The following is a 57,671-nucleotide window of genomic DNA, read 5'->3' as shown; positions in this document are numbered from 1 at the left end:
TCCAAGTCCCAGGCCGGCACCGGCGGTTCGGTTGTCGTCAGTGGCAGTGGCTGGCGTGCGCACGCGCTGGTGATGCTGCTGATCTGCGGACAGGCCACGCCCTCGCGGGGCGTGATCGGCGGCACCAACTCCTGTGCCAACGGCGACGGTCGGGCCGTCACCACCGACGCCAAGGGCACCTTCAGCAAGAAGCTGCCGGTCTCCGAGCCGCCGGTGCCGTGTCCGTGCGTGGTGCACGTGGCGACGGTGGAGGGCGCGAAGGCGCAGGCGGACGCGGTGTTCCAGGTGGCCGGACACGCGGTGGAGCCGCTGCCCGCGGAGCCCACCGGCGGGCAGCTGTCCATGCTCACCGACACCCGGCTCTCCGGCTCCAGCGGCCTGCTCACCTGGTTCGGCGCCCCGCCGTCGCGCACCCTCGTCTTCACCGTCGGCAACGCCGGCACCTCCCCGATCAAGAACCCGGTCTTCCAGGTCGGCACCTCCCACGGCGTGTTCGCCCCGCAGTGGGAGGACCAGGAGTGGCGCGGCACGCTCGCCCCCGGCAGGAAGGCGCAGATCAAGCTGCCCATCGAGCTCGGCGCGGGCGCGCACGGCGACTACACCGTGTCGCTGAAGTACGGCGGGAAGGTGCTCGCCGAGCAGCCCTGGGGTGTGGGCCGGCCCTGGGGCGTGACCCTGTTCTGGATCCTGGTCTGTGTCGTCGTACCGGCCGCGGTGTTCCGTGCCGGAATGGCGATCGTGGACCGGATACGGCCCCGCAAGGCGGGCGGCCTGCGCCATCGCGGCCTGCGGCTGCCCGAACTCGCCCTGCGTCTGCCGAAGTTCGGCGACCGGAAACCGGGTGCCCATGCCGCACCCCCCTCCACCGCGACCCTGCCGTGGTTCACCCCGGACGCCGATCCGGGCACGGCCGGTCGGCTCTCCGCACCGCACGACGACAGCCCGACGAGTCCCACGACTCCCACCAGGAAGGGAATCACGTGAGAAAGCGAAGGAGAGTCACACCGGCCGGCAGCGGGAGGCTCGGCGCGGCGGGGGCCGCGCTGGTGCTCGGCGGTGCGGGGGCCCTGCTGGGGCTGACCGCGGGGACCGCACAGGCGGCGGAGGTGTCGTTCGCGACGCACTGTGTGCCGCCCGCGGGCATCACCCCCGTCGACGGCACCACGAAGGTCGAGATCACCGCGCCGGCCACGGCGAAGGTGGGCGACACGGTGGACGTCGTGTGGAAGTTCGTCCAGGCCGCCTCCAAGAACCCGGACATCATCGACCTGCCCGCCAACTCGGTCCAGCCGTCCGGGGTGTTGAAGGCGGCGGGCGCGCAGACCGCCGACATCGCGATGCAGGGCCCGCGGGAGAACCCGGCCATCCCCAAGGGCGGCGACATGGTGCTGTCCGACATGAAGGGCAGCCTGAAGCTGACGACGGTGGGCGAGGTGACCCTGACGCCGGATGCCTACACCGTCAACGCCATGTCGACGGACACCAAGTGCACGCCGACGGAGACGGTGCAGAAGGCGGCGACGATCGAGGTGGCGGCGGGAGACGGGACCTCGTCGCCGTCCACGACCCCCACGGACACGGCGACCCCGACCGATTCGGCCTCCGCGACGCCGACCGAGAGTGCCTCGGAGACCGCGAGCGCCAGTCCGTCGGCGACCGACTCCGGCCAGACCTCCTTCACCGGCAAGGAAGTCGAGATCCCCTACACCTGCCAGTCACCCATCGGCGAGAAGAAGGCGACCTCCCCGATCCAGATCAACGCCAAGAAGGACGGGGGCAGTTACGACCTCACCGTGCAGTTCAAGAAGTCGGTGATGGACAGCCCCGCCGACATTCCCAAGGACTCGGTGAAGCCCTCGATGGAGGTCGTCCTGGGCGGCGCCGACAAGGGCACGGTGCACGTCGAGGGCCCCACCAACTCCTCGGCGATCAAATCGGGCGACCCGATAGAGATCCCCGACCTCACCGGCACCTACAAGCCGGGCGCGGACGGCAGCTCGACCCTCTCCCCGGGCGTCCTCACCATCTCCGCCCTCGGCACGACGACCACCTGCAAGCCGGACAAGACGGCGGTCTCCCTGACCCTGGACACCACGGCCCAGGAGGGCGGCGCGAGCGGCGGTTCATCGACATCGGGCGGTACGTCCTCGTCGTCGAGCGGCGGCCTGGCGGCAACGGGTTCGGACGACCACGGCGCACTGAAGGCACTGGGCCTGGTGGCGGGCACGGCGGTGCTGCTGGGCGCGGCGGTCTTCACGTTCATGCCGGGACGTCGTACGAGGTAATGGTGAAGGGCCACCCCCTCTCTGAAGACGGGGTGGCCCTCCGTGGAGTTCGGGAGCGTCAGTGAACGTCTCCCATGAGCTCCTTCACCTTGTTCCGGTACATCCACACAGCCGCACCGGCGATCACCGCCAGCACCGCCTGCAGTGCCACGATCCCGGTCTTGTTCAGATCGACCCCGGCGATGGCCAGCAGCCCGGTCGTCGCGTCACCCGCGGTGACCGCGAGGAACCACACGCCCATCATCTGCGAGGCGTACTTGGCGGGCGCCATCTTCGTCGTGACCGACAGCCCCACCGGCGACAGCGTCAGCTCACCGACGGTCTGCACGAAGTAGATCCCGACCAGCCACATCGCGGCCGCCTTGTGACCGCCGTCGGCGATGCCCAGCGGCGCGAGGAAGAGGAAGAACGACGCGCCGATCATGACCAGGCCCATCGCGAACTTCACGGCCGTGCTCGGCTCCTTGCCCCGACGGGCCAGCGCCAGCCACGCCCAGGCGAAGAGCGGCGCGAACGCCATGATCATGACCGGGTTGACCGACTGGTACCAGGAGACCGGGAACTCCCAGCCGAGGATCGTGTTGTCCGCGGAGGAGTCGGCGAACAGCGAGACCGTGGAGCCGCCCTGGTCGTAGATCATCCAGAACACGGCCGCGGCCACGAAGAACCAGATGTACGCGGACATCTTCGACTGCTCGGCCCGGTTCAGTTCCTTGTCCCGCTTGATACGGGCGATGACCATCACCGGGATGACCAGACCGGCGATCGTGATCGGGACCAGCAGCCAGTTCAGGGTGTAGTGCCCAGAGAAGCCGACGACGGCGTAGAAGACGACGGCGACGGCGGCCCAGAAGGCCGACTTGCGCAGGGTCCTGGCCTTCTCCTCGGCGGACAGCGGGGTCGGGACGAGGTCCGACTTGCTGTCGAGGTGACGGCTGCCGAGCAGGAACTGGGCGAGCCCCAGCGCCATGCCGAGCGCGGCGAGCGCGAAGCCGAGGTGCCAGTTGACGTTCTCACCGATGGTGCCGATGACCAGGGGTGCGGCGAACGCGCCCAGGTTGATGCCGATGTAGAAGACCGTGAAGCCACCGTCGCGGCGCGGGTCGTCCGGGCCGTCGTAGAGGTGGCCGACCATCGTGGAGATGTTGGCCTTGAGCAGACCGGAGCCGATCGCGACGAGGCCGAGGCCCGCGTAGAAGGTGCCGGCGTTCGGCAGGGCCAGGGTGAGGTGGCCGAGCATGATGACCGCGCCGGCGACGGCGACGGTCTTGCGGGGGCCGAGGACCCGGTCCGCGAACCAGCCGCCCGGGAGGGCGAGCAGGTACACGAGCGACAGGTACACCGAGTAGATCGCGGTCGCGGTCGCCGCGCTCAGGTGCAGGCCGCCCGGGGCCACCAGGTACAGCGGGAGCAGGGCCTTCATGCCGTAGTAGGAGAAGCGCTCCCACATCTCGGTCATGAAGAGGGTGGCCAGTCCGCGAGGGTGGCCGAAGAAGGTCCTGTCGGAACCGGGGGTGCCCGGAGTCACCGAGTCCTTCGTCAGGCTGGACGCCATGGTCGATCCTTGCTGGTGGGGGTGTACCGCACACAAAAGAGACCTTCAGCGTCGATGTTCGCCAAAGGTCCCCGCAGTGCTACAGGCGTTGTTTTTTCACCATACGGCAGAGCAGTGCCGGAAAAGGAAGGACTTGAGACCTGAATCACAGGTGTCGAAGGAACCGTACACCCCCTTTCCAAGGTCTAAGCCAAGATCACACCGTAGATACACAGGTTCCTTTCCGCGCAGGCGAAGGTAAGAATCACTGGAGCCGATCACACCACAGCACGTGTCGGGAGCGGACTACCATCACCTCATGACCCGTGTACTGCTCGCCGAGGACGACGCGTCCATCTCGGAGCCGCTGGCCCGCGCTTTGCGCCGGGAAGGTTACGAGGTCGAGGTGCGCGAGGACGGCCCCACCGCACTCGACGCCGGAAACGCCGGCGGCATCGACCTGGTCGTGCTGGACCTCGGTCTGCCCGGTATGGACGGCCTCGAGGTCGCCCGCCGGCTGCGCGCCGAAGGCCACACCGTGCCGATCCTCATCCTGACCGCGCGCGCCGACGAGGTGGACACCGTCGTCGGTCTCGACGCGGGCGCCGACGACTACGTCACCAAGCCGTTCCGTCTCGCCGAACTGCTCGCCCGGGTGCGGGCGCTGCTGCGGCGCGGCGCCGCGGAGCCGGCCCAGCCGCCGGCCACGCACGGCGTGCGGATCGACGTGGAGTCGCACCGGGCGTGGATGGGCGAGGAGGAACTCCAGCTGACCGCCAAGGAGTTCGACCTGCTGCGGGTGCTGGTGCGGGACGCGGGGCGGGTGGTCACGCGGGACCAGCTCATGCGGGAGGTCTGGGACACGACGTGGTGGTCGTCGACCAAGACGCTCGACATGCATATCTCCTGGCTGCGGAAGAAGCTCGGTGACGATGCGGCGAATCCTCGGTACATCGCCACGGTGCGCGGTGTGGGTTTCCGGTTCGAGAAGAGTTAGTCGGCTACGCGCGTTGCGCCGTGGGGGCCGGGGTGAGTGCGCGGCTGCCGGTCGTCCTGGGCTGGTCGCGCCGTTCGCCGCGCCCCTTTGCGGCGTTGTAGGAACCGTTGCCCGGAGGGCCCCGTGCGTCGTCGTCTGATTCAGTCCACCCTTGCTGTCGTGCTGGTCGTGATCGCGGTCTTCGGCGTTTCACTTGTCATCGTCGAGACGCGGACCATCAGCGCCAGTGCCCAGGAGCGGGTGAGTTCCGAGGCGCAGCGGCTGGCGAGCATCGTGGACACTCGGCTCAGCGGGGCCGGGGCCGGGGCCGTCAGTGCGGGTGTGCTGAAGGGCCAGGTCACCGGCGAGAAGTACGCCGTGGTGCGGATTCCGGGACAGCCCGCCATCGAACTCGGCGCCAAGCCGGACGGCGAGGTCATCCGGGGGCATGCCGAGGGCGAGGAGGGCGAGTCGGTCGTCGTCGAGGAGCCCCGGTCGACCGTGAGCCGGGAGGTCGGGCGGACGCTGCTGGTCATCGGCCTCGTCGCGCTGCTCGCGGTCGTGGCCGCCGTACTCCTCGCGATCCGTCAGGCCAACCGGCTCGCCTCGCCGCTCACCGATCTGGCCGAGACGGCGGAACGGCTGGGGTCGGGCGACCCGCGGCCCCGCCACAAGCGGTACGGCGTCCCGGAGCTGGACCGGGTGGCCGACGTCCTGGACTCCTCGGCCGAGCGCATCGCCCGTATGCTCACCGCCGAGCGGCGGCTGGCCGCCGATGCCTCCCACCAGCTCCGTACGCCGCTCACGGCCCTCTCCATGCGGCTGGAGGAGATCACCCTCACCGACGATCCGGACACGGTGAAGGAGGAGGCCAACGTGGCGCTGACCCAGGTCGAGCGCCTCACGGACGTGGTGGAGCGGCTGCTGACCAACTCCCGCGACCCCCGGACCGGCAACGCCGTCTCCTTCGACCTCGACGAGGTCATCCAGCAGCAGCTGGCGGAGTGGCGGCCGGCGTACCGGGGCGTGGGGCGGGCGATCGTCAGCTCGGGCAAGCGCCATCTGCAGGCGGTCGGCACACCGGGCGCGGTGGCCCAGGTCCTGGCGGCCCTGATCGAGAACTCCCTCATGCACGGCGGCGGCACGGTGGCGCTCAGGACGCGGGTCACCGGTAACCAGGCGGTCGTCGAGGTGACGGACGAGGGGCCGGGCGTCCCGGCCGACCTGGGCGCGAGGATCTTCGAGCGTACGATCAGCGGCCGCAACTCGACGGGCATCGGCCTGGCGGTCGCCCGGGACCTGGCGGAGGCCGACGGCGGACGCCTGGAGATGCTCCAGACCCAGCCTCCGGTCTTCGGCCTGTTCCTCTCGCGCACACCCCCACTGAAGAGGCCCCAGCAGGAGGAGGAGCCGACGGTCCGGTGAGGGGCCGGGAGGTGGGCCTCAGCTCACTCCGCGTGCCTCAGCTGACCCGCTGCGTGGCCTTCGGCCGCTCCGGGTCGGCCTTCTCCAGGAAGGACTCGGCGCCGGCCACCGCCTCACGGGCGGGCAGGGTCTTGAAGACCCAGGTGCGGTAGGACCAGAACCGGAAGAGCGTGCCGAGTCCGATGCCGACGACCTTGAACACGTTCCGCTCGATCGAGCTGTCCCACCCGAAGCCGTAGATCGCGGCGTACAGAACGCCGTTCTCGATCACGAGCCCCACCGCGCTGAACGCCAGGAACAGCGTCAGCTCCTTGGTGCGGGCGCTCTTGTCGCGGTCGCGGTACGTGAAGTACCGGAAGCCCAGATAGTTGACGCCGATCGCCACGACCGTCGCGATGACGTTGGCACGCACCGCCTGCAGGCTGGTGAGATGCCACAGCAGGTTGGAGACGCCGAAGTTCACGATGGTGCCGAGCGCACCGACCGCGCCGAACTTGGCGATCTCGCGCCAGAGCCTTCGAAGCCCCGAGGAACTGTGTCCCATGGTTGTGAAGGCCCCCGTCCGGGTAGGTTTCGTCGTCGTTTTCGCCAACTCAATCATGCTAACCATCCCTCCTTCACAAACGCCTCCGGATGGGCTCACGCATAGGGAACAGGTTGGGAAGAGCATGGAAAGACAGGCGCGGATGAGGGAAAGGTCCGGGAAGAGCCGAGTAAGAGCACCCGGGAACGGCCGGAAATCGGTCGCCGCGGCGCGGCCGATACCCTAGGGGCGTGACGTTCCCCGTAGTCGGCATGGTCGGCGGAGGCCAGCTCGCTCGTATGACACACGAGGCAGGCATCCCGCTCGGCATCAGGTTCAAGCTCCTCAGTGACACCCCTCAGGACTCCGCGGCGCAGGTCGTCAGCGATGTCGTCGTAGGCGACTACCGCGACCTCGACACGCTGCGTGCGTTCGCGCAGGGCTGTGACGTGATCACCTTCGATCACGAACACGTCCCCACCGAGCACCTCAGGGCCCTGGAGGCGGACGGTATCCCCGTGCGCCCCGGCCCCGACGCGCTGGTGCACGCCCAGGACAAGGGCGTGATGCGCGCGAAGCTCGACGCGATCGGCATCCCGTGCCCCCGGCACCGGATCGTGAGCGACCCGGCGGACGTGGCCGCCTTCGCGGCGGAAGGCCTTCCCGAGGGCGCCGAGGGAGACGGCTTCCCGGTCGTCCTCAAGACCGTCCGCGGCGGCTACGACGGCAAGGGCGTGTGGGTCGTCGACTCCGTCGAGGAGGCCCAGGACCCCTTCCGCGCCGGCGTCCCCGTCCTCGCCGAGGAGAAGGTCGACTACGTCCGCGAGCTCGCCGCCGACGTCGTACGGTCGCCGCACGGCCAGGCGGTGGCCTACCCGGTCGTCGAGTCGCAGCAGGTCAACGGCGTCTGCGACACCGTGATCGCCCCCGCGCCCGACCTCGACGAGACCCTTGCCCTCAAGGCCGAGGAGATGGCCCTGACCATCGCCAAGGAACTCGGCGTCGTCGGCCACCTCGCCGTCGAGCTGTTCCAGACCCGCGACGGCCGCATCCTCGTCAACGAGCTGGCGATGCGCCCGCACAACTCGGGCCACTGGACCCAGGACGGCGCGATCACCTCCCAGTTCGCCAACCACGTCCGGGCGGTCCTCGACCTCCCGCTCGGCGACCCGCGCCCCCGCGCGAAGTGGACCGTCATGGTCAACGTCCTCGGCGGCGACTACCCGGACATGTACTCCGCGTACCTGCACTGCATGGCCCGCGACCCCCAGCTGAAGATCCACATGTACGGCAAGGACGTGAAGCCCGGCCGCAAGGTGGGCCACGTCAACACCTACGGCGACGACCTGGACGACGTCCTCGAGCGCGCACGTCACGCAGCCGGCTACCTGAGAGGCACGATCACCGAATGAGTACCGCTGCCGGCCCCGTCGTGGGCATCGTCATGGGGTCGGACTCCGACTGGCCCGTCATGGAGGCCGCCGCCCAGGCCCTCGACGAGTTCGAGATCGACTACGAGGTCGACGTCGTCTCCGCGCACCGCATGCCGCGCGAGATGATCGCGTACGGCGAGCAGGCGGCCGACCGGGGCCTGAAGGTGATCATCGCCGGCGCGGGCGGCGCCGCCCACCTCCCGGGCATGCTCGCTTCCGTCACCCCGCTGCCGGTGATCGGCGTCCCCGTCCCCCTGAAGTACCTCGACGGCATGGACTCCCTCCTGTCGATCGTGCAGATGCCGGCGGGTGTGCCGGTCGCGACCGTGTCCGTCGCGGGCGCCCGCAACGCCGGCCTCCTCGCGGCCCGCATCCTGGCCACCCAGGACGACGAGCTCCTCTCCCGCATGCGCGACTTCCAGCAGGAACTGAACGACCAGGCCACCGAGAAGGGCAAGCGCCTGCGCACCAAGGTCGAGGGCAACGGCGGCGGCTTCGGCTTCGGGAAGTGACACGGATGACCTCCCTGGGGGAAGCCCGGGAGCTCCTCGCCGAGTTCCCGGTCGTCGACGGTCACAACGACCTGCCGTGGGCGCTGCGCGAGCAGGTCCGCTACGACCTCGACGCGCGCGACATCGCCGTACACCAGAACGCGCATCTGCACACCGACATCCCGCGCCTGCGCGAGGGCGGGGTGGGCGCGCAGTACTGGTCGGTGTATGTGCGTTCCGATCTGCCCGACGCGGTGCCCGCGACGCTCGAACAGATCGACTGCGTACGGCAGTTGCTGGCGCGGTACCCGGCGGACCTGGCGCCCGCGCGCACCGCCGCCGACATGGAGTCGGCACGGCGGGACGGCCGTATCGCGTCGCTGATGGGTGCGGAGGGCGGCCACTCCATCGCCAACTCCCTCGGCACGCTGCGGGGGTTGTACGCGCTCGGCGTGCGCTACATGACGCTCACCCACAACGACAACATCGACTGGGCGGACTCGGCGACCGACAAGCCGAACGTCGGGGGACTCACCGCCTTCGGCCGTGAGGTCGTGCGGGAGATGAACCGGCTCGGCATGCTGGTCGACCTCTCGCACGTGGCGGCGACGACGATGCGGGACGCGCTGGACGCGACCTCCGCGCCGGTGATCTTCTCCCACTCGTCGAGCAGGGCCGTCTGCGACCATCCTCGCAACATCCCGGACGACGTCCTGGAGCGCCTGCCGGGCAACGGCGGCGTCGCGATGGTGACGTTCGTACCGAAGTTCGTGCTCCAGGCGGCGGTCGACTGGACGGCCGCGGCCGACGAGAACATGCGCGCCCACGGCCTGCACCACCTCGACACGACCCCCGAGGCGATGAAGGTCCACCGCGCCTTCGAGGAACGCACCCCGCGCCCCGTCGCCACGGTCGCGACGGTCGCCGACCACCTCGACCACATGCGCGAGGTCGCCGGTATCGACCACCTCGGCATCGGCGGCGACTACGACGGCACGGCCTTCACCCCCGACGGCCTCGGCGACGTCTCCGGCTACCCGAACCTGATCGCCGAACTCCTCGACCGCGGCTGGTCCCGGACCGACCTGGCCAAGCTGACCTGGCAGAACTCGGTACGGGTGCTGGGCGCGGCGGAGGACGTGGCCCGGGAGCTTCAGGCGACCCGCGCGCCGTCCAACGCGACGATCGAGTCACTGGACGGCTGACCGTCGAGGGCGGGGTGGTCGGTGCAGCCGTCCGCCCCGCCCACGTACATCAGGCACCGGGGTGCCGGGCCGGTCCGCGCGGATCCGCCGGTACCACTCCGCCTCCGGATCGGCGTGGACGCCGTTGACCGTGCTCGCCGGGGCGGCCCTGGACGGGCCGCCCGCGGTCACTGAACCGGCCGACCCCCGAACGCCCCACCCACCGCGAAGCCGTGCCCGCTCCGTGCGACCGTGACCGTACTGCTGATCTCGCCGCCGATCACGACGTACGGAGCCCGCCATGGCCGACCTCCAGGACGAACTGAACACGACGACGGAGGTCGGCGAGTTCGACGGCCTCCCGGATCCTTTCGAGGCCGAGCCCTACACGCCCGTCTCCGACCCGGACACCGCGCCCCTGGAACGGGCGCACGCCATCCTCGCCGCGCACCCCGTCGCCGACGGCTACAGCGGGCTGCCGTGGGCCCTGCGGCATCTGCCCTGGTACGACCTGGAGCTCGGCGAGAGTGCCGTGGACACCGATGTGCCGCGGATGCGGGAGGGGCATGTCGGGGCGTTGCTCTGGTCGTTGCATCTGCCCGAGGGGCTGGCGGGGGACCGGGCGGTGGGGGCGACCCTGGAGCAGCTGGACCTCGTGAAGACCGTCGTGCAGGCCCACCCCGAGGGGCTGCGGCTGACGTACGCCGCCGGGCAGGTCACCGACGCGTGCCACTGCGGGCGCGTGGCCGTGCTGCTCGGGCCCGCCGGTGCCGCCGCCCTCGGCGACTCCCTCGGCATCCTGCGCTCCCTGCACTCCCTCGGCCTGCGCGCCCTCACCCTCACCGGCGCCTCCTGGGCCAGCGAGGCCGGCCTCACCCGCTTCGGTGAGGAGGTGGTCCGCGAGATGAACCGGCTCGGCGTGCTCGCCGACCTCTCCGGCGCCTCCGCCGGCACGATCCGCCGCGCCTTCGCGGTGTCCAAGTCGCCGGTCCTGTTCACCCGCTCCGCCGCCCGCGCCCTGCGCCCCCACCCCGCCAACCTCCCCGACGACCTGCTCGCAGAGCTGGGTGCCGCCAAGGGCCTGTGCATGGTGCCGCTGACCGCCGAGCAGACCGGGCCTTCGGTGCGGGACGTCGCCGACCATCTCGACCATGTGCGTGAGGTGGCGGGGCCGGAGTGCGTGGGCCTTTCGGGTACGTACGACGCCGGCACCGCCCATCCCCAGGACCTCGCCGACGCCTCCTGCTACCCGCATCTGATCGCCGAGCTCCTGCACCGCGGCTGGAACGAACCCGACATCGCCCTGCTCACCTGGGGCAACGTCCAACGCGTCCTGCGCACCGCCGACTTCACGGCCCGCGCCGCCCGGCAGCGCCGCGCGCCGTCGACGGCGAAGATCGCCGACCTGGACGGCTAGCGACGGCGCTCTACGGGTGGTCGATCCGGCAGAGGCAGAACGGATGTCCCGCCGGGTCGGCGAACACCCGGAAGTCCTCCTCCACCGGGTCGGCCTCCCGCCTCAGCAGCCGGGCACCCAGCTCCAGCACCCTCTTCTCCGCCGCGTCGACCTCCTCCCAGGTGGACCCGGCGTCCAGATCGAGATGGAACTGCTGCGCGTTCCCGCCCTCGCGCGGCCACGCCGGGGGCTGGAAGCCCGGCTCCAGGTTGAAGGCCAGCCGTGGCACCCCGGGCGCCTCCAGGACCACCCAGTCCTCCTCCTGGACCTGGGGCGTGCCGCCCACGATCGCCGCGTAGAACCCGGCGAGCGCCCGTGGGTCCGGGCAGTCGATCACTACCGAACGGAAACGTGCCACAGCCACGGCGGGCCCTCCTGGTTCAGCAGGCGCAGAGACAGAACGGGTGCCCCGCCGGATCCGCGTACACACGCCAGCCGCGCGAGCGGTCCTCGGCGTCCAGCGGCTTCGCGCCCAGCGCCAGCACGCCCGCCTCCGCAGCGTCCAGGTTCTCCACGGTCAGGTCCAGGTGGAACTGCTGCGAGTGGTCGGGTGCGGGCCACCGCGGGGCCACGAAGTCAGGGGAGCCCTGGAAGGCCAGCGACGGTCCGCCGGGCACCTTCAGGTCCACCCAGTCCCCCTCTCCCTCGACGGTGCCGCCGAGCACCTCGGCGTAGAAACCGGCGAGCGCGCCCGGGTCGGGACAGTCCAGGACGACGACACCCAACGTGGCGAGAGCCATGACTCCTCCTGTGTTACCTGTAGATGAGGTCAACCAGTAACGGTTACTGCATGCTGCCGCACAGGAGGTAACGTCGCAAGCATGAGTGAGAGATCGGCCGCGCCGGGGAGCCTGGCTCTGGTCGAGTCCCTGGTGAACACCCTGGACATCGAGTCCGGCGCCGACGCGCTGGACACCGAGGACGGCCGGGCCCGCTTCGGGCTCACCGACGACGAGGTCCCGGACGCCCGCGAGCTGCGCGAGTCGCTGCGCGCGGCCCTGCTGGCCCACGCCGGCCACCGACCGCACCACGAGGTGACCCCGCTGGGCGAGCTGCTGGTGCGGGCGCCCCTGCTGCTGATGGTCGACGCGGCGGACGGCTCGGCCGCCCTCGCCCCCGCCGACGTACGGCCCCTGCACTCCCGTATCGCCGCCGCCGTGGCCGAGGCCCTGGTCGCCGGTACCTGGCAGCGGCTCAAGGCCTGCGAGGCCGACACCTGCCACTGGGCGTACTACGACCGCAGCCCGGCCGGACGCGGGCGCTGGTGCTCGATGCAGGTGTGCGGGGCGCGCGCCAAGATGCGCCGGTACCGAGCCAAGTAGTTCCCCGGCCGCCGCACAGGCTGGTGGTGCAGAATGCAACAAGACGCCGGTTCGGCCGACTGAGCCTCGGCCGAACCGGCGTCCCCCTTCAATCGTTCCGTCGCCTACGGGGCGCGCCCCTACGGCTCTCTCACGCTGTAGGGCGGCCCATCGCCCGGTACGTCCAGCCCGCCTTGCGCCACAGCGCCGGGTCCAGCGCGTTGCGCCCGTCGAGGATCACCCGGGCCGCCGTGACCTCGCCGAGCGCCGCCGGGTCCAGCTCGCGGAACTCCCGCCACTCGGTGAGGTGCAGGACGACATCGGCGCCCCGTACCGCCTCCAGCGCGGTGTCGGCGTAGCCGAGCGTGGGGAAGACCTTGCGGGCGTTGTCCATGCCCTTCGGGTCGTAGACGGTGACCTGGCCGCCCTGGAGGTGGATCTGCCCGGCGACGTTCAGCGCGGGGGAGTCCCGGACGTCGTCCGAGTCGGGCTTGAAGGTGGCGCCGAGCACCGCGACCCGCTTGCCGAGGAACGGCCCGCCGCCCAGTATCTGCCGGGCCAGCTCCACCATCTGCCCGCGCTGACGCATGTTGATCGAGTCGATCTCGCGCAGGAAGGTCAGCGCCTGGTCGGCGCCGAGCTCACCGGCCCGCGCCATGAACGCCCGGATGTCCTTGGGCAGGCAGCCGCCCCCGAACCCGATCCCGGCCCGCAGGAACTTCGTCCCGATCCGGTCGTCGTACCCGATCGCCTCGGCGAGCTTGGCGACATCGCCGCCGGAGGCCTCGCACATCTCGGCCATCGCGTTGATGAAGGAGATCTTGGTGGCGAGGAAGGAGTTCGCGGACGTCTTCACCAGCTCGGCGGTCGGGAAGTCGGTGACGACGAACGGCGTCCCCTCGGAGACAGGTGTGGCATACACCTCGCGCAGCAGCTTCTCGGCCCGCTCGCTGCGTACGCCGGCCACGATCCGGTCCGGGTGCAGGGTGTCGTCGACGGCGAACCCCTCGCGCAGGAACTCCGGGTTCCAGGCCAGCTCGGCGTCCTCGCCGGCGGGGGCGTTCTCGGCCAGGTAGCGGGCGAGCCGGTCGGCGGAACCCACCGGGACCGTCGACTTGCCGACGACCAGGGCGGGCCCGGTCAGATGCGGGGCGAGGGAGGCGAAGGCGGAGTCGACGTACGACATGTCGCAGGCGTACTCGCCGTGCTTCTGCGGGGTGTTGATGCACAGGAAGTGGACGTCGCCGAAGGCCCCGACCTCGGCGAAGTCCATGGTGAAGCGGAGCCGTCCGGTGGACCCCTCGATCCCGGCGACGTGCTTGCGCAGGAGCTCGTCGAGGCCGGGCTCGAACATCGGGGCCTCGCCCCGCCGAAGCTTCTCGATCTTCTCGGCCACCACGTCCAGAGCGAGCACCTCGAAGCCCAGCTCGGCCATGGCGGCGGCGTGGGTGGCGCCGAGGTAGCCGGTGCCGATCACGGTGATCTTGAGGCTCATGGATGCTCCAGACGGGTACGGAGTGCGCTGCGCTGCCCGAGCATATCCGGGGCGTACGGAGGGCCTTCGCGGGGCACTTTCCCGCTGTCGCCAAGCTCACGTACCCCTCCCGTGAGCCGCCCCTTAAAATTTGAGTTACTTAACGGTAATTAGCGTCGGTAATCGCAGCGTTTGTTGGAGCGTGAGAGACCTTGGCCGGATCGGCTGACTTCGACCTGTACCGCCCGTCCGAGGAGCACGACATGCTCCGTGACGCGATCCGTTCACTGGCCGAGGCGAAGATCGCGCCGTACGCCGCCGCGGTGGACGAGGAGGCCCGTTTCCCGCAGGAGGCCCTGGAGGCGCTGGTCGCGAACGACCTGGCGGCCGTCCATGTCCCCGAGGAGTACGGCGGCGGGGGCGCCGACGCGCTCGCCACGGTGATCGTGATCGAGGAGGTGGCGCGCGTCTGCGTCTCGTCCTCCCTGATCCCGGCCGTGAACAAGCTCGGCTCCCTGCCGGTGATCCTCTCGGGCTCCGAGGACCTGAAGAAGAAGTACCTGACCCCGCTCGCCAAGGGCGACGCGATGTTCTCGTACTGCCTCTCCGAGCCGGAGGCGGGCTCGGACGCGGCCGGCATGACGACGAAGGCGGTCCGCGACGGCGACCACTACGTCCTGAACGGCGTGAAGCGCTGGATCACCAACGCGGGCGTGAGCGAGTACTACACGGTGATGGCCGTCACCGACCCCAGCAAGCGCTCGAAGGGCATCTCGGCCTTCGTCGTCGAGAAGTCGGACGAGGGCGTCTCCTTCGGCGCCCCCGAGAAGAAGCTCGGCATCAAGGGTTCCCCGACCCGTGAGGTCTACTTCGACAGCGTCCGTATCCCGGCCGACCGCATGATCGGCGAGGAGGGCACCGGCTTCGCCACGGCGATGAAGACCCTCGACCACACCCGCATCACCATCGCCGCCCAGGCCCTCGGTGTCGCGCAGGGCGCCCTCGACTACGCCAAGGGCTACGTCCAGGAGCGCAAGCAGTTCGGCAAGCCGATCGCCGACTTCCAGGGCATCCAGTTCATGCTCGCCGACATGGCCATGAAGATCGCCGCCGCCCGCGCCCTCACCTACCAGGCCGCGGCCGCCTCGGAGCGCGGCGACAGCGACCTGACCTTCCAGGGCGCGGCCGCGAAGTGCTTCGCGTCGGACGTGGCGATGGAGGTCACGACGGACGCGGTGCAGCTGCTCGGCGGGTACGGCTACACCCGTGACTACCCGGTGGAGCGCATGATGCGCGACGCCAAGATCACCCAGATCTATGAGGGCACGAACCAGGTGCAGCGGATCGTGATGGCAAGGAACCTTCCGTAGCGGGTTGTGCGGTTCAGAAGCTGTTCCACGTACGACAACAGCCGCCGGCGTCGCGCCGGGGGCTGTTGTCGTACGTTCACCCCCCATGCGTTCACCCCCATTGAAGCGGTCTTCGGTGCCTGGGCGGGGTCGTCGGGCGGGTTCCGTCGTGAACCCCCTTGTACTGAAATGCGCATGACATCCTGGGTCGAGGGGGGCACCCATGGCACGCGGAGTGCGCACGGTTGTGTTGTCCGTACTGGTGCTGGTCACGGCGGCGTTGTCGCCGCAGGGGGCCTCGGCGGCGGCCGGGTCGCAGGACCCTGGGTCGGCGCGGGTGTGCCCGGCCCCGGAGTCCGGCCGCTTCTCCTGTCTCGCCCTGGTCCGGACGAGGCCGGCGGGGAAGGGCAAGGCGGCACGGGCGGCCGCCGACGACACGCCCTTCGGCTACGGTCCCGCCGATCTGCAGAGCGCCTACCAACTGCCCTCGGGCACGGCCGGAACGGGCCGGACGGTGGCGGTGGTCGACGCGTACGACAACCCCAACGCGGCCGACTCTCCCGGCCACCCACTCCAACCGCGACGCGTCCGCCGACTACCAGCGGCACAGCGTCGACCTGTCCGCGTACGCCGGGAGGACGGTGACGCTCGCCTTCACCGTGACGTCGAAGGATGCGGCGACCGACTTCGCGCTGGACGACATCACCCTGAGGGTGGGATAGGGCCCAGGCTCTCAGTCGTCCAGGCCCTCCGCCGCCCGCCTCTCCCGCAGTTCCACGATCGCCCGGCGGCGGGCCAGCCGGTGGGTGCGGCGGATCTGCGCCTCCTGGTAGCGGCGCCTGTCCTTCTCCGTCTCCGGGAGGACCGGCGGTACCCGGCGGGGCTTGCCGTCGGAGTCCACGGCCGCGAAGACCAGGTACGCGGAGCCGACCTGGGTGGGCGGGGTGGACTCGTTCCAGCGCTCGGCCAGGACCCGGACACCGACCTCCATGGAGGTGCGGCCGGTCCAGTTGACCTGCGCCTTCACATGCACCAGGTCGCCGACGCGGACCGGCTCCAGGAACGCCATCTCGTCCATGGACGCGGTGACCGCGGGCCCGCCGCTGTGCCGGCCGGCCACGGCGCCCGCCGCGTCGTCGACCAGCTTCATGATCACACCACCGTGCACGGTGCCCAGCAGGTTGGTGTCGTTGTGGGTCATGATGTGGCTGAGCGTGGTCCGGGACGCCGAGGTGGGCTTGCCGGGGATTTCGGCGGGGGCGGGGATTTCCCCGGTGTCGGAGATATCCGCGGTGTCCGATTCCGTGGCCGGGGCCTGGTCTGTCATGGCCTCCACCTTATGCCGAGGCGACATTCGCGGACTTTGTGTTGGGTTCGCAACAGCAGTGCCCTGATTTTCCTACGACCCTTGTAAAGGGCACAGCCGCTGCCTGCACACTGGGCCCCATGAATGATTGGCCCGAGGCATGGTCCGACGACAACCGCAACCGGTACGGACGCGGCAGCGCCAACGCACAGCCCGAGGGTGCGCGTGCGATGCGGCAGGTCCGCCGGCCCGCCTCGGGCGCGTACGGGGGCTCCGGCCCGTCCGCCCCGCCGTACGGCGGCGGGGTTCCCCAGCAGCCGTCGTACGCGGACGGCGGCCAGGGGTACGGCGGCTACGGCCACGACTCCGCGGCCGACGGCTACGACAGCGGCTACAACACCGGCCACGTCTACGGCGGCGGTGGCCCCGGCGGTTCCGGTGGCCCCGGTGAGGCCCGGCCGCGGCCGAACTGGCGGCGCCGTATCAAGTGGACGGCGATCGTGGTCGTGACCGGGCTGGTCGTGACGACCGTCGGCACGTACTTCTGGGCCGACGGCAAGCTGCACCGCGATGTCGACCTGTCCAAGGTCATCGACCGTCCGGCGTCCGGTGACGGCACGAACTACCTGATCGTCGGCTCCGACAGCCGCGCCGGGCTCTCCTCCGAACAGAAGAAGAAGCTGCACACGGGCTCGGCCGAGGGCAAGCGCACGGACTCGATGATGATCCTGCACGTCGGCGACAGCGGCGACACCCTGATCTCGCTGCCGCGCGACTCGAACGTGACCATCCCCTCGTACAAGGGGTCGACGTCCGGCAAGACCTACCCGGCCACGGGCCGGCAGACGAAGCTGAACGCCGCGTACGCGGAGGACGGCCCGACGCTCCTCGTGCGCACCGTCGAGGCCAACATGGGCCTGCACATCGACCACTACGTCGAGATCGGCTTCGCCGGTTTCGCGAACATCGTGGACGCGGTCGGCGGTGTGACGATCGACATCGACCAGGGCTTCAAGGACAAGTACTCGGGCGCGAACTTCAAGGCGGGCAAGCAGACGCTGAACGGCGAGCAGGCGCTGGCCTTCGTCCGTACCCGGCACGCCTTCGCGGCGAGCGACCTGCAACGCACCAAGAACCAGCAGAAGTTCCTCTCCGCGCTGGCGCACCAGGTGGCGACCCCGTCCACCGTCCTCAACCCCTTCAAGCTGTACCCGACGATGGGCGCGGGCCTGGACTCCCTCACCGTCGACAAGGACATGAGCCTGTGGGACCTGGCGTCCATGTTCTGGGCGATGAAGGGCGTCAGCGGCGGTGACGGCACCTCGATGAACATGCCGATCTCCGGCTCCGTCGGCGGCAACCTCGTCTGGGACAAGGCGAAGGTGAAGACGCTGGTGAACGAGCTCAACAACGACCAGAAGGTCACGGTGTCGAGTGACTGACGGCAACAACGGCAGACCGCCCTTCGGGGCGGTTCTGTGTGACGTCGACCATGTGATCCGGACCTTCGACTCCTCACGTCTGCAGGCGCTGGAGCGGGTCGCCGGGATCGCGGAGGGCACCACCGGGAAGGTGGCGTTCGCACCGGAGACGGTCACGCCCCTGGTGCTGGGCGAGATCACCTCGCAGGAGTGGGCGGAGGCGATCGCGGAGGGCCTCGCCGGGCTGGTGTCCGAGCCGCAGACGGCGTACGAACTGGCCCTGGCCCTGCTGGAGTCGCCCTTCCACGCGGACGACGAGGTGGTCTCCCTCCTCCGCCGCGCCCGCGTCCGTGTCCCGCTGGTCCTCGTGTCCAACGCGGCCCTGGAGCTGGAGTCCGACCTGGACTCCCTGGGGCTGAGCGACCTCGCCGACCACGTCGTCAACAGCGCACGGGTCGGCATCGCCAAGCCGGACCCGCGTATCTACCGATTGGCCGCGGAGCTGGCCGGAGTGGCTCCCGAGCGTTGCCTCTTCCTCGACGACAGCGAGGAGAACGTGGAGGCGGCGGCCGCGCTGGGGATGCGGGCGGTGTGCTTCCGGGAGGCGGCGGATCTGGAGCGGGCGCTGGAGCCGCTGTTCAGCTGACGGCTCCGGAGGCGAGCAACGCGGTGCAGGGCAGCACCAACCTCCCTGTCCCGTCCAGGAGTTCGGTGCCGAGACGCTCGTACTCCCGCCTGATCCGTACGACCGTCTCCGGACTCTGCGAGCCGACGACCCGCCCGACGTTGCCGATCCCGGCGGCGGCCCCGCTCCACCATTCGTCCACCCCGGCCCGGTGCTCCCAGCGGACCTCGCGGCACCGCACCTCCCGGAACCCGGCCTCGGCGAGCAGTCCCGCGAGCCCGTCCGCGGTCCGCTCGAAGTCCTCGCCGGGGTCGAGGCGCGGCAGATAGTCCGGCGCCACGGCCCCCGCGGCCTCGCAGGCCCGCCCCAGCAGCTCCATCCCGACGTTCGGCCCACCACCCCAGACGGTCACGGCGACCCGTCCGCCCGATCGCAGCACCCGCCGCGACTCGGCGAGCGCGGCGCGGGGCCGACCGACGTGGTTGAGCACGAAGTTGGCGAGTACGGCATCGAACTCGCCGCCGGGAAAAGGAAGTTCGGGCAGAACGGCGACGCTCGCATCGACCCCGTGCCCCCGAGCCACCCGCACCATGCCCTCGTCGGCGTCGACGCCCACCACCCGCGCCCCACGCTCCAGCGCCGCGAGGGCCACCGCCCCCGTCCCGGTCCCGACATCCAGGACCCGCGCCCCCACCGCCACTCCACCGGCGTCCAGCAACGCCCCCACCGGATGAGCACACAGCCGCGCGAAACTCCCCGCGTACGCCTCGGCCCGCCCGCCCCACATCTCCCGCTCGGCCGCGTCGAAGGCCTCCGTCGTGTCGATCACGGGGTCAGCCTGCCCCACCGCACGGCCGAGGGCACCCGCCGACGCGGGTGCCCTCGATCACGCTCGGGCGCTCGTCACATCGTCGCGCCCGCCATCGCCCGGCACATCTCCGCGCAGCGGCGACACGCCTCCGCGCAGCGCATCATCATCCGGTCGTCCGGCATGGACATACACGCCTCGGCGCACATGTCGCAGGCCTTGGCGCACATCGCGCACATCTCGGCGGACATGGGCGAGCGGCGCATCATCATGTCCGCGCACATGCGGGTCATCTCGGAGCAGTCCATGAGGGCGCGCATGATCTGCATCTGGGCCTGGCCGCCCATCTGCATGCAGGAGCTCATGGTCTCCTCGCACATGGTGTGGGCCGTCATGCAGGCCTCGACGCAGTCCTGCATCTCCTTGGACATGGCCGTCATGGGTCCGGTCTGGGTCATGGCTCCTCCTGGAGGGAACTCGAAGGGCCCGGGGCGGGCCCCGTGTGTCTCCCGTCCTACGCCCGCCCGGGACCCGGCGCCATCGGGCGGACGCCAACAATCCGCAACGTAAGCCACCGGAGTGCACCATTCTCGGCATTCCGTCAGGGCGATGCCGCAGGCCCATTGGGGTTACGGCTCCGCGTGGTCACGAACACACCACCTGGTCCCCGGTCACCACCGCGCTCTGCGTCTGCGGCGGCTCCTCGGCCCGTACCTTCCGCACGTCCCTGAAGTCCGCCCCCGCGATCACCTTCAGGGTCGGCCCCAGCCCCTTCACCGCCCGTAGCTCGCTCCCGGGCAGGGCGACCGCCAGGGACTTCGCGGAGCGGTCCCAGCGGGGGTCGTACTCGACGATCGTCCGTTTCACCGTGCGGTCGGTCGCGTTCGCCGGCAGGTGGGTCGTCTGGAAGCCCGTCCCCGCGAGCGCGGCGTCCACCCGCTTGCCGAGGCCGCCGGTGGCCGTGCCGTTCTCGACCTGGACGCGGATCTGCTTCGGGGGCACCTGGACGGTGACCGTCCTGGGGAGGGGTTTGCGGACGGTGAGGGGCTTGTCGTCGCTGAGGTTCCGGAAGAGGGCGTCGGCCTTGGCGGTGTCCCACTTCAGGGTCGAGCCGACACCCTTGACGGCGTAGCCCATCTGACCGATGGGGACCGTCGTGAACTCCGAGGACGAGGGCGAGAAGTCACGCATCGCCCGTCCCAGGTCGAGGAGTTCGTCCGTGCCGAAGCCCTTGTCCGCGCGGACCGAGCCCAGAACCGCGTGCGTCACGTCGCGGAACTTCATGGGGTTCAGGAGGATTCCGGAGGACGTGGCGCGCTCGACGAGCGCGGCCAGGAAGCGCTGCTGACGCTTCATCCGGCCGAGGTCGGAGGCGCCGTCGACATGGCGGGCGCGCACGTACTGGAGGGCCTGGCCGCCCATGAGGGTGTGGGTGCCGGCGGGGAGGTCCAGGCCGGTGTAGGTGTCCTTCAGGGGCTCCGTGGTGCAGATCTTGACGCCGCCGAGCACGTCCACCGTCTTCATGAAGCTGATGAAGTCGACCTCCAGATAGTGGTCGATCTTCACGTGGGTCATCTTCTCGACCGTGCGCACGGTGAGGTTCGGGCCGCCCTCCGCGTAGGCCGCGTTGATCTTGATCGGATGATCGGCCCTGCCGTCGGCGTTCGGCACCTCGGCGTACGAGTCGCGCGGCAGGCTCACCACGCTGGCCCGCTCCCGGTCCTCCGAGATGTGCACGATCATGATCGTGTCGGTGCAGTGGCAGGGGGCGCCGCCCAGGTGGAAGCGGTGACGTTCCTGCTCGGTGACCTGGTCACGGCCGTCCGTGCCGACCAGCAGGATGTTCATGCCGTGGCCGGCCCGGGGGCGGTTCTTCATGTCCTTGAAGGGGTCGACGCGGGCGATGTCCGCGTCGAGACCGGTGATCACCGCGTGCCCGATCCCGGCCGAGGCGAGGACGACCACGGAGAGCGTCGTCACCGCCCGCATCGCCCAGCGCGGTCTGCGGGGCTTGCGCACGGGCGGCCGCGGGCCGCCCCGCTGTTGCGGGGTGCGGGGCGGCCCGGAGCGGCGCTGCGGGCGGGCGGGGGCGGCGGACCGGGGCTGCGTGGGCAAGGGGAGGACACCTCCGGGCGACGGCCGTACGTGGGATCGTGAGCACCGTAGGTCCATACGATCTGTGGCCCGGTCCGCCGCCCCGGTCGGGCGCGGAGCTGTCCCCCGTTCGCGGTAACGTGAGCACCGATGAACGCCAATTCCGACGTGCAGCTCCCCGCCGTTTCTGTGATCATGCCCGTCCTCGACGAGGAGCGGCATCTGCGCGGAGCCGTCCAAGCGATCCTCGCGCAGGAGTACGCCGGCGAGCTGGAAGTCGTGATCGCCCTCGGTCCGTCCACGGACCGCACGGACGAGATCGCCGCCCAGCTCGTGGCAGAAACCGCGTCCGACCCGAGCAAGCGTGTGTACACCGTCCCGAACCCGACCGGCCGCACGCCCGCCGCCCTCAACGCCGCGATCAAGGCATCCCGACACCCGATCGTCGTCCGCGTCGACGGCCACGGCATGCTCTCGCCGAACTACATCGCCACCGCCGTACGGCTCCTGGAGGAGACCGGCGCGCAGAACGTCGGCGGCATCATGCACGCCGAGGGCGAGAACGACTGGGAGCACGCGGTCGCCGCCGCGATGACCTCGAAGATCGGGGTCGGCAACGCGTCCTTCCACACGGGAGGGGCCGCGGGCGAGGCCGAGACCGTCTACCTCGGCGTCTTCCGGCGCGAGGCCCTGGAGCGGCAGGGCGGCTACAACGAGGAGTTCATCCGCGCCCAGGACTGGGAGCTGAACTTCCGCATCCGGGAGGCCGGCGGGCTGATCTGGTTCTCGCCGGAGCTGCGGGTGTCGTACCGGCCGCGGCCGAGCGTCAGGGCGCTGGCCAAGCAGTACAAGGACTACGGCCGCTGGCGGCACGTCGTCGCCCGCTACCACGAGGGCTCCATCAACCTGCGCTACCTCGCCCCGCCGACGGCGGTGCTGGCCATCGCGGCGGGCATCGTGATCGGCGCTCTGGTCACCCCGCTGGGGTTCGTGATCCCCGGCGGCTATCTCGCGGCGATAGTCCTCGGGTCGGTTCCGGCCGGCAAGGGGCTTCCGCTCAAGGCGCGGCTGCAGATTCCCGTGGCGCTCGCCACCATGCACATGTGCTGGGGCTGGGGCTTCCTGACCAGCCCGAAGTCGCTGGCCAAGCGGGTCATCGCGTCCCGGCGGCCCGCGGTGCTCGCCTCCGACTGAGCGCCGCGGGGCCCCCGTCGACCCGGACTACCAGGTGTAGTCCGGGTCGACGTGCATACACGCCTTGGTGTCCGCCCCGTTGAGCGCGCTCGCCGACTTCGGCGTGGTGTCGTCGTCCGCGGTGTACTTGGTGCCGGAGCGCCAGTCCGCGCCGACGACCAGGGTGACGCCGCTGACGTCGGTCGACTTCTCCACCTGGCTGGTCGGAATCCCGAGGGCCTTGGCCACCCGCTGGGCGTCGCCCTCCAGGTCGGCGCTCGGATAGCGGATCACCGTCTCGTCCTCGCTGAGCAGGGTGGAGGAGTCGGCCTTGGCCTCGTCGAAGCCCTTGCCGACGAGGAGCTGGGCGATCGCGCTCGCACGACCGCTCACCGGGCCGAGCGTGCTGCTCTTCGTACCGTTCTGCACCCGCACGGCGATCTTGTCGTCGGTCGCGGCCGGGTCGGCGGACGTCTTGGTCTTCGTCTTCTTCTTGTCCTTGCCGTCCAGCGCGATGTCCTCGCGGACCAGCCGCCACAGCTTCGCCGCGTCGGTCGGTTTCGGCAGCACCCGGTTGCCGTCGGAGGAGTACACCCACGGCATCGTCGTCATGGTGATGCGCTGGGTGGGGACCTTCCTCAGCTCCTTGCTCAGGGCGTAGAGCTTGGTCACGGTCCCGAGCCCCTTGTCGACCGTCAGCGCCTCGGTCGCGGTCTCGGCCAGGGCGCGCAGCTTGCCGGGGTTGCTGAGCGTGGCGTTCTCGCGCAGCTGGCGGACCATCGAGTTCATGTACATGTGCTGGGCCTTGGTGCGCGCGATGTCACTGCCGTCCTCGAAGCCGTAGCGCGTGCGCAGCCACTGCAGGGCCTGCTTGCCCTTGACCGAGGTGGTGCCCTTCTTCAACTTGAGGCCCGAGCCGTGGCCGGAGGAGGTGTGGGAGTAGATGTCGGCGTCCACGCAGACCGGGACGCCGCCGATGGCGTCGGCCATGGAGACCACGCCCGCGAAGTCGACCATCACGAAGTGGTCGATGTGGATGTCGGTGAGCTTCTCCCAGGTGGCCACCGTGCAGCCGGGGCCGCCGCGCTCCAGGGAGGCGTTGGTCATCGTCGAGGTGGTCGCCGCGTACGTCTTCTTGGTGTCCGGGTCCGTGCACGTGGGGATGTCGACGAGCGTGTCGCGGGGCATGCTCACGACCGACATGTTGGTGCGGTCGGCGGAGACGTGCAGCAGCATCTGGACGTCGGCGCGCGGGGCGGTGTTGTACGTGCTCTTCGCGCCGCCGAGCTTCTGGTTCTCCTTGGAGTCCCGGGCGTCGGAGCCGATCAGGAGGATGTTCAGCGGGGTCTGGCCGGCCGAGTTCGCCTTCGACTTGGCCGCGCGGTCCTTCTTGTCCCCGATGTTGAGGTCGTCCTTCTTGATGTTGTCGTCGAGGTGCCGGAGGTAGAGGTAACCGGCGCCCGCCGCGCCGACCATGACCACCGCCATGACCATCGCCGACCAGAGCATTATTCGGTGTCTCCGGCGCTTGCGGTCCCCGTCCGGGCTGCCGACCCCGCGTCTGCGTCGGCCCCCGCCGCTGCCGTGCCGCCGCTGCTCCGGCACTCTCTCGCCGCCCTGCGGAGTGAGGGACATCGTGTCCTCGACCGCAGGCACACTGCTCTGCGCCAACTCCCTGTCCTTTCAAACCCTTGCGCCCCGGGCTCTTCGGACGTGAGCGCGCCTCATCATTCTGCAGACAGTTAGGAGTCAGCTGTGGGTCACCATGTGAAACCCGGATTAACGTGCATGCGGGCCCGAGCACTGGATCGCCCACAGTATCCGCACAGGTGGGCGTCCAGTGCCGACGGTCGGTTCGGCCGCGGGGAGTCCCTACCAGCGGTAGGGCGCGTACACGTCCATGCACTGGCTCTTGTCCGAGCCGTTGATGGCGTCGGTTCCGCTGGGCAGGTCGCCCGCCTTGGGCTTGGACTGCTTCGGATACGCGGTGCCGGTACGCCAGTCGGCGCCGACGACGACCGTGACCCCCGAGACGTCGGTGGACCGTTTCACCGAACTCAGCGGAATGCCCAGGGACTTGGCGATGCGCTGGGCGTCGCCCTCCAGTTCGGCGCTCGGATAGCGCACGACCGTCCTGTCCTCGGACAGGCCTGCCGTCGCGTCCTTGGACGCCTTGGTGAACCCCTTCGCCGTCAACTCCTCGGCGATGGCGCCCGCGCGCCCGGGAACCGGGCCGAGCGTGGAGGACTGGGTGGCGTTCTGCACGACGACGCCGATCTGCCCGTCGGGCGCCGAAGGGGCCTTGGTGGCCTCCTCCTTGGCCTTCGTCTGCTTCGAACTCGACGCCTTGCCCTTGTTGTCCAGGGGCACGTCGTCGCGGAGCATCTCCCACAGCTGGTCGGCGGCGGCCCCGTTCGGCACGAGGTGGTCCTTGTTCTGCGGGTCCTCGACGTTCGGCATCGTCACCGAGGTGATGCGGTCCGCCGGCACCGACTTGAGCTGCATGCCCAGGTCGTACAGCTTCTTCACGGTGCCGATCTCCTCGGAGACCGACAGCGACTTGGTGGCCGCCTCCGCCAGGTCCATCAGCCGGCCCGTGTCGGTGAACACGTTCTGGCCCTTGAGCTCGCGGATCATTGAGTTCAGGTACATGTGCTGGGCGCGGGCCCGCATCAGGTCGCTGCCCCAGGCGTGCCGGGTGCGCAGCCACTGCAGGGCCTGCTTGCCCTCGACCTTGTGGGTGCCGGCGGTCAGCTTGAGACCGGAGCCGCCGGGCACCGCGGCCGTCGGGTGGTCCCACACGTTCTGCCTGACGCACACGTCGACGCCGCCGACGGCGTCGGCCATCCGCACCACGCCCGAGAAGTCGATCGTCATCCAGTGGTCGATGTAGACCCCGGTGAGGTTCTCCCAGGTGGCCAGTGTGCAGCCGGCGCCGCCCCGGGCCAGCGACTCGTTGATGATCGTGTTGGTCGCCGGGTACGTCTTGCCGGTCTTGGGGTCCGTGCACTTGGGGATGTCGACCCGGGTGTCCCGGGGGATGCTCACCATCGCCGCGCTCTTGCGGTCTGCGGAGAGGTGGATCAGCATCTGCACATCGCCGAGCGGCGGGCTGCCGCGGTCGTACTTGGCGCCGCCCAGCTTCACGTTCTCGTCGGAGTTACGGCTGTCGGAGCCGATCAGCAGGATGTTGAGCGGCGTCTGCCCGGCCGCGTTGGCCGCGGTCTTGCGCGCCTTGGCGTCACCGCTGCTGCGCTCGCCCTTGTGGATGTTGCCGTTGAGATGCTCGTAGTACAGGTAACCGGCGCCGGCCGTCCCGAGTATCACCACGGACAGCACGATGGCGGACCATCTGAGCGCCCGCCGTCCCCGCCGGGGCCCGCCCCGACGATGACCACCGCCCCCCGCGGCCTCCGCACCGGATCTGCCGGAACCGTCGCTCGCCTCCCGCACCCCTCGCTCGCCGTCGGAAGCCTTCAGGACGCCCCCTCGCGTCCCCTCCCCACGCACACTGCTCTGCGTCATTCCCCGTCCTCCCCACCCTTGCGCCAAGTTCACGGGCCTGCCTTGCGTCCTGTTAGACGCACGACAGGCCCGTCAGGTCACTTCGCGCACTCGACCTTGTCGGCCGTGGTCTTGTCGACGTCCGGCGCCTTGGTCGACGCGGAGTACGACTCTCCCGCCCCCGGGAAGTCCTTGCCCAGGGTCAGCGTCATCGTCGGCAGACCCTGGTCGTTGGTCACGCTCTTCCCGGGCTTCAGCTGCGCCCCGGACAGGCCCAGGATGGCCGCGAGGCGGCGGGCCTGGTCGGCCTGGGCGGGGGCGTACTCGAGCGTGGTCTTCGCCTGGGCCGCGTCCGCGTTGCCCGCGTTCGAGGACTTCAGCACACCGGCGTCGTTCTGCAGGTAGTTGAGCTCGGCCTGTGCGCTGCCGGCCGCCGCACCGCCGTTGAGGATCTGCACCCGGACCTCGGAGGCGGCCGACTTGGTGCCCTTGAGCCGGGCGGCCGCGGCGGCGGCCTCCTTCTTCTTCTCCGCCTTGACCGCGGTGAAGGAGACGTCGTTCTTGATCGCGTCGAAGACCGGCTGGGCCGTGTTCGGGTTGAGGACGACGGTCGCCTTCACCTTCTCGGCCGGGTTGTCGATCACCGGAACCGTGGTGAACGTCAGGTTCTTCGGGTTGAGCTTGCCCAGCTCCAACCCGAGGTCCTTCAGCTTGCCGATGCTGTTCAGGTTGGAGTCGACGGTCAGCGCCTTGGTGCCCGCCTCGGCGATCTTCACCATCTTCGTCGGGTCGGTGAGCGTGTCGTTCGACTTCAACTTGCGCATCAGCGCGCTGAGGAACTGCTGCTGCAGCGTGATCCGGCTCAGGTCGCCGCCGAAGCCGACCGCGTGCCGGGTGCGTACGAAGGCGAGCGCGGTCTCGCCCTGGATGTGCTGCATGCCCTTTTTCAGGTTGAGGTGCGAGTCCGGGTCGTTGATGTCCTTGCCGAGGCAGACATCCACCCCGCCGACCGCCGTGGTCAGCGTCTTGACCGCGTTGAAGTCGGCCACCATGAAGTTGTCCGGCGTGATCCCGGTCAGCTCGGTCACCGTGCGCGCGGTGCAGCTGGGCGTACGGTCGTCCTGCCCGAGGCTGGTGTTGAAACGGACGTTGCTGGTGCCCGCGATGACCTTCTCGGTGCCGTCGGCCAGCTTGGTCGGGCAGTCCGGGATGTCCGTGATCAGGTCGCGCGGGATGCTCAGTGCGGTCGCGTTCGAGCGGTCCTTGGAGACGTGCAGCAGGATCGTCGTGTCCGCGTGCCCGACGCTGCCGGAGTCGCCGTACTTGGTGTTGCCCTTGCCGGTGCGCTTGTCGGTGCCGATCAACAGGATATTGATCGCCTTGCCCTTGCTGAAGCCACCGGTGCTCGCGCCGTCGTCGGAGACGGACGTGATGTTGTCGTTGAGGTGCTTGATGTAGAGATAGGCGCCACCGGCAGCGGCGACCAGCACAAAGGCCATGGTCCCGCCCGTCCACAGCAGAACCTTCTTGGCCTTGCCCTTCTTCTTCACCGGCCGTCGGCCGCGCCGCCCCGGAAGAGGCTCCTCGGGCACACCCCGCCGACGCCGCGGCGGAGGAATGTCCCGCCCGGGCGCCCGCTCCGGAGCCACCGTACGACTGCGCACGGCACCCCCCGCCGCCCGCGGTGCGGATCTACGGGGGCTGGGCACCACCGATTGCGGTGCGGAAGGGGTCAGTCGCAGTTCGTATTCACCGGTGTTCGGATTGAGCACCCACTGGTCTGCGGGATCGATGTCATCCGCCCGCCCACGGCCTGTCGCGTCCACGATTGTCCGAATCCTCCGTCGGGGCGCGGCGCCTTCCCCCCTAGGCGCTCGGGTCTCGGTCACACAGTGCTCGACGCCAGGAAGGACCTCGCGGCGGGATGCACCGGACCGCTCACACTATCCGGCCTGTTCAGCCCCCAGTGACGACGGTGAGAAATTCCACGCCCGGGGGCAGGCCAATTCGCCCTTTTTCTCGGACATAAGTGCGGTGATTTGGTGAGCGCTTTACCTGCAGGAGTCCTCGGCGGCCGTGTTCCCCCGGAACGTGGGTGCGGGGGAATTGCTGTTCGACGGCTCCCCGGCCCCGGCATTTCCCGACTTTCCGTCGCCGCTCCCGTACTCCTGGTGACCATCCGCCACCGAAACGGGCTCATCGGCCCGCAATCGCGTGAACAGCCGCTGCGCCTCCGGCTCCACCAGCTGGTCGCGATTGGAGTCGTATGCGTACGACTCCCTCGGAACGGTCAGGAACTGCACCCGTTTCGTGGGGATGTCCCGCAGCCCGCGCACAAGGTCGTACAGCCCGCGCAGACTCGCCAGCCCCGGATCGGTCGTCAGGGACGACGTGGCGGCATCGAGCACCGGGTACAGCTTCACCGGATTCAGCAGTACGTCGTTGCTCTGGACCTTGTTGACCAGCGCGCCCAGGAAGCTCTGCTGACGGTCCATCCGCTCGGTGTCGCTTCCGTCCCCCAACGACTTCCGCGCCCGCACGTACCCCAGGGCCTGCTCCCCGTCGAGCGTCACGCGCCCGGCGGGCAGCTTCAGCTTGGCGGCCTTGTCGTCGATCGGCTCGCTCAGACAGACCTGCACCCCGTCCACGGCGTCGACCATCTCCTTGAACCCCCGGAAGTCGACGACGACATGATGATCGATCCGAATGTCCGTCAACTGCTCGACGGTCCGGATGGTGCAGGCCGAACCGCCGGTCTCGAAGGCGGAGTTGAACATCACGAACGCGGGGTCGGACCGAGTCCCGTCGGCCCGCAGACAGGCCGGCACGTCCACCATCAGGTCCCGGGGCAACGAGATCGCGGTGGCGGCCCGCCGCCCGGCGGCGAGGTGCAACAGGATCGTCGTGTCGGACCGCTCGGTCCCCGAGTCCCTCCCGTACCGGGAGTTCCCGTCCCCGGCCCGCGAGTCGGACCCGATCAACAGAATGTTCTGAGCGTCCTTGGCCAGCGAGGTGGGCCGCTCCTTCTCGTACCGGGCGAGCTCCGCGGCGGCGGCGTTGTCGGCCGTGATGTTCCCGTCGAGCTTGACGTACACGGCCCACCCACCGACCCCGGCACCTACGACGACCAGGGCGATGCCGACCCCACCCCACTTGACCCACTTCCGCCGACGCCGCCGTATGAGCCCCCTGCCGGAAGCGGACGAGCCCGCACCGGGACCAAGGGTGCCAACGGTCTCGGTCACGTGCGGCTCCACCCCTCATGGCGACGGACGTACTTGTCCTACAACCATGGCCCGGAGAGGGCGGTGAAGGCGTGCGGTACTGCTCCAGTCGGGTGAGTGGAGATCTTTCAGGGGCGCGGGACTGTATCCATGTGCGGCTCCATCAATGGGCGGCTCCGCCGCGTGGGCGCGGCCGGCCCCCACCCACCCGCAGCCGCCACTCAACAGCCTGTCCCCGTCTCAGCGGCGCACCACACCCACCCGCTCACTCTCCACCCGCTTGGCAAGCCCCTCTTCCCCCAGCTCCTCCAGATGCCGGCACAACACCACGGACCCCCCGACGGCAAGCGGCCCGTACAACCCGGCGTTCAACCCCTCCCAGGTGTCGTACGACAACCCGGACAGGATCCTCGAACCGGGCCCCGTGAGCCCCACTTCCGCCGCCTCCGCCCGAGCCCGCTCCACGACCTCGGCCGCGCTGAACTCCCGCCCGGCCACGATCAACGCCGCCTCCTCGGGATCCACCGGCGCGAACGCCACAAACCGATCTCCTTGACTCGGCACCTCGACGGCGTAGTCCACGAACCCGTCCGGAACCTGCGGGAACCGCCCACCCAACGGCCGCAACGCGAGAGCGACCCGCTCTCCACGACAGGCCCGAGCCGCCTCCAGGGAATCCGGCCCGCTCACCACGACGTCGGCGACACCCGGATCCCCGCCCACATCGGCGACGACCCCCACCGACGCGCAGGCGAGCAACCACACGGCGGTCTGCCAATGCGCGGGAAGCAACAGCGCAACCCGGTCACCGGGGCCGGCGGCAAGGTCCCCTTGAAGGAGATTCGCCGTCTTGGCCACCCAATTGGCGAAGGTCGCCACGGACAGTTCGACCCGCTCGCCAGTGGCGTCGTCGTAGAACGTCACCAGAGGACGTCCGGGATCCGCGGCCAGCGCGGAAGACAGCAGGTCGGCAGGGGTGCGATCACTGGCGTTCACCCGCGCAAGCGTACGCGGCCGCCTCCCGACGCACCGGCCGCCGACGCCACCGGTTCGGCGCAACGGGAACCGACGCCCCGTCAGTTCCCGAATGGACAGACAAATATGACTATGTCCAACATCAGGGACATGCGTGGATTCCCTGCCTCCTCGATCGCGACGACGATCGGCGTCACCTGCGCGGCCGCCCTCGTCCTCCCGCTCATCCCGTCCGCCGTCGCGGCGACGACGAGCCCGGCGCAGAGCGGAGCGAGATCCGCGCCGACGCTCGTCCACCCCGACATCCTCGACGCCCCTGACACCCTCGACGCCCCCGGCTCCCCGGACGCGTCCGGCATCCCGGGCAGCACCCAGTCCCTGCCCCTCGCCCCCCTCACCCGCGCCCGAGCGCTCGGCCCGGTCGCCCCCGAACAGGGCCTGACCCGGGGCGGCGTACACCACTTCTCCCTGGTCGGCGTGGTCTGGGACGACCCGAACCTCGAATTCCACGGCCGTGTCCAGGTCCGCACGCGCGGGGCCCGTACCGGCACCTGGTCCGGCTGGCAGGACCTGCAGACGCACAACGACGACGGCGCCGACCCGGGCGCTGCCGAGCGCGTCTCGGGCCACGTCCGCGGCGCCACGGCACCGCTGTGGGTGGGCGACTCGGACGGCGTCGACGTACGGGTCCGCGCCGAAGAGGAACGCCGGACCGACGAAACCGCCCGAGGCACCCGCACCACGGCGGTCGCCGGTCCCCTCCCCTCCGGCCTCCGCCTCGAACTCGTGGACCCCGGCCAGGAGCCTGCCCCCCGCGCCGCCCTCCCACGTGCCCTGCACGGCATCCCGGCCGGCCCCCGCGTCCGGGCCGTGACCGCCGAGTCCGCCGCATCCCTGGCCGCCTCCGCGGACAACGCGGACCTCGCCCCCCTCGGCGCCGCGGCGATCCCGGCCCTGACCCGATCCGCGACCGTGCGCGAGGTACGCACCCTGCGCCTGGGCGAGTTGACGGCGGCTCAGCGGGCGAATCCCTACATCGGCCCCCGCCCCCGCATCATCACGCGCCGCGGCTGGGGAGCGAACGAGTCGCTGCGCGAGAAGGGGTTCGTCTACACGAAGAAGGTCAAGGCGGCCTTCGTCCACCACACCGCGTCCGGCAACGGATACAGCTGCTCGCAGGCCCCGTCCGTCATTCGCGGTATCTACCGGTACCACGTCAGGAGCATGGGCTGGCGCGACATCGGCTACAACTTCCTCGTCGACAAGTGCGGAAACATCTACGAGGGCCGTGCCGGGGGAGTGGCGAAGCCGGTCCTGGGCGCCCACACCCTCGGTTTCAACACCAACAGCATGGGGATCGCGGTCCTCGGCAGTTTCGGCTCGAGCAAACCGCCCGCGGCCGTGCTGAAGGCCATCGCCCGCCTCACGGCCTGGAAACTCGGTCTCTACGGGGCGAATCCGCGCGGCAAGACATATCTCAAGTCGGGCGGTGGCAATCTCTACCGAAAGGGAAAGAACGTCCGTCTGAATGTGATCTCCGGCCATCGTGACGGATTCGCCACGGAGTGCCCGGGCCGGCAGCTCTACGGCAAGCTCGGCACGGCCCGCTCGACCGCGGCCCGCTACCAGGGCCGTTGATCCGATCGGGAATTCGATCCGGGGCTCGCATTCACCCGCCGTCGGGGGACAGGGGTGGAACCGTCCAACGCCACCGTGCCGTCGAAGGCGTCGCACGGCGATCTGCATACACTGGCCGGCCGAAAGAGAGTTTCGGCCGGTCCCGGCAGGAAGCAGAGACGACAGGTGACAGAAGCGATCCTCCTGGTCGGCGGCAAGGGCACGAGGCTGCGTCCGCTCACGGTGCACACGCCGAAGCCCATGGTCCGGGCGGCCGGTGTCCCCTTCCTCACGCACCAACTGGCGAGAGCGAGAGCCGCGGGCGTCGAGCACATCGTCCTGGCCACCTCCTATCTGGCCGAGGTCTTCGAGCCGTACTTCGGCGACGGCTCCTCGCTGGGCCTGCACATCGAGTACGTCACGGAGGAGGAACCCCTCGGCACGGGCGGCGCCATCCGCAACGTCGCGTCCCGCCTCCACTCCGCCCCCGACGACCCGGTCCTGGTCTTCAACGGCGACATCCTGACCGGACTGGACATCCGCAGACTGGTCGACACCCACGAGTCCTCCGGCGCGGACGTCTCCCTCCACCTGACGAAGGTCACGGACCCGCGCGCCTACGGCCTGGTCCCCACGGACGAGACGGGCAGGGTCCTCGCCTTCCTGGAGAAGCCACAGACCCCCGAGGAGATCGTCACCGACCAGATCAACGCGGGGGCGTACGTCTTCCGGCGCTCCGTCATCGACACGATCCCGGCGGGCCGCACCGTGTCCGTCGAGCGCGAGACGTTCCCTGATCTGCTGTCGGCCGGCGCCCACCTCCAGGGCATGGTCGACTCCACGTACTGGCTGGACCTGGGCACCCCGGCCGCCTTCGTACGAGGCTCGGCGGACCTGGTCCTGGGCCGCGCCCCGTCCCCCGCGGTCCCCGGCCGCTGCGGCGACCGCCTCATCCTCCCCACGGCCAGGGTGGCCCCCGACGCGAAACTGACGGGCGGCACGGTGGTCGGCGAGGGCGCGTTCGTGGCCGAGGGCGCCCGGGTCTTCGGCTCGACGATCCTCCCGGGCGCCGTCATCGAACCCGGCGCCGTCATCACCGACTCGCTCATCGGCACCCGCGCCCGCGTCGGCGAACGCTCCGTCCTCACCGGCACGGTCATCGGCGACGGCGCGGTCATCGGCCCCGACAACGAGCTGAGGGACGGCATGCGGGTGTGGTGCGACGCGCGGATTCCGGCGGGGGCGGTGCGGTTCTCCTCGGACCAGTAGCTTCTCGACGCCGGCCGGGCATGTCCCGCCCGACCGGCGTTCGAGGACGAGGCCCCTTCAGGGCCGATCAGGGGTGGGGGGCGGAGCCCCCAGGGCGGCACGGGCGACGCCGGTTCGCTTACAGCCGCCCGATGTCACCCCGTGGCATCTTCGGTGCCCGCCGCGCCGGCGTCCGCCCGCTCAGCAGAATCAACCGAGCCGCCCGATGCCGCTGCCCCGCATACGGCTCCAACAGCTCCAGCATCACGGAGTCGTCCGCATCCCGGTCCCCGGCAAGCGCCCACCCCACGATCCCCGGCAGATGCAGATCCCCCACGGTCACCGCATCGGCGGCGCCGTGACTCCGCTGCACCACCTCCGCAGACGTCCAGGGCCCGATTCCCGGCACGACCTCCAACCGAGCCTGAGCTGCGGCAGGTTCCATGGCCACGGCCTCCTCCAGCCGCCCCGCCACCCGCACAGCCCGCAGAATCGTCGACGCCCGCTTGTTGTCGACGCCCGCCCGATGCCACTCCCACGAGGGAATCAACGCCCAGGTCCGAGGGCCCGGCATCACCCACAGCCGCCCGCCCGCCGCAGGCCCGGGCGCGGGCTCCCCGAACTTCCGCACCAGAATCCGCCAGGCCCGATAGGCCTCATCGGTCGTGACCTTCTGCTCCAGCACGGACGGAATCAACGACTCCAGCACCAGCCCGGTCCGCGTCAGCCTGAGCCCAGGCCGCCGATGCCAGGCACTGGCCACCACCCGATGCCGAGGCACGAACACCTCGGGCTCATCGGCACCCCCGAGCAACGCGGGCAGCTGCTCCAGCAGCCACTCGGCCCCGGGTCCCCAGGCCTCGCCCCGCACCGCACCACCACTGACGGAGACCCGCAGGGTCCCGGGCCCACCAGGAGTCAGACTCGCCCGCCACACAGACCCGTCGGGCATGGCCCGAAAGGTCGGATCCCCCGGCCCACGCCTGAGCGGCCCCAGCACCAGCCCGAGATCCAACGGCCCATCGGGTACGACGACCCGCACGCGCCCGGGAGCCTGAGTCTGCCGCGGTATCCCCGAGGGCAGGACGACTTCCCCACCGCGCACCGTCGTACGAGTGGACCGAGGGGCGAATCGTCCTGCCACGAATGAGTTCCTGGGGGTCGGGGATGTCCTGAGAGACTAGGCGATGCATATCGGTCGAGGTGCCTGCAACGCCTGGAGGGGCGCGGGGCTGCATCCCTGTGCGCGGCTCCGCCGTGTGGGCGCGAGAAGCCACCCACAGCCCTCAGCCGCCAGCAGGCCCGGCACTCCACGAACCGTGGGCCGGCGAAACCTCACCGCACCTCGATAAAGCTCCCCGCATCCCGCTCGGCCCTGGCCCTCGGCTCCTCCGCCGGATGCCCCACAGCCACCGCCCCCATCGGATCCCACCCCTCCGGCAACCCGAGCACCTCCCGCACAACATCCCGACAGAACATCGTCGACGACACCCACGCCGACCCCAGCCGCTCCCCGGCCAGCGCCACCAGGAAGTTCTGCACCCCCGCCCCCGCGGCCACCACGAACATCTCCCGCTCGGCCCCGTCCCGGCGAGCATCCCCATACGCGTGCGACCCGTCCATCACCAGACAGGGCACCACGAGATAGGGCGCGTTCCGCAGCACATCCCCCCGCCGCACCCGTTTCGCGATCGACTCCTCCGACTTCCCGTCCCGCCGCAGATCCGCGACCCACGCATCCCGCATCGCGTCCAGCAACCGACCCCGCGCCGCCTCCGACTCCAGCAGCACGAACCGCCACGGCGTGGTGTGATGCGGCGCGGGCGCGGTGACCGCCAACGCCACCGCCCGCCGCACGGCCTCCGGGTCGACGGGCTCGTCGGTGAACGCGCGTACGGTACGACGCTGGGCCACCGCCTCCCGTACCGCCTCGGACGTCCCCAGCCGGAACATGTCGTCGCGCGCACCCCGCACCATGGCCCGCGCCCCCTCCGTGTGGTCCTCGGCCACCACATGCGCCAGCCCCCGCACCACGGCGACGGGCAGCCCGGCGGCCTTGCCCTTGACGAGATCACCGGCGGCCGCCAGCTCGTCCGCCGTGGCGACGACGGTCGCGCTCAGCGGATTCCCGTACGCGTCCGTACCCCCGCGCAGATCGTCCAGCACCCGCACCCCGGCGGCGCCGATCGCGACATCCGTGAGCCCCGAGCGCCAGGGCCGCCCGAACGTGTCGGTCACCAGGACACCCACATCGACGCCGAGAGCGTCCCGCAGGCCGCCCCGGATCGCGCGCGCGGAGCCGTCCGGGTCCTCGGGCAGCAACAGCACAGTCCCCGCTGGGGTGTTGGACGCATCGACGCCCGCGGCGGCCATCACCAGCCCCTGCCGGTTCTCGACGATCCGCAGCGCGCCCCGCCGAGCCACGACCCGCACGGTCTCGGCATCGATCGCGGCCTCCCGGTCCGTCGCCGAGACGGCCCGCCCCTCGGCCTTGGACACGATCTTCGAGGTGACGATCACCACGTCCCCGTCGACCAGCCCCGGCTCCGCGGCAGCGATCAGCTTGGCGAGATCGTCGCCTCGCTGTACCTCGGGAAGCCCGGGCACGGCCCAGACCCGGTATCCGTCGGCAGATACCTCGCTCAAGACGTCCGCACCTCCTCCGCCAGCGTCAGCGCCTCCCGTGCCATCTGCGTGGTCGCCTCCAGGTCGGTCATCATCAGCGGCACCGCCCGGCACCGGATCCCGGCCGCCTCGACGCGCTCCACGACGCCCGAGTCCACGGTGTCGACGAGCCAGCCGTCGAGCAGCCCCGAGCCGTAGTGCTCGGCGACCGCCGCGGCCGTCGACTCCACGCCCACCGCGGCGAGCACCTTGTCGGCCATCCCGCGCACGGGCGCGTCCCCGACGATGGGGGAGAGGCCCACGACCGGCACCCCGGCCTCCGCGATCGCCTCACGAATCCCCGGCACGGCGAGAATCGTGCCGACCGAGACGACCGGATTCGAGGGCGGGAACAGCACGACGTCGGCCTCGGCGATCGCCTCCAGCACCCCCGGCGCCGGCTTCGACTGCTCCGCACCGACCGGCACGACCGCCTCGGCCGGCACCGAGGCCCGCAGCCGCACCCAGTACTCCTGGAAGTGGACCGCCTTGCGCTCGCCGTCGATCTCGACGGCCACGTGCGTCTCGACGCGGTCGTCGGTCATCGGGATCAGCCGTACGCCCGGCTTCCACCGGTCGCACAGCGCCTCCGTCACCGCGCTCAGCGGATACCCGGCACCGATCATCTGCGTCCGCACGATGTGCGTGGCGAAGTCCCGGTCCCCGAGCCCGAACCACTCCGGACCCACGCCGTATGCCGCGAGCTCCTCCTTGAGATGGAAGGTCTCGTCGGCGCGACCCCAGCCCTGCTCCTCGTTGATGCCGCCGCCGAGCGTGTACATCACCGTGTCGAGGTCCGGGCAGACCTTCAGTCCGAAGAGGTGGATGTCGTCCCCGGTGTTGCCGATGACGGTGACGTCCGCGTCCGGCGCCGCCTGCTTCAGACCGCGCAGGAACCTGGCACCACCGATGCCGCCTGCCAGAACCACGATTCGCATGCGCCAAGTCTTGCAGGCGGGTACGACAACGCGTCAGGCGGACACCGGACGCGGCTCGGTCCGGGCCTCGCAGTGCGGGGAGGTGTGCATGGGCATCTCGGTCAGGCCCGGGTAGTAGACGTGCAGGCTGACCGCCGGCTCCAGCGCGTCGTTGACGACCTCGTGGACGTACCCCGGCGCGAACACCCGCTGCGCCCCCTCGCCCAGCGCGCGCGTCCTCCGCTCGGTCCGCTCGGTCAGCGTCCCCTCCAGCACGGTCAGCACGCCCGACGACCGCCCGTGGTCGTGCAGCCCGCTGCCCTGCCCCGGCACCCAGGACAGCAGCCAGACCTCGTAGCCCGGACCCGTGCGCAGCCGGTGGTACCAGCGCGTCGTCGTGTCGTACTCGACCAGGTGCTCCCACTGGGAGCGGTCCGCGGCGATGGAGCGGGCCAGGCCCACGAACTCGGCCACGGTCACCGGGTGCTCGCGCGGCGGCTGCAGCAGGTGCTGGACCTCGAGGAGGTCGCCGGCGATCTGGAGGTCGTTGTCGCTGTTCATGAAGTGCGGTGGTTCCTCAGTGAAGGGACGTCAGAGGGAACGAAGCGGGGGAAAGACCGAGACCGAGCCGCCGGGCGACTCGGTCTTCAGCTGGAGCGGGGTACGGCTCAACAGCTGGAACAGCAACAGCTACAGCGAGCGCGGGCAGCACCGTGGGACCCGGCGGTGCGGGTCGAGGTGGGCGCCAAGTTCGCGAGCATGCCCACAAGGCAATCGGTTCACACCTCCACTGTCAACTCGACACCCGGTAAGTGGGACGCGTTTCACCTCATCCGGTTCATCTATGAGGTGAAAGGTTTGTTCACTGCCCGACCGGGACACATGGCGCACAACCGGGCGCACAGGCCTCCTGTGGAACGGGATCGAACATCCGGGCGTCCTTCCCCGTACAGGCTCGTGTGCGGGGTCGGAGGCCCTCCTGGGCCTCGTCTGCGTGTCAAGGTTTATGCCGATTTGAACACTTTCTGCATGGCCTTGGTTCCGCAGAGTGAATAAGGGGCCCAATAGCAGATCTCGGCTTGACTCGCCCGGAGCAGCACACTTGTAATTTCACTCGTGTCGTTCAGCCGGAATCGGTAACGGCTACATCACGGGGACGCGAAAGACAGACGAGGGGCGCACATGACCGAGCTGGTGCAGCAACTGCTGGTCGACGACGCGGACGAGGAACTCGGCTGGCAGGAGCGCGCGCTGTGCGCCCAGACCGACCCCGAGTCCTTCTTCCCCGAGAAGGGCGGCTCCACCCGCGAGGCCAAGAAGGTCTGCCTCGCCTGTGAGGTCCGCTCCGAGTGCCTCGAGTACGCCCTCGCCAACGACGAACGCTTCGGCATCTGGGGCGGCCTGTCCGAGAGAGAGCGCCGCCGACTGAAGAAGGCCGCCGTCTGAGCCGCCGTCCGATACGGCGCACGCGCGCGTACCCAAGCTCTTCCCGGCACTTCCTTACCGAACGGCCCGTCGCAGGTGGCTTATCCACAGGCGGCGGGCCACTGTTGTGCCCAGCCGATAGTGTGGTCGCTCGTCCGAGACGCCTCGCTGCCCCCACAGGGCGCAGACGTCCACCGCAGTCCATCGAACCGGGGCCCGTACCTCGATGTCCGTGCACAGCCACACGGCAGCTCAACACGACGCTGCCACTCCAGAGTTTCCGCGTCACGTGGTGACCGCGGTCGTCGTCTCGCACGACGGCGCCCGCTGGCTGCCCGACGCGCTCGCCGGGCTGCTCGGCCAGGAGCGCCCCGTCCAGTACGTCATGGCGGCCGACACCGGCAGCGGGGACGACTCCGCCCGGCTGGTCACCGACGCCCTCGGCGCCGACCGCGTGCTGCACCTCGCCCGCCGCACCGGCTTCGGCCAGGCCGTCGAGGAGGCGGCCCGGACCGCTCCGGTGCTGACCCCGGACGAGCTGCCGTATCTGAAGCGGCCCAGCGGCTGGGACCCCGTCACGCGCTCATGGCGCGACGACGCCTACGACATGCCGGAGCTCCCGCACGGCGAGCCGGTCCAGTGGCTGTGGCTGCTGCACGACGACTGCGCCCCGGATCCCGACGCCCTGGCCCAGCTGCTGCGGGTGGTGGAGAACGAGCTGGAGCTCGGCCGCGACGACGTGGCCGTCGTGGGCCCCAAGCTGCGCGGCTGGTACGACAAGCGGCAGCTCCTGGAGGTCGGCGTCTCCATCGCCCACTCCGGCCGCCGCTGGACCGGCCTGGACCGCCGTGAACAGGACCAGGGCCAGCACGACCACGTCCGCTCCGTGCTGTCGGTGTCCACCGCCGGCATGCTGATCCGGCGCGACGTCTTCGAGCAGCTCGGCGGCTTCGACAAGCGGCTTCCGCTGATGCGTGACGACGTCGACCTGTGCTGGCGCGCCACCGCCGCCGGCCACCGCGTCCTGATCGCCCCCGAGGCGGTCGTACGGCACGCCGAAGCCTCCTCCCGCGAGCGCCGCACCGTCGACTGCGTGGGCCGCAGCGCCGCCTCCCCGCACATGGTCGACAAGGCCGGCGCCGTCTACACCCTGCTCGTCAACAGCCGTACGGCCGCGCTGCCCTGGGTGCTGGTGCGCCTCGTACTCGGCACGCTCCTGCGTACCGTCGCCTATCTCGTCGGCAAGGTCCCCGGACAGGCCGTCGACGAGATCCGCGGCCTGCTGGGCACGCTGCTGCGGCCCGAGCGGATCATCGCCGGACGGCGCAGGCGCGGGGCCCCGCAGATCGACAAGGGCGAGCTGCGGGCGCTGTTCCCGCCGCCCGGCGCGACCGTGCGGGCCACCGTCGAGCAGGTCGCCGGCAACCTCTTCAGCGACGCCGACGCCGAGGCCGCCGCCGGTGCGGGACGGCACGGCGGCGCGGTCGAGTCCGGGCCCGGCGGCGACGACGCCGACTTCCTGGAGATCGAGCAGTTCGCCCGCCTCAAGCGCATCGCCCGCAAGCCCGGCCCGATGCTCTTCCTGGTGCTGCTGTTCGTCTCCCTGGTCGCCTGCCGCGCACTGCTCGGCGGCGGCGCGCTCGCGGGCGGCGCCCTGCTGCCCGCCCCGGGCGACGCGAGCGAGCTGTGGTCGCGCTACCTCGACTCCTGGCACGCGGTCGGCGCCGGCGGCACCCCGTCCGCGCCCCCGTACCTGGCGATCGTGGCCGCGCTGGCCTCCGTGTTCCTCGGCTCGACCGGCCTCGCGGTCACGGTCCTGCTGGTCTGCTCGGTGCCGCTGGCCGGCTTCACCGCGTACTTCGCCTCCCGCCCGCTCGTCGAGTCGCGCCTGCTGCGCGCGTGGGCGGCCGTCGTCTACGCCTTCCTGCCCGCCGCCACCGGCGCGCTCGCCGGGGGCCGCATCGGCACCGCCGTCCTGGCCGTGCTGCTGCCGCTCATCGCGCGCGCGGGCATCGCCGCCAGTGGCCTCACGAACACCTCGGGCGCGCGCGGCAGTTGGCGGGCCACCTGGGCGTACGCCCTGCTCCTGACCATCACCACCGCGTTCACACCGATCGTGTGGCCGATCGCGCTGATCCTCGGCATCGCGGTGCTGGTGCTCCGCCGCACCGACATCACCGCCTACGGCCTGCGTTTCCTGGCCCAGCTGGGCTCGCCCCTGCTGGTCCTCGCGCCCTGGTCGCTGACGCTGCTCCCGTTCGGCTTCTTCAAGGAGGCCGGCCTGGACTACGGCCCCTCGGCCGCCTCCGCCGTCGACCTGCTCGGCATCAGCCCGGGCGGCCCGGGCACGGTCGACGGGCTGATGCTGATCGGCATCGTGCTGGCCGCGCTGGCCGCCCTGCTGCGCTCGGAGCGTCAGTTCGGAATCTGGACGGCCTGGGCGGTCGCCCTGGTGGGCCTCGTCTTCGCCGTCCTGTCCAACGGCTCGACCTGGGCCGGCCCCGCCACTCTCGTCTACGGCGTCGCCCTGCTGTCCGCCGCCGCCCTCGGCGCCGACGGCGCACGCGCGCGGGTGGCCGAGCAGAGCTTCGGCTGGCGCCAGCCGGTGGCCGCGCTGATCGCCTTCGCCTCCCTCGCGGGGCCGCTGCTGGTCGCCGCCGGCTGGATGATCCGCGGCGCCGACGGACCGCTGGAGCGGCGCGACCCCACCCAGGTGCCCGCGTTCGTCGCCGAGGAGAGCGGCACCAGCGACCAGGCCCGCACCCTCGTCCTCGACAGCGACTCCACCGCCCACGTCGGCTACACCCTGGTCCGCGGCTCCGGCGCCCGCCTCGGCGACGCCGAGACCGCCGCGGCCGACGGGGAGAACGCCAAGCTCGACAAGGTCGTCGCCAACCTCGTCGCCGGTTCCGGCGCCGACCAGTCCGACCAGCTCGGCGAGTTCGCGGTGCGCTACGTCCTCGTCCACAAGGGCGCACCTCGCGAGGTCACCCGAGTCCTGGACGCCACGCCCGGCCTGAGCCGCCTCAGCCAGCAGAACGGCAGCGCCCTGTGGCGGGTCGACCAGGAGGTCGCCCGCGCGACGATCGTCACCGCCTCCGGAACCGGCACACCGCAGCCCGTGGCGGCCGGTCCGGTCGAGATCCACACGACCGTCCCGTCCGGCGCCGACGGTCGCGTCCTGCGCCTCGCGGACACCGCCGCCGAGGGCTGGACGGCCAGCCTGGACGGCAAGCCGCTCACCCGCACCACGGTCGACGGCTGGGCCCAGGGCTTCGAACTCCCCGCCTCCGGCGGCAAGCTGGACGTCACCTACGACGACCCGATCACCCACACCGCCTGGCTGTGGGCCCAGGGCTCCCTCGCCGTCATCCTCGTGGTCATGGCCCTGCCCGGCCGCCGCCGCGATGTCGACGACGACCTCCCCGAGGAGCCGTCGATCCCCGCCCAGGCCGTCGCCGGCGAGGGCCGCCGCGCCCGCCGCCTGCGCGCCCAGGCCGAGGCCGAGGAGGCCGACCAGAGCGAGGACTTCCCGTCTCCTCCTCCGGAGGAGACACCGGTCCCGGTCCCGCAGCAGCAGCCCGCATACGACGAGTGGGACCCGGCGACATACCAGGGCGCCGGCTACGACCCGTACGCCAACGAGCAGTACCAGGGCGCCCAGCAGTACCCGGCGGGCGCGTACGACCAGTCGTACCAGGCGGACCCGTACCAGGGCGGCCAGTACGACCCGTACGCCTACGGCGGTACGCCCCAGGAGGCGTACGACCACACCGCGTACGACCCGACGTACCAGCAGGCTCCCCAGGGTTACGACCCCGCGTACGACCCGGCGCAGCAGCATCCGCACAACCCTGAGCGCCCCGACGGGAGTCAGCAGTGAACCGCACCACCATCTCCCTGATCGCCGGCACGGCCGCGCTCGCCGCCATCACCGGGTTCGCCTCGCTCACCGCGCCGGGCGCCTCCGGCGCGGACACCGCCAAGGCGGCCGCCGAACTGCCCGTGGAGCGCACGACACTGCTCTGCCCGGCCCCGAGCACCTCCGACATCGCGGAGACGTCGTACACGTCCTTCACGCCCGTCACGAAGGGCACGGGAAGCGACGGCCAGGCCGAACTCCAGGCCGCCACCGAGCAGTCGGACGACGGGACGGGCGGCGGCAGGACCACGAAGGACAAGAAGAGCAAGGGCAAGGGCAAGAAGACGGCCGACAAGCCGGTCCTCACGCCCAAGGAGCCCGGTACGCCCGTCACCGGCGACACGTCGGGCTCCGACGCGCCCGCGCTGGTCGGCACCGCGGAGGGCAAGTTCGCGCCGGGCTGGTCGGTGCAGGAGACCACCGAGGTCGCCGCGGGCACGGGGCGTGGTCTGCAGGGTGTCAACTGCACGGCGCCGGACACGGAGTTCTGGTTCCCGGGCGCCAGCACCGGCGCCGACCGCACCGACTACGTCCACCTGACCAACCCCGACGACTCGGCCGCCGTCGTCGACATCGAGCTCTACGGCAAGGACGGCACCCTCAAGTCCACGGTGGGGGAGGGCATCACGGTCCCGCCGCACTCCAGCGACCCGGTCCTGCTGTCCACGCTCACCGACGAGAAGCAGACCGACCTCACGGTGCACGTGAACGTGCGCAGCGGGCGCGTGGGCGCCGCCGTGCAGGCCCTGGACGACAAGTCGGGCGGCGACTGGCTGCCGGCCTCCACGGACCCGGCGGGCAGCCTCGTCCTGCCCGGCATCCCCAAGGACGCCTCCTCGGTCCGCCTGATCGCCTTCACGCCGGGCGACGCGGACGCCGACCTGAAGGTGCGCCTCGCCTCCCCGACCGGCCCGATCACACCGGCCGGCAATGAGACGCTGCACGTCAAGGCGGGCATGACGACGGCGGTCGACCTGGGCGACGTCACGCGCGGCGAGGCGGGCTCCCTGATCCTGACGCCCACGGACCAGTCGGTACCGGTCGTGGCCGCGCTGAAGGTCGTCCGCAGCAAGGGCGGCAAGCAGGAGACGGCCTTCATCCCGGCGAGCGCACCGGTCGGCACGCGCGCGACGTCGGCCGACAACAGCGGCAAGAGCTCCACCCTGTCGATCACCGCGCCGACCCGCACCGCCCAGGTGAAGGTCACCGCGTCGGCGGGCAGCGACAACGGCACGACGGTCTCCAGGACCTACACGATCAAGGCAGGCACCACCCAGGACGTCGACGCCCCGGTCCCGACGGGCCTGAAGGGCACGTACGCGCTGACGGTCGAGGCCGTGTCCGGCGGCCCGGTCTACGCCTCCCGCACCCTGGCGGCCACGGAGGAGGGCGTCCCCGGCTTCACGATCCAGACGCTGCCGGACGACCGGGGGCTGGTGTCGGTGCCGCAGGCGGACCAGGACCTGTCGGTGCTGCAGAAGTGAGGGCGGTCGGCGGGGGCTCAGTCCTCGCCGTACCGCGGATCGACCGTCTCCGGGGTCAGCCCCAGCAACTCGGCCACCTGCTCCACGACGACCTCGTGCACCAGGGCGGCCCGCTCGTCGCGCCCTTTCGTGCGAATCTCCACGGGGCGCCGGTAGACGACCACGCGCGCGGGGCGACCCTCACGCGCCGGGATCGTCCCGCCGAGCGGCACCGCCTCGTCGTTCCAGACATGCCCCGGCCCGTCCAGCCGCGGTACCTCGAGGACCAGGAAATCGATGTCGGCGAGCTGCGGCCACCGCCGCTCGAGGCGCTCCACGGAGTCCTGCACCAGGTCCGCGAACACATCGGCACGGCTCGCCGCGAGCGGCACCTGGGGCGGCGCGATGGGGCCGCGCATGCCCCTGCCGTGGCGGTCACGACGGCGGGGCCCGGGGCGGCCGGCGGCACGGGGCGGTACGGGGTTGTCCATCACTGGTGAAGCGTAATCCCCGCCGCGACCCACCGCCCGGCCCCACGCGGCATCCCGGACGCTGTCCGGCCACCCTGGACGGCATGTCGCAGGATGACCATTCCAGCCAAGGTTGGGCTCGTTTCCGTATCTCCACGAGACCGTCGATGTCGAGGCAAATGGCGGTGTTTGTACCGAGAGTTGATCGGATGCGGGGTCGCGCGGCGCCCTGTGAACGGTCGTCCGCGCAGGTCAGAAGGGTGTGCCTGAAGGGGTGTGTGGGACGATTCACACCACGACACGGTGGAGTGACCTGGTGGAGAGTCGTCGCGGCCCGCTCAAGAGTGCGGTACCGTCCAACGTCGTGAGCCCTGTACGTCGCTGTTCGCGCACCGCTTGCGGCCGCCCCGCCGTCGCGACGCTGACGTACGTCTACGCCGACTCGACCGCGGTCCTCGGCCCGCTCGCCACCTACGCCGAACCCCACTGCTACGACCTGTGCGCCGAGCACTCCGAGCGCCTCACCGCGCCGCGCGGCTGGGAGGTCGTGCGGCTCCTCGACGGCAACGCCCCGGCCCGTCCCAGCGGCGACGACCTGGAGGCGCTTGCCAACGCGGTGCGCGAGGCGGCCCGTCCGCAGGAGCGCGCGGCCGGTGGCGGGGCGCGCGCGGCGGACCCGATGGAGGTCGCGCGGCGCGGCCATCTCCGGGTGCTGCGCTCCCCGGACAACTGACCGGACAACTGGGCCGCGTGTCCCGGTAGTTCCGTCCCTTTTCCGTTTCATCCGGTGGTGCAGGCCCATTGACGTGCCATTGTCGCGGACACGACCATTCCAGGTGACCGGCGGGAAATCACTTTCCGCATGCCGGAATCGGGGAGGCGCCCGTGTACGTCCAGCAACTGGAACCCGTCGCCGACTCGCTCGGCCTGTCCGCCCTCGTCGCCGCCCTGCCGCTGGTGATCGTCCTGATCCTGCTGGGCGGCGTCCGCCTCAAAGCCCACCTCGCGGGCCTGACGGGCCTTCTGGCGGCCGTACTGGTCGCCTGGCTCGCCTACCGCATGCCGCTCGGCCAAACCGTCTCCAGCGCCGCCCAGGGTGCCGTCTTCGGTCTCTTCCCCATCCTGTGGATCGTCGTCAACGCCCTGTGGGTGTACCGGATGACCGTCCGCACCCGGCACTTCGACATCCTGCGCCGCTCCTTCGGACGCCTCTCCGACGACCCGCGCATCCAGGCACTGGTCGTCGCCTTCTGCTTCGGAGCCCTCCTGGAGGCCCTCGCCGGCTTCGGGGCTCCGGTCGCGATCTGCTCGGTCATGCTCGTCGTCCTCGGCTTCGACCCGGTGCGCGCGGCCGTCGTCTCCCTGGTGGCCAACACCGCGCCGGTCGCCTTCGGCGCGATGGCCACACCGGTCGTCACGCTGGCCCAGGTGACCGGACTGCCGCTGGACACCGTGGCCTCCACGGTGGGCCGCCAGACGCCGCTGCTGGCGCTCGTGGTCCCCCTGGTCCTGGTCGGCCTGGTGGACGGCCGGCGTGGGCTGCGCGAGACCTGGGTGCCCGCCCTGGTGTGCGGATTCGCCTTCGCCGTGGCCCAGTTCGCCGTCTCCAACTACGTCTCCGCGCAACTCGCGGACATCGCCGCCTCCTTGGCGGGCGCGGGCGCCCTGGTCGCCGTACCGCACGCACGCGTACCCGCCACCGAGTCGGTACGAGCCTCCGTGCTCACCGGCACGCGCAGCGAGGAACTCGACGTGACCGACCCGCGCCGCGAAGTGGTGCGCGCCTACGCCCCGTACGCCCTCATCGTCGTGATCTTCTCGGTCGCGCAGATCCCGGCGGTCAAGGACTGGCTGGCCAAGGCGACACAGACGTACGACTGGCCCTTCCTGGACGTCGTCGCCCCGGACGGCAAGCCGGTCGGCGGGAACGTCTTCACCTGGCCGATCGTGTCGACGGGCGGCACCCTCGTGCTGCTCGCCGGGCTGTGCACGGCGGTCGTGCTCGGTGTGCACGCGCGCGTGGCGGTCAAGGAGTGGCTCGCCACCGTGCACGAGCTGCGTTTCGCGATCCTTACCGTCACATCCGTCCTGGCCCTCGCGTACGTCATGAACCTCTCCGGACAGGCGGCGACGATCGGCCACTTCGTGGCCGCCGCGGGCGGCGGACTGGCCTTCCTGTCACCGGTCCTCGGCTGGTTCGGCGTGGCCGTCTCCGGCTCCGACACCTCGGCCAACGCCCTCTTCGGCGCCCTCCAGGTCACCGCTGCCCATGAGTCGGGCCTGTCGCCCGAACTCCTGGCCGCCGCCAACAGTTCGGGCGGTGTCCTCGGCAAGATGATCTCGCCGCAGAATCTCACCATCGCGTGCGCGGCCGTCGGTCTGGCGGGCCGAGAGGGCGATCTGCTGCGCAAGGTGGTGCCGTGGAGCGTGGGTCTGCTGCTGGTGATGTGCCTGATCGTGGTCGGCCAGAGCTCCCCGGTCCTGGACTGGATGCTCCCCTGATCCCCGTTCCCCCGGTTCCACTGATCCTCACCGCCTTCTCACCCCGCTCCGACCTGAGGTGACGGCTGGGGGCCCACCCGGCATCCGCGCAGCGCACGGTCATCCGCTACGGGTAGTTTGGGGCGACCGATAGGACTTCAGGAGGGTTGGCCGTGGCTGCTGATCTGTCGCAGATCGTGAAGGCGTACGACGTACGCGGAGTGGTCCCGGAGCAGTGGGACGAGCCCCTGGCCGAGCTCTTCGGCGCGGCCTTCGTCCGGGTGACCGAGGCGGACGCGATCGTCGTGGGCCACGACATGCGACCGTCGTCCCCCGGCCTGACCCGGGCCTTCGCGCGCGGGGCGACCGCGCAGGGAGCCGACGTGACCGAGATCGGCCTGTGCTCGACGGACCAGCTGTACTACGCGTCGGGCGCCCTCGGCCTCCCGGGCGCAATGTTCACGGCCTCCCACAACCCGGCCCAGTACAACGGCATCAAGATGTGCCGGGCGGGTGCGGCGCCGGTGGGCCAGGACACAGGCCTGTCGCAGATCCGCGAACTGGCGCAGGAATGGCTGGAGTCGGGCGCCCCGGAACCGACCGCGACACCGGGAACGATCACACAACGCGACACGTTGTCGGACTACGCGGCCCACCTCCGCTCCCTCGTGGACCTGACCTCCATCCGCCCCCTGAAGGTCGTCGTCGACGCGGGCAACGGCATGGGCGGCCACACGGTCCCCACGGTCTTCGCCGGCCTGCCCCTGACCCTCGTCCCGATGTACTTCGAACTCGACGGCACCTTCCCGAACCACGAGGCCAACCCGCTGGACCCGGCGAACCTGGTGGACCTGCAGAAGCGGGTCCGCGAGGAATCCGCCGACCTGGGCATCGCCTTCGACGGCGACGCGGACCGCTGCTTCGTGGTCGACGAGCACGGCGACCCGGTGTCCCCGTCCGCGATCACCGCCTTGGTGGCGCGCCGCGAACTGGCCCGTAACGGCGGCAAGGGCGTGATCATCCACAACCTGATCACCTCCTGGTCGGTCCCGGAGGTCGTGAAGGAGAACGGCGGCACCCCGGTGCGCACCCGAGTCGGCCACTCCTTCATCAAGGCGGAAATGGCGGCCACGGGCGCGATCTTCGGTGGCGAACACTCGGCCCACTACTACTTCAAGGACTTCTGGAACGCCGACACGGGCATGCTGGCAGCCCTGCACGTCCTCGCGGCCCTGGGCGGTCAGGAGGGCCCCCTCTCCGCCCTCACCGCCGAGTACGACCGTTATGTCGGCTCCGGCGAGATCAACTCCACGGTCGCCGACCAGGCGGACCGGGTCGCGGCGATCAGGGCGACGTACGGCCCCCGCGAGGACACCACCCTGGACGAACTCGACGGCCTCACCGTCACCTCCACCGACTGGTGGTTCAACGTCCGCCCGTCCAACACAGAGCCCCTGCTGCGCCTGAACACCGAGGCCAGGGACGAGGCGACGATGACGAAGGTACGGGACGAGGTGCTGGCGATCATCCGGGGCTGAGGGGGCTGGGGGGCGGCGGTGCCTTCTCGATGCCGGTCCCTGCATTTCAGCCCGTCCGGTGTTTGAGGACGAGGCCGTTCAGGCCGAAGCGGGGGTCTGGGGGCGACAGCCCCCGGCACCGGGGTCGAAGGGGTGGCAGCCCCTGGGGAGGGGACGGGTAGGGGCGGAGGGGGCGAAACCCTCCGACGGTCACTCCCACCCGGCCCAACCCCCCGCACCCCGCCCCCCACGGCGGTACGCTGACCAGGCACATCCGCACACGCACACGCACGCGTACCCGCCCCGAAGGGACACCCCATGCCGCTCGAAGCCGGCCTCCTGGAGATCCTCGCCTGCCCGGCCTGCCACGCCCCCCTCAAGGAGCAGGACACCGAGCTGATCTGCACCGGCCAGGACTGCGGCCTGGCGTACCCGGTCCGTGACGGCATCCCCGTCCTCCTCGTCGACGAGGCCCGCCGCCCCGCGTAACGACAAGGCGCAGACCCTCGTAGCGCAGGCCGCGCCGCTCCTCGTCACGAAGACCGCACAGCTCCTCGTGGCGAAGCCCGCGCCGCCCTCCGCCACGGAGGCCCCACCGCCCCACCGGCCCCCGCCAGGGCCGCCCCGCCCCACTCCGCCGCACGCACCCCCAAGCCCGCCGCCCATCAAGGACCGGCGATCGGAGGCTGCCGCCCCATGCTCGACGAATCGCTGCTCGACACCCCCGAGGCCCTCTCGGAGGCCGACCACCGAGGCCTGCTGCGCGGCGCCGCCGAGGCAGGCGCCCGCGTCCGCACCGCCGCCCGGCACGCAGCCGAGGCCGGCGTCAACGACCTCAAGCCCGACGGCCGCCCCCGGGCCGTCCTCATCGCGGGCCCCGGCGCCGCCGCCATCTGCGCCGCCGACCTCCTCGGCACCCTCGCCGGCCCCGGCAGCCCCGTCATCCGCCTCGCCCCCACCGGAGTCGCCCCCGCCGCCGGCGCCCTGCGCTGGGAGCTCCCGGGCTGGGCCGGCTCGGTCGACCTGCTCCTGATCACCACCCCCGACGGCACCGAACCGGGCCTGTCCCTGCTCGCCGACGCGGCCTACCGCCGAGGGTGCACGGTCGTCGCGGTCGCCCCCGCCCGCACGCCTCTCACGGAGGCCGTCCAAGGCGCCCACGGCCTCTTCGTACCGATGGCGACGGCCCCATACGAGCAGGACGAGGAGCAGCTCGCCGCGTCCGCCCCCGGGGTCCTGTGGGCGCTGCTCACGCCCCTCCTCGCGCTCCTGGACCGCACCGGCCTGCTCTCCGCCCCGCCGGACGCCATCGAGAAGGTCGCCGACCGCCTGGACCACATCGCCGAGCGCTGCGGCCCTGTCATCGCGACCTACAGCAACCCCGCCAAGACGCTCGCCGCCGAACTCGCCGACGCGCTGCCCGTCGTCTGGACCGAGGGCACTTCGGCGGGCCCCGCGGGCCGCCGTTTCGCCGCTGCCCTCGCCGAACTGGCCGGCCGCCCCGCCGTCGTCGCCGAGCTCCCCGAGGCGCTCGCCGCGCACAGCGCCCTGCTCGCCGGCCCGCTCGCCGCCAGCGCCGACCCGGACGACTTCTTCCGCGACCGCGTGGAGGAGGCGCCCGCACTGCACGCGCGCGTGGTGCTCCTGCGCGACCGCCCGATCGGCGGCCTCACCGCCGCGCCGGCCGCCCGTGACCTGGCCCTCAGCCATGACACGCCGATCAGCGAACTCGAGCCGGAAGAGGGCGGCGAACTGGAGACCCTCGCCGAACTGATCGCCATCACGGATTTCGCCGCCGTTTACCTGGCGCTTGCCTCGGGGGCCTGATCTTGACGCCGACGCCCTGAGCGCCGTCACACGCACGTACCGAGAACCGGCAGAGAGAACCCCATGGACCGCCTCGACAACACCATCCGCCCCTACGCCTGGGGATCCACCACCGCCATCCCCGAACTCCTCGGTGTGGCACCGAGCGGCGAACCCCAGGCGGAGATGTGGATGGGCGCCCACCCGGGCGCACCCTCGCGCACCGGACGCGGCACGCTCGTCGAGGTCATCGACGCCGACCCGGAGCGGGAGCTCGGCCCGGCGGCCGTGGCGAAGTTCGGCCCCCGCTTGCCCTTCCTCCTCAAGATCCTCGCTGCCGGCGCCCCGCTCTCTCTCCAGGTGCACCCCAACCTCGCCCAGGCGAAGGAGGGTTACGACGACGAGGAGCGCCGCGGCATCCCCGTGGACGCCCCGCACCGCAACTACAAGGACGCCAACCACAAGCCCGAACTGATCTGCGCGCTCACCGAGTTCGACGGCCTGTGCGGTTTCCGCGACCCCCTCCAGGCGGCCGACCTGCTGGACGGCCTGGGCGTCGACTCCCTCAAGCCGTACGTCGACCTGCTGCACGCCCACCCCGAGGACGCCGCCCTGCGCGAGGTCCTCACGGCGATCCTCAGCGCCGACCCCGAGGAGATGCGCCACACGGTCACCGAGGCCGCCTCCGCCTGCACCCGCCTGGGCGGCGCGTACGAGCCCTACGCGGACATCGCGCACCACTACCCGGGCGACCCGGGCGTCATCGCCGCCATGCTGCTCAACCACGTCCGCCTGCAGCCCGGCGAGGCCCTGTTCCTCGGTGCCGGCATCCCGCACGCGTACCTGAACGGCCTCGGTGTCGAGATCATGGCCAACTCCGACAACGTCCTGCGCTGCGGCCTGACCCCCAAGCACGTCGACGTCCCCGAACTCCTGCGCATCGTCCGCTTCGAGGCGAGCGACCCGGGCGTGCTGCGCCCCGAGGCCTCTCCTGACGGCGAGGAGGTCTACGACACCCCGATCGACGAGTTCCAGCTGTCGCGGTACGTCCTCCCGGAGGGCACGCAGGTCCACGACCTCACCCTGCCGACCCCGCAGATCCTGCTCTGCACGGCCGGTTCGGTCCGTGTCGGCGAGCACGAACTGGCGCCCGGCCAGTCGGTGTTCGTCCCCGCGGGCGAGAAAGCGGACGTGTCCGGCGCGGGCACGGTCTTCCGGGCCACGGTGATCGCGTGACCGTGATCACACGGCACCGGATTCCTGCGATCGTATGACCGGGGTTGTGGATACCTGACGCGCCGTTGCCAGACGGGGCTGCAAGAATGGCCCACCGGCAAAGGACGGGCAAAGCGGCGGGCGAGGGCCGGCCGTCGCAGACGTACGAAGGCGAAGGGACAACGCGGACACATGAGCGCGTCAGGCGGCACCAGGGCGATCGTGGCGGCACTCGGCGCCAACCTCGCGATCGCGGCATCGAAGTTCGTGGCGTTCGCGTTCAGCGGCTCTTCGTCGATGCTCGCCGAGGGTGTGCACTCGCTCGCGGACTCCGGCAACCAGGCCCTGCTCCTGATCGGCGGCAAGAAGGCCCAGCGCGAGGCGACCCCGCAACACCCCTTCGGCTACGGCCGGGAGCGCTACATCTACGCCTTCCTGGTCTCCATCGTCCTGTTCTCGGTCGGCGGCATGTTCGCCATCTACGAGGGCTACGAGAAAATCCGCCACCCGCACGAACTGGAGCACTGGTACTGGCCGGTGGGTGTCCTGATCTTCGCGATCATCGCCGAGGGCTTCTCCTTCAAGACGGCCATCAAGGAGTCGAACGAGCTGCGCGGCAAGCTCTCCTGGTCGCAGTTCATCCGCCGGGCCAAGGCGCCCGAGCTGCCCGTCGTCCTGCTGGAGGACTTCGGCGCCCTGATCGGTCTGGTCCTCGCCCTCGGCGGCGTCGGCCTGGCACTGCTCACCGGCGACGGCGTCTGGGACGGCATCGGCACGGTCTGCATCGGCATCCTGCTCGTCCTGATCGCCCTCGTCCTGGCCGCCGAGACCAAGTCGCTCCTCCTGGGCGAGGCCGCGGGGGTCGAGGAGGTCAAGAAGATCGAGGCCGCCGTCGTCGACGGCGACACCGTCACCGGCATCATCCACATGCGCACGCTCCACCTCGGCCCCGAGGAGCTGCTGATCGCCGCCAAGATCGCCGTCCAGCACGACGACACGGCCGCCGAGGTCGCCTCCGCCATCAACGCCGCCGAGGCCCGCATCCGCGCCGCCGTCCCCATCGCGCGCGTGATCTACCTCGAACCGGACATCTACAGCGAGGTGGAGGCCGCCAAGGGTCCGGACCGCGAGGCGACGCCGGGCGGCCCGGCACCGCATCCCGCCGGGCACTGAGCGGCACGGCCCTCAGCCCTGGGCCGACTCCATGGACCAGGGCGCCGACGGCGCCGTGTCCTGTTTGTCGCTGTCCCCGCCCCTGACGGCGCCCCCTCCCAACGCCGTGATCGGCGCGATCTGTTCGGAGCCGGACTGGGGCGGTCGGGTCGGCCGGTGTAGCTTGGGGTGGAGCCAGACGTCGCTGCTGATGGCGGTCGGGCGGTCCCACTGCGGACCGACCGAGGGAGAGAGGGCCTCCGACGGACTGCGCTGCGCGTACGCGGGCATGCCTGTGTCCTCTTTTCGGGCACCCCTGTGTCCGCCGCCGCGCAGACCAGCCGTACCCACCTCGCCCCAACCCCGAGGAGCAGCTCGCAATGACGACTGTCGAAAACCGACAGGACTTCAAGGTCGCCGACCTCTCCCTGGCCGACTTCGGCCGCAAGGAGATCACCCTCGCCGAGCACGAGATGCCCGGCCTGATGGCGATCCGCAAGGAGTACGCCGAGACCCAGCCGCTGGCCGGCGCCCGAGTCACCGGCTCCCTGCACATGACCGTGCAGACCGCCGTCCTCATCGAGACCCTGGTCGCCCTGGGCGCCGAGGTCCGCTGGGCGTCCTGCAACATCTTCTCCACCCAGGACCACGCGGCCGCCGCCATCGCCGTCGGCCCGAACGGCACCGTGGACAACCCCCAGGGCGTCCCGGTCTTCGCCTGGAAGGGCGAGACCCTGGAGGAGTACTGGTGGTGCACGGAGCAGGCGCTGACCTGGCCGAACACCCCCACCGGCGGCCCGAACATGATCCTCGACGACGGCGGTGACGCCACCCTCCTCGTCCACAAGGGCGTCGAGTACGAGAAGGACGGCAAGGTCCCCTCCGTCGACACCGCCGAGTCCGACGAGCACCGCGTCGTCCTCGAACTCCTGCACCGCACCATCACGGACGGCTCGCAGAAGTGGACCCAGCTGGCCTCCGAGATCCGCGGCGTGACCGAGGAGACCACGACCGGCGTCCACCGCCTGTACGAGATGCAGCGCGACGGCGTCCTCCTGTTCCCGGCGATCAACGTCAACGACGCCGTCACCAAGTCGAAGTTCGACAACAAGTACGGCTGCCGCCACTCCCTGATCGACGGCATCAACCGCGCCACCGACGTCCTCATCGGCGGCAAGACCGCGGTCGTCTGCGGCTACGGCGACGTGGGCAAGGGCTGCGCGGAGTCCCTGCGCGGTCAGGGCGCCCGCGTCATCGTCACCGAGATCGACCCGATCTGCGCCCTGCAGGCGGCGATGGACGGCTACCAGGTCACGACCCTCGACGAGGTCATCGACAAGGCCGACATCTTCGTCACCACGACCGGCAACAAGGACATCATCATGGCCTCGGACATGGCCAAGATGAAGCACCAGGCGATCGTCGGCAACATCGGCCACTTCGACAACGAGATCGACATGGCCGGCCTCGCCAAGATCCCCGGCATCGTCAAGGACGAGGTCAAGCCGCAGGTCCACACCTGGACCTTCCCCGACGGCAAGGTCCTCATCGTCCTGTCCGAAGGCCGCCTGCTGAACCTGGGCAACGCCACCGGTCACCCGTCGTTCGTGATGTCCAACTCCTTCGCGGACCAGACCCTGGCCCAGATCGAGTTGTTCACCAAGCCCGACGAGTACCCGACCGGCGTCTACACGCTGCCCAAGCACCTCGACGAGAAGGTCGCCCGCCTCCACCTGGACGCGCTCGGCGTGAAGCTGACCACGCTGCGCCCGGAGCAGGCGGCGTACATCGGTGTCGAGGTCGAGGGCCCGTACAAGTCGGACCACTACCGCTACTGACGCCACCGAGCGGCTCGACGCAGCCGGTGGGCAGCGCGTCGGTGCGCTGACGCGCTCACCGCCGGCAGTACCTCCGAGGCAGGCCCCCGCACCCCCGTGCCGGGGGCCTGCCCCTTCGGCCTCGCGGTCCCTTGGCCGTACCAGCCGTCAAGATCCAGGACACCCATGCCCCGCGGCCGTTATTCGCTCCATGATCCGCACGATCACACTCCCCTCGCACAAGAGCACTTCCACTGCGCCCCCGGCCCCTCCGGCTGGCGCTATGTCTCGCAGCTGACCGCCCCCTCGGGCGAGCCCTGCGGCTCCGTCGACCTCACCCTCGACGACCTCGGCCGCCCCATCCGCCTCGAACTCCACGCCGCCGACTGGCAGGTCCGCGGCGCCGCCCTCGACGGCGTCACCTGGGTCCGTACCGACCCCACCGGAACTCAGGCCACCGAAGGCAACGTGCGCGCCCACGCCTTCACCGGCACATCCCCCGCGTTCCTCGTCGCCACCACCCGTCTCCTGCGCCTCACCCCTTCCGCCTCGGCAACCCGCGTACGCCTCGTCAGCTTCACGGACCCCGTCCTCGCCCCGCGCACCGTGGACCAGTCCTGGACCTTGCTGAACAGAGAAACACACGCCACTGACAACGGCCCCCTGACCGTGGACGAATACCAGGTCACAGCCCTGGACACGGGCGAACAGCACGCCGTGCACATCGCCGGAGACGTGGTCCTCGCAGCGCCCGGCATCGAGCTGGAAGACCTCGAGTCGCCGCCGTCGGCCTTCACCTGACCGAGGCGGCGGGGGAACGACGGGCTAGGCCGGCGGTACGAACCCGGTCGTCTCGGAGGCGGGCCGCTCGGCGGGCGGCGCATCCGCCGGCGCCGTGGGCCGGATCTCGTTCGGAGGACGGGTCTCGTACGGAGAGGGCGCCGGTGCCTCGGGCCGGCCTTCGACAGGGGCCGGCTGCCTGGCAGTCCCCGCGCCAGGAACGAAAGGCGGCTGGACCGTCGCCGGGGAAGGAGCCGCCATCGGACCGTTCGGGAAGGCGCGCCGTACCTCCCTGGCCTGCCGCTCCTGCACCACCGCCGCCAGATAGGCCGCCGGCGGCACACCCTGTGGCACCGGCGCGCCCGTACGAGCGGCGACGTCGGACGCGAGCCGTTGCGCCATCGCCCAGCCGACCTGCGGGTCGAGCTGCTGCATCCGCGTCAGGTACTGCCGCACGGCCAGCCACAACCCGTCGGGAACGGCGGACAGATCGAGCTCCGAGAACCGTCCCGCCAGCCAGGGCGGCGGCGGAGGCATGAAGCCGGTCCGTGCGACAGGTATCCGTTCCCGTACGACGAGAGTCCCGGCGAAAACGTCCCCGAGCCGACGCCCACGAGCCGACACGAGCGACGCGATGCAGGCGATGACGCCGAACGTCAGCAGGATCTCGAAGACACCGATCCCACCCCGGACCAGCGCATGGCGGAACCGGATCGGCCCGCCGTCGTCCCGCACCACCCGCAGCCCACACGCCACCTTCCCGAGCGACCTCCCATGGCTGAGCGTCTCGACCGCGACCGGCGCCCCCACCAACACCAGGACGAAGGCCGCGATCGACACCGCGAGCCGCGCCGCGTCGTCCAACGAGGCCGTGGCGGCGACCAGCGCAATGGTCACGACGGTGTAGACGGCGACAGCCGCCACAAGATCGAGCAACACCGCAAGCGCCCTGCTGGGCAGCCTCGCAGGGCGCAACTCCAGCGCCACCGCCTCGCCCGTCACCAGCTCACTCACGCCCGCCGCCCTTCCCCTGGCCTGCCCTCTTGTCGGCCAGTCTGCCAAGCTGAGGGCGCATCGCGCCGCAGTACGACAAGCTGACATCCACGACAGGTCGCCGACGAACAGCCGAGGAGCAGGCAGACCGATGGACCTCGACGTCTTCGTCACCACCCACCGGGCCGAGTGGGACCGCCTCGACGCACTGCTCGGACGCCGTCGTCTCACTGGTGCCGAGGCCGACGAACTCGTCGCGCTCTACCAGCGCACAGCCACCCATCTCTCCCTCATCCAGTCCAGTGCGCCCGACCCCCAGCTGACCGGACGGCTCAGCCAACTCGTGGCACGCGCGCGTAGCGCGGTGACGGGCACCCGGCGCGCCTCCTGGAGGGACGTCATACGCTTCCTCGCGTACGGCTTCCCGTCCGCGGTCTACAGATCGCGTCGCTGGTGGGTGCCCACGGCACTCCTGTCCGTTCTCGTCGGCGCCCTCCTGGGCTGGTGGATCGGCACCCACCCGGACGTGCAGGCGAGCATCGCCGCCCCCAACGAACTACGGGAGCTCACTCGCCCCGGGGGCCAGTACGAGACGTACTACTCGAGCCACCCCGCGGCCTCCTTCGCCGCCCAGGTCTGGACGAACAACGCCTGGGCCGCCGCCCAGTGCCTCATCCTGGGCGTCTTCCTCGGCCTGCCGGTCCTCTGGATCCTCTTCCAGAACATGCTCAACCTCGGGGTGGGCTTCGGCCTGATGTCCTCGGCCGGCCGACTCGACACCTTCCTCGGCCTCGTCCTCCCGCACGGCTTGCTCGAGCTGACCGCGGTCTTCGTCGCCGCCGGCACCGGGCTCCGTCTCGGCTGGACCGTCATCGATCCGGGCCCGCGGTCTCGCCGCACGGCTCTCGCCGAGGAGGGCCGCGCCGCCATCGGCATGGCGATCGGCCTTGCCCTGGTCCTCTTCGTCTCCGGTGCCATCGAAGGCTTCGTCACCCCCTCAGGCCTGCCCACCTGGGCCCGCATCGGCATCGGCATCGCCGCTGAGCTCGCCTTCCTCGCCTACGTCTTCGTCCTCGGCGGCCGGGCGGCCCGCGCCGGCGAGACGGGCGACGTCGAGGCGGCTGAGCGCAGTGCCACGGTGCCCACGGCCGCCTGATGTGCAGGCACGCCTGCTGAGCTGTTAGTCTCTTCTTCGCCCCGCAGGAGCCGTTGACGCGGACCTACAGGGGAGGTAGATTTGAACAGTTGCCTGGAACCGGGTTCAGCCCGTTCGGCAGCAGTGATCATCTGTCTGCTTCTCGGAACATCGATACATCGATTTCGAAGAAGCCACTCCCGATGAATCGGAAATGAGTGGCCGGTCAGTCCGGCTCGAACCTTCTGATAAAGTCGGAGCCGCCGGAAAGGGAAACGCGAAAGCGGGAACCTGGAAAGCGCCGAGGAAATCGGATCGGAAAAGGATCTGATAGAGTCGGAAACGCAAGACCGAAGGGAAGCGCCCGGAGGAAAGCCCGAGAGGGTGAGTACGAAGGAAGCGTCCGTTCCTTGAGAACTCAACAGCGTGCCAAAAATCAACGCCAGATTAGTTGATACCCCGTCTCCGGCCGTTCGGTCGGGGCGTGG

The 57,671-nt window shown here is 70.7% G+C and carries 49 protein-coding genes (1 of these 49 running past the window's edge); 28 read left to right on the top strand and 21 right to left on the bottom strand.

What is annotated here, in order from left to right; all coding sequences use genetic code 11:
• Together ACWC09_RS05670 and ACWC09_RS05665 are read left to right on the top strand one after the other, a co-directional pair.
• Positions 1-984, top strand: the 3' portion of a protein-coding gene (locus ACWC09_RS05670) for a hypothetical protein (protein WP_450848820.1). The gene continues 105 nt to the left of window position 1, outside the view; only the last 984 of its 1,089 coding nucleotides appear in the window; its start codon lies off the left edge, out of view; it ends in the stop codon at positions 982-984.
• A gap of 62 nt (positions 985-1,046) precedes the next feature.
• Complete coding sequence (locus ACWC09_RS05665; RefSeq protein WP_450849121.1) at positions 1,047-2,285, top strand: hypothetical protein; 1,239 nt, start codon at positions 1,047-1,049, stop codon at positions 2,283-2,285.
• Positions 2,286-2,343: 58 nt separating this feature from the next.
• On the opposite strand, the gene ACWC09_RS05660 is transcribed toward ACWC09_RS05665, so the two are convergent.
• On the bottom strand, positions 2,344-3,840 hold the full coding sequence (locus tag ACWC09_RS05660) for an oligopeptide:H+ symporter (protein ID WP_450848818.1): 1,497 nt from the start codon (positions 3,838-3,840) through the stop codon (positions 2,344-2,346).
• 298 nt (positions 3,841-4,138) lie between these two features.
• On the opposite strand from ACWC09_RS05660, the gene ACWC09_RS05655 reads away from it, so the two are divergent.
• A complete protein-coding gene (locus tag ACWC09_RS05655; protein ID WP_450848816.1) occupies positions 4,139-4,816 on the top strand; it encodes a response regulator transcription factor in 678 nt (225 codons plus the stop codon).
• Between the two features lie 123 nt (positions 4,817-4,939).
• Positions 4,940-6,220, top strand: a complete 1,281-nt coding sequence (locus ACWC09_RS05650; protein WP_450848814.1) for an ATP-binding protein — start codon at positions 4,940-4,942, stop codon at positions 6,218-6,220.
• 37 nt (positions 6,221-6,257) lie between these two features.
• Here ACWC09_RS05650 and ACWC09_RS05645 read toward each other — a convergent pair whose 3' ends face one another.
• On the bottom strand, positions 6,258-6,764 hold the full coding sequence (locus ACWC09_RS05645) for a GtrA family protein (protein WP_450848812.1): 507 nt from the start codon (positions 6,762-6,764) through the stop codon (positions 6,258-6,260).
• 230 nt (positions 6,765-6,994) lie between these two features.
• Between ACWC09_RS05645 and ACWC09_RS05640 the strand changes: the two genes are divergently transcribed.
• From ACWC09_RS05640 to ACWC09_RS05625, 4 genes are all read left to right on the top strand, one after another.
• Entirely contained in the window at positions 6,995-8,155 is a 1,161-nt protein-coding gene (locus ACWC09_RS05640; protein WP_450848810.1) for a 5-(carboxyamino)imidazole ribonucleotide synthase, read from the top strand.
• Positions 8,152-8,688, top strand: a complete 537-nt coding sequence (purE, locus tag ACWC09_RS05635; protein ID WP_450848808.1) for a 5-(carboxyamino)imidazole ribonucleotide mutase — start codon at positions 8,152-8,154, stop codon at positions 8,686-8,688. Before ACWC09_RS05640 ends, purE begins: the two co-directional genes overlap by 4 nt.
• Positions 8,689-8,693: 5 nt before the next feature.
• On the top strand, positions 8,694-9,872 hold the full coding sequence (locus ACWC09_RS05630) for a dipeptidase (protein ID WP_450848806.1): 1,179 nt from the start codon (positions 8,694-8,696) through the stop codon (positions 9,870-9,872).
• 280 nt (positions 9,873-10,152) lie between these two features.
• Entirely contained in the window at positions 10,153-11,268 is a 1,116-nt protein-coding gene (locus ACWC09_RS05625; protein ID WP_450848805.1) for a dipeptidase, read from the top strand.
• Between the two features lie 10 nt (positions 11,269-11,278).
• On the opposite strand, the gene ACWC09_RS05620 is transcribed toward ACWC09_RS05625, so the two are convergent.
• Both ACWC09_RS05620 and ACWC09_RS05615 read right to left on the bottom strand, forming a co-directional pair.
• On the bottom strand, positions 11,279-11,671 hold the full coding sequence (locus ACWC09_RS05620) for a VOC family protein (RefSeq protein ID WP_450848803.1): 393 nt from the start codon (positions 11,669-11,671) through the stop codon (positions 11,279-11,281).
• Positions 11,672-11,687: 16 nt separating this feature from the next.
• A complete protein-coding gene (locus ACWC09_RS05615; protein WP_450848802.1) occupies positions 11,688-12,047 on the bottom strand; it encodes a VOC family protein in 360 nt (119 codons plus the stop codon).
• An 81-nt stretch (positions 12,048-12,128) separates the two neighbouring features.
• Between ACWC09_RS05615 and ACWC09_RS05610 the strand changes: the two genes are divergently transcribed.
• Positions 12,129-12,629: a CGNR zinc finger domain-containing protein gene (locus ACWC09_RS05610; protein WP_450848800.1), complete on the top strand. Its 501-nt coding sequence runs from the start codon at positions 12,129-12,131 to the stop codon at positions 12,627-12,629.
• A gap of 130 nt (positions 12,630-12,759) precedes the next feature.
• Here the strand turns inward: ACWC09_RS05610 and ACWC09_RS05605 are convergent, their stop codons facing one another.
• On the bottom strand, positions 12,760-14,103 hold the full coding sequence (locus ACWC09_RS05605; protein ID WP_450848798.1) for a UDP-glucose dehydrogenase family protein: 1,344 nt from the start codon (positions 14,101-14,103) through the stop codon (positions 12,760-12,762).
• Positions 14,104-14,294: 191 nt separating this feature from the next.
• Between ACWC09_RS05605 and ACWC09_RS05600 the strand changes: the two genes are divergently transcribed.
• The gene (locus ACWC09_RS05600) at positions 14,295-15,452 is read left to right on the top strand and encodes an acyl-CoA dehydrogenase (RefSeq protein ID WP_450848796.1); all 1,158 of its coding nucleotides are present in this window, start codon (positions 14,295-14,297) and stop codon (positions 15,450-15,452) included.
• 712 nt (positions 15,453-16,164) lie between these two features.
• On the opposite strand, the gene ACWC09_RS05595 is transcribed toward ACWC09_RS05600, so the two are convergent.
• Positions 16,165-16,758 (bottom strand): acyl-CoA thioesterase, encoded by a 594-nt coding sequence (locus tag ACWC09_RS05595; protein WP_450848795.1) that lies wholly within the window; start codon positions 16,756-16,758, stop codon positions 16,165-16,167.
• A gap of 119 nt (positions 16,759-16,877) precedes the next feature.
• On the opposite strand from ACWC09_RS05595, the gene ACWC09_RS05590 reads away from it, so the two are divergent.
• On the top strand, positions 16,878-18,179 hold the full coding sequence (locus tag ACWC09_RS05590; protein WP_450848793.1) for an LCP family protein: 1,302 nt from the start codon (positions 16,878-16,880) through the stop codon (positions 18,177-18,179).
• Complete coding sequence (locus ACWC09_RS05585) at positions 18,172-18,804, top strand: HAD family hydrolase (RefSeq protein ID WP_450848791.1); 633 nt, start codon at positions 18,172-18,174, stop codon at positions 18,802-18,804. Before ACWC09_RS05590 ends, ACWC09_RS05585 begins: the two co-directional genes overlap by 8 nt.
• Here the strand turns inward: ACWC09_RS05585 and ACWC09_RS05580 are convergent.
• The 3 genes from ACWC09_RS05580 to ACWC09_RS05570 form a co-directional block, all read right to left on the bottom strand.
• On the bottom strand, positions 18,797-19,612 hold the full coding sequence (locus ACWC09_RS05580; protein WP_450848789.1) for a class I SAM-dependent methyltransferase: 816 nt from the start codon (positions 19,610-19,612) through the stop codon (positions 18,797-18,799). The two genes, ACWC09_RS05585 and ACWC09_RS05580, sit on opposite strands and share 8 nt — an antisense overlap.
• A 74-nt stretch (positions 19,613-19,686) precedes the next feature.
• Complete coding sequence (locus tag ACWC09_RS05575) at positions 19,687-20,049, bottom strand: four-helix bundle copper-binding protein (RefSeq protein ID WP_450848787.1); 363 nt, start codon at positions 20,047-20,049, stop codon at positions 19,687-19,689.
• Between the two features lie 187 nt (positions 20,050-20,236).
• Complete coding sequence (locus ACWC09_RS05570) at positions 20,237-21,706, bottom strand: LCP family protein (RefSeq protein ID WP_450848785.1); 1,470 nt, start codon at positions 21,704-21,706, stop codon at positions 20,237-20,239.
• A gap of 129 nt (positions 21,707-21,835) precedes the next feature.
• Here ACWC09_RS05570 and ACWC09_RS05565 point away from each other — a divergent pair, with 129 nt between their 5' ends.
• Entirely contained in the window at positions 21,836-22,879 is a 1,044-nt protein-coding gene (locus ACWC09_RS05565; RefSeq protein WP_450848783.1) for a glycosyltransferase family 2 protein, read from the top strand.
• A gap of 27 nt (positions 22,880-22,906) precedes the next feature.
• Here the strand turns inward: ACWC09_RS05565 and ACWC09_RS05560 are convergent, their stop codons facing one another.
• The 5 genes from ACWC09_RS05560 to ACWC09_RS05540 form a co-directional block, all read right to left on the bottom strand.
• Positions 22,907-24,493 carry an LCP family protein gene (locus tag ACWC09_RS05560; protein WP_450849120.1) on the bottom strand — a complete coding sequence of 529 codons (1,587 nt, stop codon included), beginning with the start codon at positions 24,491-24,493 and terminating at the stop codon, positions 22,907-22,909.
• 237 nt (positions 24,494-24,730) lie between these two features.
• Positions 24,731-26,383: an LCP family protein gene (locus ACWC09_RS05555; RefSeq protein WP_450848782.1), complete on the bottom strand. Its 1,653-nt coding sequence runs from the start codon at positions 26,381-26,383 to the stop codon at positions 24,731-24,733.
• 77 nt (positions 26,384-26,460) lie between these two features.
• Positions 26,461-28,188 (bottom strand): LCP family protein, encoded by a 1,728-nt coding sequence (locus tag ACWC09_RS05550; RefSeq protein WP_450848780.1) that lies wholly within the window; start codon positions 28,186-28,188, stop codon positions 26,461-26,463.
• A gap of 225 nt (positions 28,189-28,413) precedes the next feature.
• Complete coding sequence (locus ACWC09_RS05545; RefSeq protein WP_450848778.1) at positions 28,414-29,607, bottom strand: LCP family protein; 1,194 nt, start codon at positions 29,605-29,607, stop codon at positions 28,414-28,416.
• A gap of 219 nt (positions 29,608-29,826) precedes the next feature.
• Positions 29,827-30,582 (bottom strand): TIGR03089 family protein, encoded by a 756-nt coding sequence (locus ACWC09_RS05540; RefSeq protein ID WP_450848776.1) that lies wholly within the window; start codon positions 30,580-30,582, stop codon positions 29,827-29,829.
• A gap of 129 nt (positions 30,583-30,711) precedes the next feature.
• Here ACWC09_RS05540 and ACWC09_RS05535 point away from each other — a divergent pair, with 129 nt between their 5' ends.
• Complete coding sequence (locus ACWC09_RS05535) at positions 30,712-32,199, top strand: peptidoglycan recognition protein family protein (protein ID WP_450848774.1); 1,488 nt, start codon at positions 30,712-30,714, stop codon at positions 32,197-32,199.
• 165 nt (positions 32,200-32,364) lie between these two features.
• Positions 32,365-33,447, top strand: a complete 1,083-nt coding sequence (locus ACWC09_RS05530) for a sugar phosphate nucleotidyltransferase (RefSeq protein ID WP_450848772.1) — start codon at positions 32,365-32,367, stop codon at positions 33,445-33,447.
• Between the two features lie 118 nt (positions 33,448-33,565).
• Here ACWC09_RS05530 and ACWC09_RS05525 read toward each other — a convergent pair whose 3' ends face one another.
• The 4 genes from ACWC09_RS05525 to ACWC09_RS05510 all read right to left on the bottom strand — a co-directional run bounded on the left by ACWC09_RS05525 (position 33,566) and on the right by ACWC09_RS05510 (position 37,568).
• Entirely contained in the window at positions 33,566-34,570 is a 1,005-nt protein-coding gene (locus tag ACWC09_RS05525) for a DNA-3-methyladenine glycosylase family protein (RefSeq protein WP_450848770.1), read from the bottom strand.
• Between the two features lie 191 nt (positions 34,571-34,761).
• A complete protein-coding gene (locus ACWC09_RS05520) occupies positions 34,762-36,072 on the bottom strand; it encodes a coenzyme F420-0:L-glutamate ligase (RefSeq protein WP_450848768.1) in 1,311 nt (436 codons plus the stop codon).
• A complete protein-coding gene (gene cofD, locus ACWC09_RS05515; protein WP_450848766.1) occupies positions 36,069-37,028 on the bottom strand; it encodes a 2-phospho-L-lactate transferase in 960 nt (319 codons plus the stop codon). The genes ACWC09_RS05520 and cofD overlap by 4 nt, the downstream gene beginning before the upstream one ends.
• Positions 37,029-37,061: 33 nt before the next feature.
• Complete coding sequence (locus ACWC09_RS05510) at positions 37,062-37,568, bottom strand: cysteine dioxygenase (protein WP_450848764.1); 507 nt, start codon at positions 37,566-37,568, stop codon at positions 37,062-37,064.
• Between the two features lie 621 nt (positions 37,569-38,189).
• On the opposite strand from ACWC09_RS05510, the gene ACWC09_RS05505 reads away from it, so the two are divergent.
• The 3 genes from ACWC09_RS05505 (at position 38,190) to ACWC09_RS05495 (ending at position 43,838) form a co-directional block, all read left to right on the top strand.
• Positions 38,190-38,453: a WhiB family transcriptional regulator gene (locus tag ACWC09_RS05505; RefSeq protein WP_003975777.1), complete on the top strand. Its 264-nt coding sequence runs from the start codon at positions 38,190-38,192 to the stop codon at positions 38,451-38,453.
• A gap of 205 nt (positions 38,454-38,658) precedes the next feature.
• On the top strand, positions 38,659-42,315 hold the full coding sequence (locus ACWC09_RS05500; RefSeq protein WP_450848762.1) for a glycosyltransferase: 3,657 nt from the start codon (positions 38,659-38,661) through the stop codon (positions 42,313-42,315).
• Positions 42,312-43,838 (top strand): DUF5719 family protein, encoded by a 1,527-nt coding sequence (locus ACWC09_RS05495; protein ID WP_450848760.1) that lies wholly within the window; start codon positions 42,312-42,314, stop codon positions 43,836-43,838. The genes ACWC09_RS05500 and ACWC09_RS05495 overlap by 4 nt, the downstream gene beginning before the upstream one ends.
• Positions 43,839-43,855: 17 nt before the next feature.
• On the opposite strand, the gene ACWC09_RS05490 is transcribed toward ACWC09_RS05495, so the two are convergent.
• Positions 43,856-44,308 carry a metallopeptidase family protein gene (locus ACWC09_RS05490; RefSeq protein ID WP_450849118.1) on the bottom strand — a complete coding sequence of 151 codons (453 nt, stop codon included), beginning with the start codon at positions 44,306-44,308 and terminating at the stop codon, positions 43,856-43,858.
• A gap of 295 nt (positions 44,309-44,603) precedes the next feature.
• Here ACWC09_RS05490 and ACWC09_RS05485 point away from each other — a divergent pair, with 295 nt between their 5' ends.
• From ACWC09_RS05485 to ACWC09_RS05455, 7 genes are all read left to right on the top strand, one after another.
• Positions 44,604-45,020, top strand: coding sequence for a DUF3499 domain-containing protein (locus ACWC09_RS05485; RefSeq protein WP_450848759.1), 417 nt, complete (start codon positions 44,604-44,606; stop codon positions 45,018-45,020).
• Between the two features lie 152 nt (positions 45,021-45,172).
• On the top strand, positions 45,173-46,789 hold the full coding sequence (locus tag ACWC09_RS05480) for an L-lactate permease (protein ID WP_450848757.1): 1,617 nt from the start codon (positions 45,173-45,175) through the stop codon (positions 46,787-46,789).
• Positions 46,790-46,941: 152 nt separating this feature from the next.
• On the top strand, positions 46,942-48,306 hold the full coding sequence (locus tag ACWC09_RS05475) for a phosphomannomutase/phosphoglucomutase (protein WP_450848755.1): 1,365 nt from the start codon (positions 46,942-46,944) through the stop codon (positions 48,304-48,306).
• A gap of 297 nt (positions 48,307-48,603) precedes the next feature.
• The gene (locus ACWC09_RS05470; protein WP_007382472.1) at positions 48,604-48,774 is read left to right on the top strand and encodes a Trm112 family protein; all 171 of its coding nucleotides are present in this window, start codon (positions 48,604-48,606) and stop codon (positions 48,772-48,774) included.
• Positions 48,775-48,981: 207 nt separating this feature from the next.
• Positions 48,982-50,112 carry an SIS domain-containing protein gene (locus ACWC09_RS05465; RefSeq protein ID WP_450848753.1) on the top strand — a complete coding sequence of 377 codons (1,131 nt, stop codon included), beginning with the start codon at positions 48,982-48,984 and terminating at the stop codon, positions 50,110-50,112.
• Positions 50,113-50,175: 63 nt separating this feature from the next.
• Positions 50,176-51,327 (top strand): mannose-6-phosphate isomerase, class I, encoded by a 1,152-nt coding sequence (manA, locus tag ACWC09_RS05460; protein WP_450848752.1) that lies wholly within the window; start codon positions 50,176-50,178, stop codon positions 51,325-51,327.
• Between the two features lie 171 nt (positions 51,328-51,498).
• Positions 51,499-52,479 (top strand): cation diffusion facilitator family transporter, encoded by a 981-nt coding sequence (locus ACWC09_RS05455; protein ID WP_450848750.1) that lies wholly within the window; start codon positions 51,499-51,501, stop codon positions 52,477-52,479.
• A gap of 12 nt (positions 52,480-52,491) precedes the next feature.
• Here the strand turns inward: ACWC09_RS05455 and ACWC09_RS05450 are convergent, their stop codons facing one another.
• Positions 52,492-52,749: a hypothetical protein gene (locus ACWC09_RS05450; protein ID WP_450848748.1), complete on the bottom strand. Its 258-nt coding sequence runs from the start codon at positions 52,747-52,749 to the stop codon at positions 52,492-52,494.
• Positions 52,750-52,838: 89 nt separating this feature from the next.
• On the opposite strand from ACWC09_RS05450, the gene ahcY reads away from it, so the two are divergent.
• Together ahcY and ACWC09_RS05440 are read left to right on the top strand one after the other, a co-directional pair.
• Complete coding sequence (ahcY, locus tag ACWC09_RS05445) at positions 52,839-54,296, top strand: adenosylhomocysteinase (RefSeq protein WP_450848746.1); 1,458 nt, start codon at positions 52,839-52,841, stop codon at positions 54,294-54,296.
• 165 nt (positions 54,297-54,461) lie between these two features.
• Positions 54,462-55,076 carry a hypothetical protein gene (locus tag ACWC09_RS05440; RefSeq protein WP_450848744.1) on the top strand — a complete coding sequence of 205 codons (615 nt, stop codon included), beginning with the start codon at positions 54,462-54,464 and terminating at the stop codon, positions 55,074-55,076.
• Positions 55,077-55,100: 24 nt separating this feature from the next.
• On the opposite strand, the gene ACWC09_RS05435 is transcribed toward ACWC09_RS05440, so the two are convergent.
• On the bottom strand, positions 55,101-56,069 hold the full coding sequence (locus tag ACWC09_RS05435) for an RDD family protein (protein ID WP_450848742.1): 969 nt from the start codon (positions 56,067-56,069) through the stop codon (positions 55,101-55,103).
• Between the two features lie 130 nt (positions 56,070-56,199).
• On the opposite strand from ACWC09_RS05435, the gene ACWC09_RS05430 reads away from it, so the two are divergent.
• Entirely contained in the window at positions 56,200-57,204 is a 1,005-nt protein-coding gene (locus ACWC09_RS05430) for a stage II sporulation protein M (RefSeq protein WP_450848740.1), read from the top strand.
• The last annotated feature ends 467 nt before the right edge of the window (positions 57,205-57,671 follow it).

This window comes from Streptomyces sp. NPDC001617, assembly GCF_053596855.1.
This window is presented reverse-complemented; position numbering and strand designations above follow the sequence as displayed.

Coding starts and splice junctions, on each gene's coding strand:
- ACWC09_RS05560 (WP_450849120.1), bottom strand. CDS start 24,493: ATGTCCCTCACTCCGCAGGGCGGCGAGAGAGTGCCGGAGCAGCGGCGG.
- ACWC09_RS05565 (WP_450848783.1), top strand. CDS start 21,836: ATGAACGCCAATTCCGACGTGCAGCTCCCCGCCGTTTCTGTGATCATG.
- ACWC09_RS05655 (WP_450848816.1), top strand. CDS start 4,139: ATGACCCGTGTACTGCTCGCCGAGGACGACGCGTCCATCTCGGAGCCG.
- ACWC09_RS05630 (WP_450848806.1), top strand. CDS start 8,694: ATGACCTCCCTGGGGGAAGCCCGGGAGCTCCTCGCCGAGTTCCCGGTC.
- ACWC09_RS05465 (WP_450848753.1), top strand. CDS start 48,982: ATGCTCGACGAATCGCTGCTCGACACCCCCGAGGCCCTCTCGGAGGCC.
- ACWC09_RS05575 (WP_450848787.1), bottom strand. CDS start 20,049: ATGACCCAGACCGGACCCATGACGGCCATGTCCAAGGAGATGCAGGAC.
- ACWC09_RS05505 (WP_003975777.1), top strand. CDS start 38,190: ATGACCGAGCTGGTGCAGCAACTGCTGGTCGACGACGCGGACGAGGAA.
- ACWC09_RS05615 (WP_450848802.1), bottom strand. CDS start 12,047: ATGGCTCTCGCCACGTTGGGTGTCGTCGTCCTGGACTGTCCCGACCCG.
- ACWC09_RS05490 (WP_450849118.1), bottom strand. CDS start 44,308: ATGGACAACCCCGTACCGCCCCGTGCCGCCGGCCGCCCCGGGCCCCGC.
- ACWC09_RS05430 (WP_450848740.1), top strand. CDS start 56,200: ATGGACCTCGACGTCTTCGTCACCACCCACCGGGCCGAGTGGGACCGC.
- purE (WP_450848808.1), top strand. CDS start 8,152: ATGAGTACCGCTGCCGGCCCCGTCGTGGGCATCGTCATGGGGTCGGAC.
- ACWC09_RS05535 (WP_450848774.1), top strand. CDS start 30,712: ATGCGTGGATTCCCTGCCTCCTCGATCGCGACGACGATCGGCGTCACC.
- ACWC09_RS05605 (WP_450848798.1), bottom strand. CDS start 14,103: ATGAGCCTCAAGATCACCGTGATCGGCACCGGCTACCTCGGCGCCACC.
- ACWC09_RS05440 (WP_450848744.1), top strand. CDS start 54,462: ATGCCCCGCGGCCGTTATTCGCTCCATGATCCGCACGATCACACTCCC.
- ACWC09_RS05610 (WP_450848800.1), top strand. CDS start 12,129: ATGAGTGAGAGATCGGCCGCGCCGGGGAGCCTGGCTCTGGTCGAGTCC.
- cofD (WP_450848766.1), bottom strand. CDS start 37,028: ATGCGAATCGTGGTTCTGGCAGGCGGCATCGGTGGTGCCAGGTTCCTG.
- ACWC09_RS05645 (WP_450848812.1), bottom strand. CDS start 6,764: ATGGGACACAGTTCCTCGGGGCTTCGAAGGCTCTGGCGCGAGATCGCC.
- ACWC09_RS05450 (WP_450848748.1), bottom strand. CDS start 52,749: ATGCCCGCGTACGCGCAGCGCAGTCCGTCGGAGGCCCTCTCTCCCTCG.
- ACWC09_RS05470 (WP_007382472.1), top strand. CDS start 48,604: ATGCCGCTCGAAGCCGGCCTCCTGGAGATCCTCGCCTGCCCGGCCTGC.
- ACWC09_RS05455 (WP_450848750.1), top strand. CDS start 51,499: ATGAGCGCGTCAGGCGGCACCAGGGCGATCGTGGCGGCACTCGGCGCC.
- ACWC09_RS05510 (WP_450848764.1), bottom strand. CDS start 37,568: ATGAACAGCGACAACGACCTCCAGATCGCCGGCGACCTCCTCGAGGTC.
- ACWC09_RS05595 (WP_450848795.1), bottom strand. CDS start 16,758: ATGACAGACCAGGCCCCGGCCACGGAATCGGACACCGCGGATATCTCC.
- ACWC09_RS05555 (WP_450848782.1), bottom strand. CDS start 26,383: ATGACGCAGAGCAGTGTGCGTGGGGAGGGGACGCGAGGGGGCGTCCTG.
- ACWC09_RS05660 (WP_450848818.1), bottom strand. CDS start 3,840: ATGGCGTCCAGCCTGACGAAGGACTCGGTGACTCCGGGCACCCCCGGT.
- ahcY (WP_450848746.1), top strand. CDS start 52,839: ATGACGACTGTCGAAAACCGACAGGACTTCAAGGTCGCCGACCTCTCC.
- ACWC09_RS05625 (WP_450848805.1), top strand. CDS start 10,153: ATGGCCGACCTCCAGGACGAACTGAACACGACGACGGAGGTCGGCGAG.
- manA (WP_450848752.1), top strand. CDS start 50,176: ATGGACCGCCTCGACAACACCATCCGCCCCTACGCCTGGGGATCCACC.
- ACWC09_RS05590 (WP_450848793.1), top strand. CDS start 16,878: ATGAATGATTGGCCCGAGGCATGGTCCGACGACAACCGCAACCGGTAC.
- ACWC09_RS05500 (WP_450848762.1), top strand. CDS start 38,659: ATGTCCGTGCACAGCCACACGGCAGCTCAACACGACGCTGCCACTCCA.